This window comes from Pedobacter sp. GR22-6 (genome assembly GCF_037402555.1).
In the GTDB taxonomy this organism is placed as follows: Bacteria; Bacteroidota; Bacteroidia; order Sphingobacteriales; family Sphingobacteriaceae; genus Pedobacter.
Map to the genome: position 1 here is coordinate 1 of NZ_JBBEUC010000003.1, position 57671 is coordinate 57671.

Genomic DNA, 57671 nt, shown 5'->3' on the forward strand with positions numbered 1-57671 from the left:
TCAAAACGTTTATAACAATTCAAATAAACCTAAAGCCAGACCCTACATCCCAGTTCCCAATCCCAAAGCCCACCTGATAGCTCTATTGGCATGTTCCGCAAGGGACAAGGCAATCTCCGCTGACTCAAAAATACCATCAATGCCCTATAGATAACCTGATCAGGAAACGAGAATGATCGTACGGTAGCTTGGACATCTCTTTTCGGGACAGATCCGCAAACAGGGGGATTATCGGATGACAATCATGTTCTTTTCAAGTTTAGAAATAGCATCAGGAGCAGAGAGACGAGGAGCAAAATTCCAGTGAATTGATGAAGCAAGGCATATATTCTATAACTTTTCTCCAGACTATGGAGCAAGGTGCTAACTCCTAAGACGCATTGTATAAACACGAGTATAGGTGGAATTGCCCTGATAAGGGATAGCGAGGGATTGATCTTCCAGCTTCTGTTTCGCCAGTATAGCACTAGTGTAAGCAAAAAAATGAGGTATGCTAGGTTGCGGTGAATGAATTGAATATTTAATAAATTTCCGCTCAGTGAATTTAAGCTTAGACCGATAATGCCTTGATTGGGAAGAAAAGTTCCATTCATATCAGGCCAGGTGATTGCAGCGAGGGCAGCATTACTACCCGCCATAAACGCACCATAAATCATTTGTAAAACAAGCAGTGCAAGCAATACGGCGTTGAGCGTAGTAAATCGCAGACGGTGCCTCATTTTTAATTCTTGCATGCTCATACTGAAAGCAACCCACAGGGTATAACAGAGTAGTAGTAGGGCTGCAATGAAATGAATGGCCAGTTTGATGTGATCAACCCTTGTTGCGGTTTGATTTAAGCCGCTTTTTACCATGATCCACCCAATGACACCTTGTAGCAAACCGAGTAAAAATAAGATGGATAGTGCTGGAATCAGTTTTCTACTGATCTTTTTGTGAAAAATGAAATAGGCCATTGGCAGCAGAAATGCGAGACCTAGGAAACGCGCCCAGTTTCTGTGTAGCCATTCCCAGAAAAATATCGATTTATAATCTTCTAAGCTAAAATGAGCATTTAATACATGAAATTGAGCAATTTGCTGGTATTTATGAAAGCTGAGTAGCCATTCTCCTTCCGTTATTGGTGGAATACTACCAATCAGCGGCTGCCACTCCGTAATGGATAAACCGGAACCTGTAAGCCTGGTGATACCACCGAGGAGAATTTGGATGGCAATACAGCAGGCGCCAAAATAAAGCCAATTGGCGATCAGTCGTTGATTGTTAGCCTTCATAGACGACACCTGAAGTTGGGGTTTCGTTGAGTTCGATTCTGCTTAGTTCAGGAAATGCTGGCCTGATCATGTCCCACAGCCACAGGCATAATCGTTCGCTGGTTGGGTTTTCCAAGCCGGGAATGGTGTTGAGCAATTGGTGATCCAGCAGATCCAGGATGATTTTAATCCCGTTTTTCAGATCGCTGTAATCAACGATCCATCCACTTTCTTCACCAGGGGTTCCGGACAAAAAGATTTTCAGTGTATATGTATGTCCGTGTAGGTTCCCACATTTATGGCCCTCTGGTACATTGGGAAGATAATGAGCAGCATCAAAGCTGAATGTTTTGTAAATGAGCATGATAAAGTTTTTGTCTAAAATGTGATTTTAAGCCCGAAGAATAAATGACGGGTATCATGATTCCTTATAATTAACATCATACTCTGTAAAAAAATCTGTATAATAGCTCAATGAAATCTATTTTCTCCAATTTGACTTTCCAGGTATTACTGGCCATTACACTGGGTGTTTTGGTAGGGGCTTTTTACCCAGGCTTTGCGGTTCATGCCAAGCTGATCAGTCAGACTTTCATTAATATGATCAATATGCTGATCGCGCCGATCATCTTCTTGACGATAGTGCTTGGTATTGCGCATATGGGGGATATGAAAAAAGTGGGCATTGTGGGAGGAAAGGCATTATTATATTTTGAGATCGTGACTACACTGGCTATTCTGATCGGAATTATTATTGCAAATGTGCTGGAGCCAGGTGTGGGGATTCATGCGGCTACGGGGGATGTCGGAAAAGTAAAAACCTATACTGATCAGGCGGGTAAGATTAATTGGATCGAATTTTTTACACATATCGTACCGCACAATATATTTGAAGCCTTTACGAAGGGAGATATCCTGCAGATCCTATTCTTTGCTATACTTTTTGGGTATGGTCTGAATAAAATCGGAGGCAGTGGACATTCCTTGCTGGCTACTTTCGATAAACTGTCGAAAGTATTCTTTAACATCATGAAGCTGGTGATGCGCCTTGCTCCGGTAGGTGCGTTTGGTGGGATGGCGTATAGTGTAGGAACTTATGGTCTGGAAACCTTAATACCAATGCTAAAGTTGATGGGTTCGGTGTACCTGACCTGTTTTTTATTTATTTTTGTGGTGTTGAACGCTATTTGCCGTTACTATAAATTCAGTCTCTGGCAATACCTGAAATATATCCGTCAGGAAATCCTGATCGTGTTAGGTACCTCTTCGTCGGAGTCGGCCTTGCCCAGCATGATGCAAAAGATGGAAAGCTTTGGCTGTGATAAATCTATTGTTGGGTTGGTAATCCCTACGGGATATTCTTTTAATCTGGATGGGACGGCAATTTATTTGTCGATGGCTGTGATCTTTCTTTGCCAGGTTTTTCAGGTTGACCTCAGCATATGGCAGCAGATTACTGTGCTGGCCGTATTGATGGTGACCTCTAAGGGTGCAGCGGGAGTTACCGGGAGTGGATTTATTGTGTTGGCATCTACATTGACTGCTTTGAAAATCATGCCGGTAGAGCACATTGCGATTCTTTTAGGGGTGGATCGGTTCATGTCTGAAGCAAGGGCGATAACCAATGTTATTGGTAATGGCATCGCAGCGGTGGTGATTGCGAAGAGTGAACATGAATTTGACGAATCGAAATATCAACTGGCAATACAACCTGCCTCCCTGGAAAAGATTGAAGAAGAGATTTAAATTATCCTGATTTTTTTCTTCAAGTGTTTGACAATTAAAGATATTACACTATCTTTGCAGTCCCTAAAATTGAGGGGAATAACTAATTGTTAAACAAATTAAATACAAGCAAGTGAATACGTTAAGTTACAAAACTGTCTCTGCCAATGCAAAAACTGTTAATAAACAGTGGGTTGTTGTTGACGCACAAGGCGAGATTTTGGGGCGCTTGTCATCGAAGATCGCAATGATCATCCGTGGTAAAAACAAGCCTGAGTATACCCCACACGTAGACTGCGGTGATAATGTGATCGTTATCAATGCAGACAAGGTTAAGTTGACCGGAAGTAAATTTACCGATAAGGTATATACTTCTTACACTGGTTATCCAGGTGGTCAGCGTTTCATTTCTCCTAAAGAGTTAATGGCGAAACATCCTAAACGTGTAATTGAAAAAGCCGTTCGTGGTATGTTACCTAAAACTAAACTTGGTGCTAAATTGTACACCAATCTTTACGTTTATGCAGGTGCTGAGCATCCTCATGCAGCACAATCACCAAAAACCATTACACTTTAATTAAGAAGAAATGTCAGTTACAAATACTTCAGGAAGAAGAAAAACTGCTGTTGCTCGTATCTATTTAAAAGAGGGCAATGGTACAATTACCGTAAACGGTAAAGATCATAAAGTATATTTTCCAACTTTGCCTTTGCAATACATCGTTAACCAATCATTCGAAGTTTCAGAACTGACTGGTCAGTATGATGTAAATGTAAATGTTGCAGGTGGTGGTATCAAAGGTCAGGCAGAAGCTGTTCGTTTGGCTATCGCTAAGGCTATCGTAGAATTAGATGCTGAGAAAAAACCAGCATTGCGCGCTAAAGGGTTAATGACCCGTGATATGCGTATGGTTGAACGTAAGAAACCAGGACGTAAGAAAGCACGTAAGAAATTCCAATTCAGTAAACGTTAATCTTAAGGAGACAAAACAATGGCAAGAACTACATATCAAGACTTATTGGATGCAGGTGTACACTTTGGTCACCTTACCCGTAAATGGAACCCAAAAATGGCGCCTTACATTTTCATGGAGCGCAATGGTATCCACATTATAGATTTAAATAAAACTTTAACTAAAACTGAAGAAGCTGCTTCAGCAATCAAACAGATCGTTAAATCTGGTCGTAAGATTCTTTTCGTAGCAACTAAGAAACAAGCTAAAGAAATCGTTGCTGAGCAGGCAAAAAAAGTAAACATGCCTTTCGTAACTGAGCGTTGGTTGGGTGGTATGTTAACCAACTTTGCTACTGTGCGTAAGTCGATCAAGAAGATGGCTAACATCGACAAGATGACTAAAGACGGTACTTATTCGATCCTTTCTAAAAAGGAGCGTTTGATGATCCAACGTGAGCGTATCAAATTGGAAAGCTTATTGGGTGGTATCGCGGACTTAAACCGTTTGCCAGCTGCGATCTTTTTAATTGACGTGAAGAAAGAGCACATCGCTGTTAGCGAAGCGTTGAAATTGAACATTCCAACTTTTGCAATGGTAGATACCAACTCTGATCCTTCTAACATCGATTTCCCAATTCCTGCGAATGATGATGCTACTAAATCTATCTCATTGATCACTGATGTCATCATCAAAGCTATCGAAGAAGGTTTAGATGAGCGCAAACGTGAAAAAGACGAGGAAACAGAGAAAGAAGCTGTAGCGGCTAAAGCTGCTGCTGATGCTCCTGAAGCTGCTGCTCCTGGCGCAAGAAGGAAAAAAGTAGAAGCTGATACTGAAGAAGGTACAAGCGAAGAAGCTTAAAATACTATAATATGGGTTGTATGGTGCGTTGCAGGGTTTTCTTACAACAATACCGTACAACCCATAATTTTTAAATCATAACTTAAAAAAGAAAACTAAGATGTCAGTACAAATTACTGCTGCAGATGTAAATAAATTACGCCAACAGACCGGTGCCGGTATGATGGACTGCAAAAAAGCATTGGTAGAAGCAAACGGAGATTTCGAAGCAGCCGTTGATTATTTACGTAAAAAAGGTGCTAAAGTAGCAGCTTCCCGTCAGGATCGTGATTCTAACGAAGGCGTTGTAATCGCTAAAGCAACTGCGGATGGCAAACGTGGTGTTGTTGTTGAATTGAACTGCGAGACTGATTTCGTTGCTAAAAATGCAGATTTCGTTGCTTTGGCTAACAAATTCACTGATTTGGCTATCGAGCAAAACCCAGCTTCTTTGGAAGAACTTTTGGCTTTGGAAATTGATGGTCAGAAAGTTTCTGATATCATCGTTGAGAACACTGGTAAAATCGGTGAGAAAATCGGCATCTCTAAATTTGAGACTGTATCTGGCGAGAAAGTTGTTCCTTACATCCACGGTAACTACCGTTTAGGTGTATTGGTTGCTTTGAACCAGGATGTTGCTGGAGTTGAAGAGGCAGGTAAAGACGTAGCTATGCAAATTGCTGCTATGAACCCGGTTGCTTTGGACAAAGGTGATGTTGACGCTTCAACTATCGAGCGCGAAACTGAGATTGCTAAAGAAGTAATCCGTGCTGAAGGTAAGCCAGAAGAAATGGTTGAGAAAATTGCTGCTGGTAAATTGAATAAATTCTACAAAGACAGTACTTTGTTGAACCAGGAGTTTGTTAAAGATTCATCTAAAGATGTTCGTAAATTCTTAAATGATACTGCAAGCGGTTTAACCGTTTCTGCATTTAAACGCGTTCAGTTGGGAGCTTAATCTCTCTTAATTTTTACAGCTTATAAGAAGTCCCCTGTTTTTCAGGGGACTTTTTTTGTGCTATATTAGCAGTCATGATCGCCATTACCAATGCCAGCTTGTTTAAAAATTCTCAATTGTACACGGGCCAGGTGATTTTAATTGCTGGCGAAAAGATTAAGGCAATAGGGACTAATTTAGATCTTCATGGATTTGAGATAATTGATGCCGCTGGCGGGTACGTAGTGCCTGGCTTTGTGGATCTGCAGATTTATGGGAGTGGTGGTGATTTGTTCTCAGCCTATCCTTCTGAAGCGACCTTGAAGCAGATGGATGCCGATCTGATAACTAAGGGAACTACGGGGTTCCTGGCCTGTGTGGCAACCAATTCGCCGGAAGTGGTGTATCAGGCCATTTCCGCAGCTAAAGCCTATCGTGAGAAAGCAAAAGGGTTTTTGGGACTGCATTTGGAGGGGCCCTACCTCAACTCCAAGCGTTTGGGAGCTCATGTGCCGGAGTATGTTTGTAAGGCCAAGCTGGAGGAAGTCAAACGCGTGATGGAGCATGCCGACGGTACGGTGAAAATGATGACTATCGCGGCAGAATTGCAGGACGATGAAGTGATCACTTATTTGCTGAAACAGGGTGTCGTACTGTCTCTGGGACACAGTGATGCTTCTTTTGAGCAAGCCATGAGCGCCTATGAACAAGGTTTTAAGACTACTACGCATTTATTTAACGCGATGCCTTCGATTCACCATCGGGCTCCCAATTTACCGACGGCCGTTTTGAACCATCCTTCAGCCATGGCGAGTATCATCGCTGATGGTGAGCATGTGAACTTCGAGATCGTCAAAATGAGTTATCAACTTATGGGTGAGCGGTTGTTCCTTATTACAGATGCCGTGACGCCTTGTCAGATCGGACCTTATCAGCACCAGTTGGAGGGAGATCGTTTTGTTACCCCCAACGGGACACTTTCAGGTTCCAATATTACCATGCTGCATGCCATCCAAAATTGCGTGCGATACTGTGGTGTGCCTTTAGATGCTGCATTGCGTATGGCTTCTCTTAACCCTTTGAAATTGATGGGGATGGACAACAAAAAAGGGCTTCTGACTGTTGGTAACACAGCTGATCTCCTGATCCTGTCTGAAGAACTGAAACTTCAGAAAGTTTTTGCAGGCGGAGTAGAATATTGACACGTATTAATTAAAACAAATAGTTATTTTTGCTGCATGAAGTATAAACGGATCCTACTGAAGTTAAGTGGCGAATCGCTGATGGGCGATAAGCAATATGGTATTGATAATGAGGTTGTAAAGCAATACGCCGAAGATATCAAAGCTGTGCATGACAAAGGCCTAGAAATTGCGATAGTAATAGGCGGAGGTAATATTTTTAGAGGCCTGAGTGCTGAGAAGTCTGGAATGGACAGAGCTCAGGCAGATTACATGGGCATGTTGGCCACTGTGATCAACAGTATGGCTTTACAAGACGCACTTGAAAAAGTAGGTCTGAAAACCCGTTTGCTAACTGCCATTAAAATGGAGCAGATCTGTGAACCCTTCATCCGTCGCAGGGCAGTAAGACACTTAGAAAAAGGACGCGTAGTGATTTTTGGTGCAGGCACAGGTAATCCTTACTTCACTACTGATTCTGCAGCGGCATTGCGTGCCATTGAAATCAAAGCAGACGTTGTACTGAAAGGTACAAGAGTAGATGGTATTTACACAGCTGATCCGGAAAAAGATCCAACAGCAACAAAATATTCAGAGATCTCCTTTAAAGAAGTGTACGCAAAAGGCCTGAATGTAATGGACATGACTGCATTTACACTTTGCGAAGAGAATAAACTTCCTATCATTGTGTTCGATATGAACAAGTTCGGTAACTTCATGAAGATTGCTGAAGGAGAAGAAATAGGAACATTGGTTAGATAAAACATAGAAATTTCACATATTATGAATGACCTCATAAAGAAACAGTTACAGGATGCACAGGCCAATATGGACAAAGCCATTGCGCATTGTGAAGCAGAATTGACTAAGATTCGTGCGGGTAAAGCATCTGCAGGTATGCTGGATGGTATCATGGTTGATTATTATGGCAATCCTACCCCTTTAAGTCAGGTAGGCAGTATCAATACACCGGATGCAAGGACTTTGCTGATCCAGCCCTGGGAAAAAGCTTTATTGGTTCCGATAGAGCGCGCGATTATGGAAGCAAATATCGGCATCAATCCTCAAAATGATGGTTTGGTCATCCGATTGGTAGTTCCCCCGCTTACAGAGGAACGCAGAAAGGACCTGGTTAAAAAAGTAAAAGAAGAAGCAGAGCGCGGCCGTATTACCGTACGTAACATCCGTAAAGACGCGAATGAGAAGATCAAAAAGCTGAAGGGTGAAAGTGTCTCGGACGATGAGATCAAGACTGGTGAGGCTGAGGTACAGAAGATCACTGATGCTTATATCATTAAGGTAGATAAGCATGCTGAGGCGAAGGAAAAAGACGTGATGACGGTTTAAGACCAGATTATAATCTATAAGTAAATTAAAGGGAATGAGGTAAGTACTTCATTCCCTTTCTTTATTTTTGAAGCCTCAAAACAAAACGAAGATCGATGAAATTATTGTTGGAATACCTAAAAAACCACAAGTGGGTAGTGGTGCTAGCCTTGTTGTTAGCTGCCATTAACATTGGTTTTTCCCTGCTGGATCCTTATATCACTGGAAGAATTGTAGATCAATTTATTGAAAAGAAAGATGTACTCAAACGGAGTGAATTTATTCTGGGCGTACTGGGCCTGGTCGGTTTAGGGGTGGGTGCAGCGATGGTATCCCGGATTGCGAAGAATTTTCAGGATTATTTTACGAGCATCATTGTGCAGAAGGTTGGTGCAAAAATGTACGCAGATGGTTTGAAGCATTCACTTGAATTGCCTTATCAAGTCTTCGAAGACCAACGCAGTGGCGAAACACTGGGGATTTTACAGAAGGTACGCCTGGATTCGGAGAAGTTTATAGTGGCCTTTATCAGCATCCTGTTTGTAAGTTTGATCGGAATGGTATTTGTCATCGTTTATTCTGTAACGGTAAGTTATAAGGTGACGCTGATCTATTTTTCTGCAATACCGATCATCAGTTTTGTGAGCTGGTTCCTAAGCCGGAAGATCAAGACCATCCAAAAGAGTATTGTTGCAGAAACTACAGCCCTGGCAGGTTCTACTACAGAATCATTGAGAAATATAGAGCTTGTTAAAAGTCTGGGTCTGGCCAATCAGGAAATAGAGCGTTTGAATAAGACTACCTATAAAATCCTGGGACTGGAGCTGAGGAAAGTAAAATATGTACGGAGCATGAGTTTTGTACAGGGAACTACGGTTAATTTCGTTAGAAGTACAATGGTGGTGGTCTTGCTGATCCTCATTTTTGAAAACACCATTTCTCCCGGACAGTATTTCTCCTTCTTGTTTTATTCCTTTTTCCTGTTTGGGCCTTTACAGGAACTCGGCAATGTGATCCTTTCCTGGAGAGAAGCAGAAGTGTCGCTCGGCAACTTTAAAAAGATTCTGAGTATACCAATAGACCAGAAGCCTTTGAACCCGGTAAAGCTGGACAAGATCACCAAACTGGCATTTGAAAATGTAAATTTCAAACACCTGACCGGTAAGCACAATGCGTTGAACCACATTACTTTTACGACACATAACGGGGAAACCATCGCCTTCGTGGGGCCATCAGGATCAGGTAAAACAACTTTGGTAAAGTTGCTGGTCGGATTGTATCAACCTATGGATGGAGAAGTGTACTATAATGGGGCTTCGAGTAAAGAAATTGACCTTGATCAGTTGAGGGAAAAGATCGGCTTTGTAACCCAGGATACGCAACTATTTGCAGGTACGATCAGAGAAAACCTTCAATTTGTGCGCCCGGGTGCAACAGACGAGGAGTGTATGCGGGTATTGCAACAAGCTGCCTGTCATAACTTGCTGGCACGCGCTGACAATAGTCTGGATACAGTGATCGGCGAAGGCGGCGTGAAAGTCTCAGGAGGCGAAAAACAAAGACTGTCTATCGCACGGGCTTTGCTTAGAAAACCAGATATCCTGGTATTTGATGAAGCCACTTCTTCACTGGATTCACTGACAGAAGAGGATATTACTGCAACAATCCGAGATATTTCTGAAAAGACGAATCACATCACGATATTGATTGCCCATAGATTGTCGACCATCCGCCATGCGGACCGGATCTTCGTATTGGAAAAAGGCCATATCATTGAAGAAGGAAAACATGAGGACTTGCTGGCATTGAACGGCTTGTACTATGCAATGTGGAGACAGCAAATTGGAGAGCGCCTGGAAGCTTAGTCCGGCACTTTCTGTTCGTTGATTTCCTGGAGGCTGAGCTTGACCAGACCCTTTGTTTTTGGGTAGGTGATACCCGCCACCATGATGGTCATGCTTCCGCCGAATACTACAGCTGGCACTGTACGCATGAGTTTTGCGGTAAGCCCTGATTCGAAAGCCCCAATTTCGTTTGAAGAGCCGATGAACATGCTATTGACTGCAGAAACACGTCCACGCATTTCATCTGGCGTTAACAACTGCATGATCGTAGAACGGATGATCACACTGACACTATCGAATGCCCCTTCGGCAAAAAGAAAGATGAGGGTAAGGTAGAAATTCTTGGAAAGCCCATAGCAAATGATACTGGTTCCAAAGCCGGTAACGGCGATCAGCAGGTTCCTCCAGGGTTTGTTCATTGGAGAGAACCTGGTCATGGCCAGCATGGTCACCACTGCGCCACTGGAGGCCGCCGCACGCATGAATCCAAGCCCTTCTGAGCCTACTTTCAGGATATCATTGGCGAAGACTGGTAAGAGGGCGACTGCACCACCAAAGAAAACAGAAAAGAGATCAAGGCTCATAGCACCCAGCATCATTTTACTTTTGAATACGAAGCGTACTCCTTCTGTAAGGCTGGTGACTATACTTTCTTTGGGAACGAAAGTAGGTGGATGAGTTTTTAAGAAGAAAATACAGAGAAGCGAGATAGAGATGAAAGTAACGATGACGATATAGGTGATGGTGATCCCAAAAAAACCATAGATCAATCCGCCGGCCGCTGGGCCCAATATAGAGGCCATCTGCCAACTGGAACTGTTCCAGGTACTGGAGTTGGGATATAGTTTTTTTGGAATAATCTGTGCCATTAGAGAAAAGGTCGCGGGGCCGAAGAAGCCCCTTGCCAGGCCGACTCCGAAGATCATACAGTACATGATCGGAACAATATAGCCTGTTGGTATGTATCGGTGCATTTGCTGAGTGGTGACGGCGAGCATGACCAGTGAACAAAGGAGTACGCCCGAAAAAATCTTCAATAGCAAACCCCGTTTTTCTGATTTATCTGCGACATAACCACCGTATAATGCAATGCTAATTGCTGGAATGGCTTCGCACAGTCCGATGAGGCCAAGTGCCAATGGATTTTTGGTCAGATGATAAATGTGAAAGCCGATAACAACGGCTTGCATCTGGTAAGCAAAGGTGAAGAAAAATCGCATTCCCAGGTAGGAGCGGAATTCCGGGTAGCGCAATGCGGCATACGGATCCGGTTTCTCGATGATAACAGTATTGTCCACGCCAAAAAGTTTGAGCAAAAGTACTGGTTAATGCCCGAATCCTTCAGCATTTCTTTACATAATCTTGTCATAAAAAGCCAAATAAGCTTCGCGCATGTTTTCTGACTGATTGATGGCTGAAGAAGCAGCAATGCCAAAGATACCTGTTTGCATGAGCTTGTCGATATCCTCCGGTGTAATGCCACCAACGGCGAGGACAGGAAAATCAATGTCGAGTTTTTGCATTACTTGTTTGTATCCTTCTACCCCCAGGAGAGGAAGGTTATTGGGCTTGGTTGTAGTGTCGTGAAAGGGACCCAGGCCAGCATAATCTACACCTTCCTGTGCAAGCCGGAGCAGACCTTCGAGCGTATTGGCAGAACCGCCTATGGTGAGGGCTTCACCAAGCTGTGACCTGATGGTTATGAAATCGGCATCCATGTCTTCGATGTGAAAACCCTGGATGTCTGCCTGGCCATTTAAATGGATATGATCTGTGACGATCAGGGTAGCTCCCCAATCGTCGCAGATCTCCGCAATAGCATTGATATCCTGGAGAAGTTCATTGTCATTTTTCGTCAGGCAGCGGTACTGGATCCATTTGGATCCGGCTTCACAGGCAATTTGTGCTTGTTCCACATGTGTATGCTGATCAATATCGTGCGTGATGAAGTGTAATTTTTCGATGAACTTTTTCATTAGGATTAGAATTTCAGGTTGAGCGAAAGTAGGAAATTAGTTCCGGCCTGTGTGAAATAAAAATTTTCTGTGGTGGTAACGCCTTGCATCAAAGAGCTGTAAGTATAGCCATTACTTTCATATTGTTTATCGAATAAGTTATTCACCAGCAGGCCTACGTTTACATTTTTGATGCCCTTGAGTTGGAGGTCGTAGCCTAAACGTGCATTAGTCACAAAATAGGCATCCAGCATTCTGGATTTATTTTGTGTATTATCCATATACTGTTTGCTCACATATTTCCCTTGTAATGCAGCAGCAAAGCCTTTTGCTGGTCTGTATACCAACTCGCCGAAAAGGACTGCGGCAGGAGAAAAGGAAATGTCAGGGTTTTCGTAGGTGGTGGCTACCTTACCCAGTACATCGAAATCCTCATTGTATTCCGTCACATAATCTACGTAATTTTTGATCTTGTTCCTGCTTAGGGCAGCATTGGCATTGAGGGCAAACTGCCGGTTGATGACATATGAGGCATCTAACTCAATACCCATGCGGTAACTTTTGTCAACATTTTGACGGTAAGCATCTGAATATTCATTGATCTCTCCGGTAAAGATGAGTTGATCTTTGTAGAACATTCCATATACATTTAATCCAGCATTCCATTTGCTGTTTTTGAATCGGTATCCAGCTTCGATGTTATTCAGACGCTCAGGTTTGGGAGCCTCGAGACCTGCCTTTAGATTGGTAAAATCATCGCGGTTGGGTTCTTTATTCGCTACACTGAAGGAACCGTAGATATTGCTTTGATTATTCAGGATGTAAGTAGCGCCGAATTTTGGATTGAAGAAATTGTATTGGTTGTCAAAGTTTAACGTACTCAGGTTTTTGTCTGTACCTGTAATGTCATAGCTGACCGAGCGGTACTGCAGGTCGGCGAATAAATTCAACTGATCCAACGTATAACTGACTTTTCCATACGTATTGAAGTCGTCCTTATTTCCTTTTCCATCGTAGTAGTGGCGATCTATGCTGCCTGTAGAAGCATACTGTGCCCAGATGACCTGACCATAATGCTTGCCACGGTACTGATTGTAAGCTCCGCCCAAAGTAAAATTCAGGTTGGTCAGGGCCTGATAGTTGAAAGCATAGGTTAGTCCGTAGAAATCGTTGTTTAGCCAGCGACGTCTGATCAGATTGGTTTCTTCTTTTTCTTCACCATTGATTTCGGCATTAGGCAAGCCATATTTTGAAAATGCCGCATCTGCTTTATATTCTTCGAAATACCCTTTTCCATCGGTATAATGCAAGGCGCCATTGAATGAGAATTTGTCGCTGAATTGACGCGAATAAAGCGCCTGATAGTGACTTTGCCAATAATTGTCGTTTTGATCCTTATAAGTAAAGGAATTGTAAGTTCGGTTCCCAGAGTTCAATAAATGTGCTGCATCTTCCTCATTTAACCAATTTCGGTCTATGTATGCCTGCATACCTGCAACATCACCCCTTAAGCGCGCCTCGGGAATCCCATTCCAGGCTTGGTATGTTTTTTCTGAACCAGCGAAGACATTCACCGTCAGCAGGTCTTTTTTGCCATGATAGCTACCCGAGAGAAAATAAGATTTCAAGTCAGATGCAGAGCGGTCGATGAATCCATCAGATTTGACCCTCGACAATCTGCCGTCGAAGCTCCATTTGTCATTGATGAGGCCTGTTCCAATTTTAACGGTGTTTTTTAAGGTATTGAAAGAACCATAAGTGTTGTTCAGTTCAGCATAAGGCAGGTCGGTTGTGCCTGAAGTCTGGATATTTAAACTCCCTCCAAAAGCCCCGGCACCATTAGTAGATGTTCCTACACCACGCTGAATCTGGATATTGTCTACTGAAGAGGCAAAATCAGGCATGTTTACCCAGAAGGTGCCCTGACTTTCACTATCGTTGTATGGGATACCGTTGATGGTGACGTTGACGCGGCTTGCATCACTTCCCCTGATCCGGATACCAGTGTATCCGACGCCTGCACCGGCGTCTGATGTGACTACGACGCCAGGGGTATTGTTCAAGATAAAAGGAAGATCTTGTCCGAAATTGTTCTCTTCAATCTGCTCCTTGCTGATGTTTTTATAAGTGGTGGCCGTTTTTTCAGTAGCACGGGTAGCCCTTACGATGACCTCGTCGGCGAGGAAAGCCGACGGTGTGAGTGTAAAATCTAAACTTTGGTCTGCATTTAAGCTGATCATTTTTTCTGCGGCCTTATAACCGATGAAACTGACGGTCACTGTATAATTTCCAGGCTTCAGATTGCTGAGTTGGTAATTACCGTTGGCATCAGCATTGGTTCCTGCAAAGGTGTTTTTGATTTTAATGGTAGCGCCTGGTAAGGCTGTATTCCCTTGAGTGACTTTTCCGGAAATGGTGAATTGGGCCATCGATACCAATGGCAGTAGCAGCACAGCCATGGCTGCGATCATTGATCTTTTCAACTTGTTGGATTTTAAATGAATTTTCATAACTCTTATCCCTACGCCGGCATTATCCGGATCAGGTGCTTACGGCTGTTTTGCAGTCGTAATGGGTATACTCTCAGCCTGTTTTTGTGTTTCTGTCAAACAAGGCACCCCAATTGATGTTGCAAACATACCGAAAAAAGCGGAATGTGGCAACCAGAAGCTAATGAGATTGTTGAAGGAAGCGCTCTACTTCCAGAATGCAGTTGTCTAGTCGGTCCTCCAGTCCACCTACCAGGATATAGTTTGCGTTCAGCGATTGTAGTTCATTATGCCATATCTGCATAAAGTGTTCCCTTTTGTGTGGAAAATCACGTAGAGGGTCTTCCTGCCAGGGCAGGTCGATATCCAAAAGGAGGTATAAATCGTAATTGTATTTTGGAAGGGCATCCAGTACCACCTGTGGGGTTTCGCCAAAAACTTCATCGCTCCAGATCTTGACGGTAAGGAAAGTGGTGTCACAGAAGATCAATTCCTTTTCTGCTATGGCCAGGACTGACGCTTCCAGAGCTACCTGCCCATGGAACATGTTCACTTCGTCCTGCAGGTCGCAATCTTTGGTCAATGCCGCACAATAATAGCGGGCATATTCGGGAACCCACAGGGTTTGGTAGTGCTTAGCCAGTTGGCTGGTGATGGTAGACTTGCCAGTGCTTTCAGGTCCTACGATGGCGATTTTCTTAATTGGCTTGTTCACGGTAGTTTTTCTTCCAGTCTAAATATCCTTTTATAGCGAGTGCAATGAGTACAGTATAAAATACAGCACTGAGATTTAGGTTTTTGTAAATGTATAAAGGAACATAGCAAATGTCCACAATGATCCAAAGTATCCAATTATAAAGGACTTTTCTGGTCAGCAACACTTGCGCAACAAAACTCATGGCCGTACAGAATCCGTCAGCAAAGGGTACATCTGTATCGGTAAAGTTCGCGAGGAACACTCCCAGAAGCACCGTAAGTATAATCACTGCCAGGACAGCAGTGATCCGGCCGCGAAGATCGAGATCGGTAATTGGTTTGTCGTCGCTTTCTTTTTTCTTCATCCAATAATACCAACCATAGATGGCAGTAAAGAGGAAGTAAAACTGTAAAGACATGTCCCCATACATTTTAGCTTCATAGAATACCCATGCATAGGCCAGAACGCTGATGATAGAAACTGGCCAGCTCCATACGCTTTCACGTGTAGCAAGGTAGATACAGGCGAAGCCGGTAATCACTCCGATCCACTCTGAGGGGGAAGTATGCAGGAACTGATTGGCGACCAGCTGGAAAAAGGAGTCTAAAAGTAGCATGGCCAAAAGTAAAAAAACAAATCGGGACTCCCACTTGTCTTATAAATAAGCATAACTAAAAACAAGGATCATTATGAAAAAGTTAAGTTTGAATTTTTTAGCAGTAACGGTATTTGCTTTTATATTGTTGGCCTTTACAATCGTTAAGAACGGTGGGATAAAGGGAAATGTGAGTCCGGCCGATGGTGCTACCGATGTGATGGCCGTCTCTGGAACAGATACACTTAAGGCAGTGCTGAATAACGGTAGTTTTACGTTTACAGATGTAAAGCCCGGAACTTATACCATTTGGGTAAAAGGCAAAGCCCCTTATAAAGATGCTTCAGTAGAAAATGTGGCAGTCATAGATAGTACAGTTACAGATGTAGGTGAGATTAAACTTCTACAATAAATGGGCTTTTAAGTATTGAAAAGGGGGTGTTTAGACCCCCTTTTTTATTTCTGTTTCTTTTTATAAAAAAGCCTTATTTTTAATGTTCCAAAAGCGTAACTTTGCATCCCGACAGAAGGGTCGGGATCTTTCATGATTATCAAGGGGAATCTCAAGACTGTTCCGGTCTACAATAAGCATTGTTTTACCCAATTATACTTTAGACTTTTTAAAGCCTTATGCCTAAAGACACCTCCATACGCTCAGTACTAATTATCGGATCAGGACCTATCATCATTGGTCAGGCTTGCGAATTTGATTATTCGGGATCACAAGCCGCCCTTTCTTTAAAGGAAGAAGGTATTGAAGTATCCATTATCAACTCGAACCCCGCAACGATCATGACCGACAAGGTCATTGGGGACCATGTTTATCTTTGGCCTTTAACAGTAGACTCGATCGAGCAGATTTTGCAGGAACGGAAGATTGATGCGGTATTGCCTACTATGGGTGGACAAACGGCATTGAATCTATGTATCGAAGCCTCCGAACGCGGAATTTGGGATAAATACGATGTTAAGGTGATTGGCGTTGACGTCGCGGCAATCGAAAAAACTGAAAACCGTGAAGCATTCCGTCAGTTAATGGTTGATATCGGTGTAGGTGTGGCCACTTCAAAAATTGCGAACTCCTTCCTTGAAGGTAAAGAGGCTGCGCAGGAAATTGGCTATCCATTGGTTATCCGCCCTTCTTACACCTTGGGTGGCTTTGGTGGCGGTTTCGTACACAAGAAAGAAGAATTTGATCAGGCACTGAAACGCGGATTAGAAGCTTCTCCAACACACGAGGTTTTGGTAGAACAGGCTGTATTGGGCTGGAAAGAATACGAATTGGAGCTATTACGAGATAGTAATGACAATGTGATTATCATCTGCTCTATTGAAAACTTCGATCCAATGGGTATCCATACTGGTGATTCCATCACTGTGGCACCTGCAATGACATTATCTGATCGTTGTTATCAAGATATGCGTAACCAGGCCATCAAAATGATGCGCGCGATAGGAAACTTCGCCGGTGGTTGTAACGTTCAGTTTTCTGTAAATCCGGATAATGACGAGATCATCGCCATCGAGATTAACCCAAGGGTTTCCCGCTCATCGGCTCTGGCAAGTAAGGCTACCGGATACCCAATTGCTAAAATAGCCGCTAAACTGGCTATCGGTTATAACCTGGATGAACTGGAAAACCAAATTACAAAAACTACATCTGCATATTTCGAACCTACACTTGATTACGTGATCGTAAAAGTTCCTCGCTGGAACTTCGATAAGTTTAAAGGTGCAAATACAGAACTTGGCCTTCAGATGAAATCTGTAGGTGAGGTCATGGCTATCGGACGTACTTTTATCGAAGCCATACAGAAAGCTTGTCAGAGCTTGGAAATCGGCAGGGCAGGATTAGGTGCTGACGGCAAACATAACCGCAGCATTGAAGAAATCATGCACGGCCTTGAGCATCCAAGCTGGAACCGCTTATTCCTGATCAAAGATGCGATGAGCATGGGTGTACCTCTGGAATCCATCCGTAAAGTAACACGTATTGATAAATGGTTCCTTTCTCAGATCCATGAGCTTGTACAACTGGAAGTAGAACTAAAACGCTATTCGCTGAATAACATCCCTAAGGATTTCTTCTTTACCCTTAAACAAAAAGGCTTCTCAGATATACAGATCGCTTACCTGCTTGGAAATGTAACGGAAGATGAGGTTTACGAACGCAGAAAATCATTAGGAATCAGACGCGTTTATAAAATGGTTGATACCTGCGCAGCAGAGTTTGCTGCACAGACCCCATATTATTATTCCACATTTGAAGAAGAGAACGAGTCTGTCCGTTCCGATAAAAAGAAAGTGATCGTTTTAGGATCAGGTCCTAACCGTATTGGTCAGGGAATTGAATTTGATTATTCTTGCGTACACGGATTACTTGCAGCCAAAGAAACGGGTTTTGAAGCCATCATGATCAACTGTAACCCTGAAACGGTCTCTACCGATTTCAATATGGCAGATAAGTTATACTTTGAGCCGGTATTCTGGGAGCACGTGCGTGAGATTATAGAACTGGAAGACCCTATCGGAGTTGTCGTTCAACTTGGTGGACAAACTGCCCTGAAAATGGCAGAAAAACTCCATGAAAATGGAATCAAGATCATCGGTACTTCTTATAACGATATGGATGTGGCTGAAGACAGGGGCCGTTTCTCTGACCTCCTGAAAGAACTTGAAATCCCATACCCTCGATACGGAGTGGCTGAGAATGCTGAGGAAGCTATTGTTGTCGCCAATGAAGTAGGTTATCCTGTTTTAGTCAGACCTAGTTATGTATTGGGTGGACAAGGTATGAGCATAGTCATCAATGATGAAGACCTGGAGAAAGCGGTTGTCAAACTACTGGGCGATCTTCCGGGAAACCGAGTCCTGATTGATCACTTCCTGGACAGGGCAGAGGAAACCGAGTCAGATTCTATTTGTGATGGTGAGGATGTACATATCGTAGGTTTGATGGAGCATATCGAACCTGCAGGAATCCATTCGGGAGACTCGAGTGCCGTATTGCCGCCTTTCAGTTTATCTGAAAAAGTCATTGCCGATATGGAAGCTTATTCTAAAAAGATTGCGAAGGCCTTGAATGTGATTGGACTATTGAACATCCAATTTGCAGTAAAAGACGAAAAGGTATATGTGATTGAGGCCAATCCAAGAGCGTCAAGAACTGTTCCGTTCATCGCCAAGGCTTATGATGTACCTTACATTAATATTGCTGCCAAGGTCATGTTAGGGGTAAATAAGCTGAAAGATTTCAGTATAGAGCGTAAACTTGTAGGCTATGCAATTAAAGAGCCGGTATTCTCATTCTATAAATTCCCTGAAGTCACAAAAGAATTGGGTCCTGAAATGAAATCGACAGGAGAGGCAATAAGATTTATCAAGGATACTGAAGATCCTTACTTCAGAAAGCTGATCAAAGACAAATCGATGTACTTATCTAAATAATATAAAGAGTCCCGAAAGGGACTTTTTTTTGCCCGATATGCTGAACGCATCTCTTTGGTTAAATAGTTGTTGATATAAGGATGATGCTGTTAATGTTTTCCCCAGATTCTGGTGTTTAAGTCTAATTCAGCTACGATATCATACATGAAGCGGATCACATCAATATCTTTCTGCCAGTTATTGGCGTTAAGCAGGCTTTTGAATTGCGGGGGTTCAAAATAGTTTTTGTCGAGTGGAAACGCGATATACATATAGCTGTCGATAAAAGACACTGAGATGGTATATTTACTTTTACTTTCCAATTGACAAAGGCGCTCCATCATTGCTGGAGTAAGGATATATCTGGCTTCAATCTGATCGGTAGAATAGGTTACAAAGCATTTACTAAAGTCGGGGTTTTCCAGTTTGACCATGCTACTTCCTGACGAGAAAATAGGCATATTTTCGGAAAACCAGTTGCTGATGCTGCTACCAATATCCTTTGGTCTAATGACGGTTATGCCTTTGAAGTGTTTATTGAAATCGGCGCAAAAAATGATTCCCTTGAAGATGTCATGCCATTCGACTCGTCTGCCATTTTTTGTCTGTGTCACTGTCTTATATTCTGCATGCACCTCAGAAAAAGCAAATCTAGTCTTTCCCGCAGATCCTGTGATCTGATCTTCACTGGAGTAACGGTCTGGCCGGGTGTTGAATAGTTGAGAATGGATAAAGTTTCCCTCTGAAAGTCCTTGTTGATAGTCAATTTCGAGGGATTGATCAATAGATTTCATGGCCCCGGCGATAATCTTTAGCTTGAATTCGTGTCTATATTGTTCGAAAAGGCGACTTCCCCTATTAAGCGCAATAAAGCCAAATACGAATGCGACCAAGGCAGGAATTAAACCAAAAAGGAGGAAGTCAGAGAAGATGAAACCTGCCGCAGCAAACAATATTCCTGCGCCAATAAAGATATAGCCTTTTGTTTTTAAATATGCTAAAGCTTTTCTTTGGATCTCAAGCGCATCAATGCTGGGCTGTAATCCTTCAATTATGGTCATTTTAGCTACTAAAAAGCGTCTTTGCACTGATGTTCTTGCGCTCCTCTTCGGTATTTTCCAATACCTGCATTGTCTGATAGTTAAGCATGCCTGCGAATAGATTACCTGGAAACATCATAATGGCATTATTATATTCGGTAACCGCTGCATTATATGTCCTTCTTGCCGCAGCAATTTGTTCTTCACTTTCAGTCCATGTGCTTTGCAGATGTAAAAAGTTTTGATTCGCCTTTAAGTCTGGGTAGTTTTCCACATTGACCATTAATCCTCTTACGCCGGAAGTCAACTGTTTATCCAATTCTAGTTTTTGCGTGGTAGTTAAGTTTGCTTCACCGGCCTGAGCACGTAGTTCAACTACTTTGGTCAGCAGTCCGCTTTCGTATTGCATGTACTGTTTCAAAGTATCCACCAGGTTTGGCAAAAGATCAAAACGTTTTTTTAACATGACGTCAATAGCAGAGAATGTATTAGTAACTTGATTTTTTTTGCCGATCAATGAATTATAGATTCCAATTCCGATAATTAACAGAATGACGATGGCAACAGCGATTAATATCATTTTAGAGGTCTAAGAGGTTGTGAATATAAAAGTAATAAATGTCTGCCTTTAAAACAAAAAATCCTCGCTACCTTACGATAACGAGGATAATCATCCCTATTGTTATCATCAAACATAAATGCCTGCTGATATTAACCTATATTCAATTAGTGCGCCGGAAATTTTTAGGTTTTATATCTCGTTGTATTTTAGTTGGTTATGTTTTGTTTTTATGGAGAGCCAAAAATATCAACGGGAAAACATATCCCCATAACGGGGAAATACAAAGTGAATTTACGCGCCTGTTTTTTTCTTGTGAAGTCTTTACCCGAAAAGTATAGCGAATATGTCCTCTATTTTACTTACTGGCTTTAGTTCTATGTTATACTTTTTTGAAACCAGTCCTTTCAGATTATAGTTAGAGATGAATATTTTTTCAAATCCTAACTTCTCAGCTTCCATGATTCTTTGCTCAATTCGGTTAACCGCCCTGATTTCACCAGATAGGCCTACTTCAGCGGCAAAACATAACTTTGAAGAAATTGAAATTTCTTCGTGGGAAGAAATGATGGCTACCAATATCGCAAGATCGATTGCTGGATCTTCCACTTTAATTCCTCCTGCTATATTTAAAAAAACATCACGTGTACTCAATCTAAAACCGCATCGTTTTTCCAGTACAGCCAGGAGCATATTCATTCGTTTTGTATCAAAGCCATTCGCAGAGCGCTGAGGCGTCCCGTATGCCGCTGTACTAACGAGCGCCTGGGTTTCAATCAGCATTGGCCTAGCTCCTTCCAGTGTCGCTGATATGGCAATTCCAGTTAACTCTTCATCTCTTTGCGAAAGCAGAATTTCTGATGGATTGGAGACTTGTCTCAGGCCGTTTCCATGCATTGCATAGATCCCCAATTCGGCAGCCGCACCAAAGCGGTTTTTTATGGATCTAAGAATCCTGTATACGTGATGTCGGTCTCCTTCAAATTGGAGCACGGTGTCTACCATATGTTCAAGTATTTTAGGCCCTGCTATGGTTCCGTCTTTTGTGATATGACCTATGAGAAATACAGGCGTATCTGTTTCTTTTGCAAAACGTAAAAGTTCAGCAGTACACTCCCTGACCTGTGAAACGCTACCAGGGGTGGATTCTATATGAGCGGAATGAAGAGTTTGTATAGAATCTACAATAATGATATCAGGACTGAGGTCCTCGATTTGTTTGAAAATATTCTGGGTTGAGGTTTCCGTTAATATGTAACAATTTGCTTTTGGGTTCGGTGTGATCCGCTCAGCACGCATTTTGATTTGTTGTTCACTCTCCTCACCCGAAATGTATAATATTTTTTTACCTGAAATATTTAAGGCCAGTTGAAGCATGAGTGTTGACTTTCCAATCCCGGGTTCACCTCCAATAAGGATAACAGAGCCAGCTACCAATCCCCCACCTAATACACGGTCAAGTTCCTGATCTCCGGTAGATATTCGCTCTTCACTAATGGTTTTTATTTCTTCTACTTTAGCTGGCTTATTTGTCCGCTGCGTTCCTGCAGTTGTTTTCCAGCTAGGCACTTTAGCATTTGGTTTTTCAATGATTTCTTCAACAAAAGTGTTCCACTCATTACAAGAGGGGCATTTGCCGAGCCATTTCGCAGATTCATATCCGCAGTTCTGACAAAAATATGCCGATTTAGTTTTAGCCATTTTGTATTTGATTTAATGGGGTAACTGTTTCTGCGAATTTATAGTTTATTTATAAATAAACAGGCCTGATCACAATCATGTGATCAGGCCTGTTGAGCAGTGAGCTTCGTTTACAATTTGATCTCTTCATCCTTTGATGATAGAAAATGAAATTCAGTAAGGTTGTAGGAAGAAACCGATCTGATCTTTATTCGCTGACCAAATTTGAAGAACCATTTCCATTGTAAAGAAATGAAACCTTTTTTAATAAATGCTTCAATGTAAGGATGTACACAAAGCGTAATATTTTTTTCATTTTGCTCTTGCAAAATATAGGTGAGGTTATTTTCGATGTCATCCATCAATACAATACTCGCCTTGATTTCCCCGGTACCATCACAGGTCGGGCATTTTTCACTTGTGACAATGTTCATTTCAGGCCGAACACGTTGGCGTGTAATTTGAACAAGGCCAAATTTACTTGGAGGAAGGATCGTATGTTTTGCACGGTCCAACAACATCAGGTCCTTTAGGTAGTCAAATAACATTTTCCGGTTCACCGGTTTGTGCATATCAATAAAATCAATAACTACAATACCCCCCATATCACGTAAACGCAATTGGCGTGCAATTTCTTTTGCAGCTTCTTTATTTACCTGTAATGCATTTTCCTCTTGATTCTCCTTACTTGCAGTTCTGTTTCCGCTGTTTACGTCAATGACGTGGAGAGCCTCGGTGTGTTCTACAACAAGGTAAGCCCCACCGGCCAGATTTACAGTCTTTCCAAAGGAGTTTTTGATTTGTTTCTCTATGCCAAAATGTTCGAAGATCGGTTCCTTATGTTTGTAGAGTTTTACAATTTTCTCCATTTCTGGAGAAATCTCATGAACATAAGATCGGATATCTTCGAAAAGACCATTGTCATTAACATATACATTTGTGAAATCCGTACTTAAGATATCCCTGATTAGGGTGGAGGTGCGATCCATTTCTCCCCATACTCGTTTAGATGGCTCAGCGTCAGGAAGCTTCTTAATGAAATTTTCCCATTTCGTTACAGAGTCAAGTAAATCTTTCTGGAGTTCAGCAACTCCTTTTCCTTCGGAAACGGTTCGGATGATTACCCCAAAATTCTTAGGTTTAATACTTTCAATAATCTTTTTTAGACGATTACGTTCGGTATTGCTCTTTATCTTTTTGGATATAGAAATCACATTTGAAAAAGGAACCAATACAATGTACCTTCCAGCTATTGACAGGTCTGAACTCAAACGAGGACCTTTAGTGGAAATTGGCTCTTTCGCGATCTGTACTGGTAATACAAGGTTCTTGCTTACCACCTCAGATATTTTTCCGGCTTTATTGATATCCCCCTCTAACTTAAAGTTATCCAGTAAAGTACCATTAACCGAGCCATTACGCTTGATTTTAGTGAGCTTAATCAAAGATTGAACCTGTGGACCCAGATCAAAATAATGCAGGAACGCATCTTTTTCATAACCAACATCTACAAACGCAGCATTCAGGCCCGGCATAATTTTCTTTATACGGCCTAAATAGATGTCGCCTACAGCGTAGTTATTATTGATCTGTTCTTTATGAAGTTCTACAAGGTGTTTATCTTCAACTAAAGCAATGGTTACTCCCAGCGGAGAGGAATCTATAATTAGTTCTTTTACCAAAAGCTACAGATTTTAAGGCATTGAAGCCCAATTAACACATGGACAATAAAAAACTATGCAACCAAAAATTTAGGCTATGATCAGATCGTAGCCTAAATTTTTGAAGCATTACATTAAGAAATTATTTTTTCTTATGTCTGTTTTTTCTTAAACGTTTTTTACGTTTGTGTGTAGCCATTTTATGTCTTTTTCTTTTTTTACCGCTTGGCATAATTTTAAAGTTTAAATATTTTTATAAATCTGTTTATTAATTTTTACTGTTTAGCTCCAGCACCTTATCATCTATGAATTTAGATAATGTTGGATTTGAAGCAAGTTTTTTGCTTTTCAAATAGGCATCAACAGCTTCACTGTTTCTTCCAAGATTCTCATATGCAGTACCTAAGTAAAAGTAAGCATCAGGACTTGCCTTAATGGCAATAATATTTTTAAACCTGATGATCGCCTTGTCAAATTGACCGGATTTGATCGCAAATGTTCCTAAGCTCATATTGGCTTTAAGGTTTTTTGGATCTCTTTTCACCACATCCATCAGCATTGCGATTCCTTGCATTGGCATTCCCATTCCATTGACAATGGTAATTCCAAGTCCTGTTTTGGCATCATTACTAGTTGAGTCTATCGTTGCAGCATTTTTAAAAGCTGAATTGGCTTTTTGAAGCAGGGAAGGAAGTAATACGCTGTCCCGGGTGTTGTCAAAAGCTTTCAAAAACTGATCTCCTGCGCTTAACCAGGTATCTAGGCTAGAGACTTTATTTGCCACAATTTCTAGATATAACGCACTCTGAACAGGTTGCTCAACATCGTCCCACTTTTTAGCCAGAATTTTAGCAACCGCAGCCTGATCTTGTTCTGCTGCGGTCTTATACTGTTTTTCGAGTGTGCCGATTTCTGCTGCAACACTGGAAGCTAAAGTGCTTTTTGCTGCCTCCGAGATTTCAGTCAGATTAATTTGAGATGAAACCTCTTGCGTTAGTTCTCTGCCAGCTGAAACAGCGCCGGTTTCCTGTTTCGGCTTTACCAGGCCTTTGATATCCCGGCTAAACAAAAACGCAGTTAGCAATACCATTGCAACTGTTATCATTACTTGTTTTGACCGGATACTATTCAGCATATTGGAATTAAGCTTCTACGCTTACTTTTTTGGAGTTGTTCTTTACCTTATCAACAAATACTTTTGCTGGTTTAAAACTAGGAACAAAGTGTTCTGGGATAATGATCGCAGTGTTTTTAGAAATATTTCTAGCGGTCTTTTGTGCTCTCTTTTTTACAACAAAACTACCAAAACCTCTTACATATACATTCTCTCCACCGATCATGCTATTCTTGATCACTTTGAAAAATGCTTCAACGGTCTCTTGTACATCTACCTTTTCAATTCCTGTTTTCGTTGATATTTCTGAAATAATATCTGCCTTAGTCATATTCTCTATTAATTTATTTATATGTATTATATACTTTATAAGTGTTTTGGGGTTGCAAAAGTATTGCTTTTTAATGAGATAGGAAAATAAAAGATGATTTATTTGTTAAGTCTTCTATCAGGGAATTGCAAGTTTTATGAATAAGGGTGTATTTTTGTACTTATGGCTTTTCAAAAGGAAATTGTAAACTGGTATTTGAGGAACAAAAGAGACTTGCCCTGGAGGAATACCAGGGATCCTTATGTAATTTGGCTCTCTGAAATTATTTTACAGCAAACGAGGGTAGAGCAAGGATTACCGTACTTTAATCGTTTTCTCGAAGCTTATCCTACAGTAGTGGATTTCGCTAATGCAAGCGAAACCCAGGTGCTCAAGCTTTGGCAAGGTTTGGGCTACTATTCCAGAGGTAGAAATATGCTGTACACCGCAAAGCAAATCGTAGAACTTTATCAGGGGGCTTTTCCTGTAAACTACGCAGCCCTTATTCAGTTAAAAGGGGTGGGAGATTATACCGCTGCTGCAATATCTTCATTTTCTTCCGACGAGATGAAGCCTGTCGTGGATGGCAATGTTTTTCGTGTGCTGTCTCGTTATTTTGGAATAGAAACTGCAATTAACAGCACCGCTGGCAAAAAGCAATTCCTTGATTTGGCCAACGAATTGATTGAGGGTCAATTACCGTCTTTATACAATCAGGCGATCATGGAATTTGGAGCCCTACAATGTAAACCCAAGTCCCCTGACTGCAGTGTTTGCCCATTACAGTCCAGTTGTTATGCCAGGAAGATGGATGTAGTTTCAATGCTTCCTGTCAAGGAAAAGAAGTTGAAAAAGCGCATACGTTATTTCAATTATTTTGTTTGTACTAAAGACCAGGAACTGCTGGTCAAGAGACGTGGTGCAGGTGATATATGGCAGGAGCTCTATGATTTTCCACTCATCGAGTCCGGCAGACCTTATTATGAGATGGAGGAAGAATTCATGTCTTTACTAAGGAAATCGTTTGGTGCTGAAGTGCTTATTAAGGTTCTTGATCAAAAAAAACACTTATTGACACACCAAACTATATATGTTCAATTTTTTGCTTTAGATAATTATATCATTAACTTTAATCAGAATGCAGAAATAAAATGGGTTACATTGACTGAGTTCGACACATTGCCGCAACCGAAGGTCATCACCAATTTTATCAGTTCCTATTCATTAAATTAGTAAAAGCAGAATTCATGTCAGGTATTAACAAAGTTATTTTAGTAGGGCATTTGGGCAAAGATCCAGAAGTCAGACATTTAGATGGAGGTGTCACTGTTGCTAGTTTTCCATTAGCTACATCAGAGACTTATAACAAGGATGGCAAAAGAATAGAGCAAACCGAATGGCACAATATTGTCCTTTGGAGAGGACTTGCAGAAGTGGCGTCTAAGTATTTGACAAAGGGCAAACTGGTGTATATAGAAGGCAAGCTACGTACTCGATCCTTTGAAGACAGGGAGAAGATTAAAAAATATGTGACCGAAGTAGTCGCTGAAAACTTCACAATCCTGGGAAGAAAGAGTGATTTCGAGCAGACCCCAGCAAGTAGTGATAACACTACACCTAAAAGTGAAACAGATTACATTGATGATCCTTCTGGCGATCTGCCTTTTTAGCTTTCAGGGTAAGAATTTTATTCAACACAGAAAAGGCTATCAATACACAGATTTATCTCTATGTGCTGATAGCCTTTATCGATCTTTATGTTTTTTATTCAGCTACTCTGCTGTAATAGATATTTAATTTAATGCCTTTCTGTCCTGTGCCAGGTGCTCTGCTGTTAATTACTGAGCGTGCAGCTGAACTGATTGATGGTGTCAAATTATATTCTGTAAGTGAGCTTGGCGCTAAATAAGTGCCGTAGTCTTCAGTCTTGCCGTCTATTAAATCTTGTATATATGCAGTTACTGTAAAAATATATCTTTTGTTCGTTGAGTCGTAAAAACCGCCAAAAGCAGCTTCTGAGCCTGCATAACGATGGATTTCACCTCCTGTTGCACTTGGTGCATCGTTATCCGGGATATTCTTACGTTGTCCTGCAATGTCTAGCTTATAAAGTGCGAGCCTTTGGGCAGCGGTGAAAGGAGCTACATCAGTTCCATTATTCAGGTTTACGACCAATTCCGCTCTGTTGACAATTAGTTTCGCATTTGAATTACCAGCTTTTATCCTGGTGACGAAATCCTTTAAATCAGGGAAGGATATTTTACTTCTAATTCCTGCCATGGCATGTAAATAACTAACCGGGTAAGGACTTGCAGGTGTAGGTGCATCCAATTGGACCTTTACAGGAGTTCCAGTATAGTCGTGCTTGATCGTTGCTGCTACAGGGGTATTCGCAGTGCTGATGGGGAATTTAACAGAGACTGTATCTTTTAATGTCGATGTTGAAGCGTTTTGCTTTTTATAATAAATCTCTATGTTCGCATCCGCGCCAGAAAAGCCAAAGAATGCTATTCCTCCTTTTCCCGTACTCTTTGTCTTGTCCACACTTACTTGTAAGCCTTTAAAGGCAGCCCTGAATTTGCTATTGTTGGATCTTGTGGCGGAGTCCAGGTTCAGGATGTTGTTCTGTACAAAGGAGTTGAGAAGCTTGATCCTGAGTTGAGGAACAACTGTTTTTAAAGTATCAGCAGCGCCAGATACAATGTCACTGATCTTAACTGGAGTTTTAGGTTGGAGCTTGCCTTCAAAAGACCCTTGTGAGGTCGACGCTACGGCCCAGTCCCTATTGCTCAAAAATGACTTTTGCAAAGATAGGTCGGAGCTAAGTTGCTTAACCTGGAAAGCGTAGGTGGAGCTGGTAGTATCTCCATAAAACTGTGTTGAGTAAGGAAGCACCAATACCGCTGAATCTACAATAGCATCAGTACCGAAGCTATATCCATCACTTGGGAGGGTTACCGACATCACGATACTACCTTCAGTGTTTCCAAAGATAGGGTCGCCGTTGATGAAGCCCAGCGGGTATCTTGCAGCGCCGATTGTATTTACCGGTTCATCTGTCTCGGTCGTGGTATTTACGATGAGGCCATCTTCCAGTGTGCCTTCTATTTTGTCTCCCGGATCAGGTTCGAAACCTATAGTGTTAGTACTTTTACACGATGCAAAAAGAAAAAGACCTATTAACAGGGTCAATAAGTCTTGTTTTGTAAATTTCATATTTTTTATTAACCTGAGTTTATGCTATTGAAACCAATTCTTCGCTTGAAATCTCTTCATATAATGAATAGAAGTTGTCGAAATTTTCGGTTAAATTATAAGCTAAAGTTGGTTTATTAGAATCTTTAACAAATTTTAACACATTAGCATCCAGCTTTTCGTCAGCTAATACCACTGCATCTGAATAAGTTACCGCCCCAATGTGAAGTGCATTGCAATCCGCTTTCTCGAACACTTTAGTATCTTCTACAGTCATTGCATTCATTACTGCCTTTTTGTACAAGTCTGCGTTTAATGTTTCAGTGAAGCACTCCTCATAAATAGAGTATACTACTTTTGAATTTTTAAATGTAGGGTCGTTCTTATAAGTAGTTTTTATATACGCAGGCACAAGGGCTGTCATCCAGCCATGGCAGTGTACAATATCAGGAGACCAGCCTAATTTTTTTACTGTCTCAAGGGCGCCTTTGCAGAAGAAAATAGTTCTTTCGTCGTTATCTGCATAAAACTTGTTCTCTTTATCCCTGAATACATATTTGCGCTGGAAATAATCTTCGTTGTCAAGGAAATAAACCTGCATGCGGGCAGCCGGTATAGATGCTACCTTAATGATCAAAGGGTTGTCATTGTCATCAATGATGATGTTCATTCCTGAAAGGCGAATCACTTCGTGTAATCTGTTCCTTCTTTCGTTAATGTTCCCGAAGCGCGGCATCAAAATGCGGATCTCAAATCCTTTGTCCTGCATAGCCTGGGGTAACTGACGGGTAATTTCTGAAATCTTTGTGAGTTCAAGGAAAGGCGACATCTCGTGTGTAACAATCAGTAGCTTCGTTTTTGCCATCTCCATATTCGTAAATAAAAATTTATGTTAAAGAAAAGATTATCAAGGGGCAAAGGTAAGCAAAATAATAACATTTATCAATATAATACGCAAGATGTTTTGTTGGCAATGTATAAATAAGCAACTTTGGCATTTGAAATTTTACAAGCTGGTTTGAAAGTTATAAATACCGTTGCGGCGCTAAAGTCGTTGCTAGGGCCGATCCGGTCGGCCCAGCAGAAAATTGCCTTAGTGCCAACCATGGGTGCATTGCACAAGGGACATGTGTCTCTGATTGAGGTTGCCCAGCAGCATGCTGAAGTAGTCGTATGCAGTATTTTTGTAAATCCTACGCAATTTACAGATCCAAAAGATCTTGAAAAGTATCCCAGGCCACTGGAGCACGATATGGCTATGCTTGAACAATGCGGCTGTGATATCGTTTTTATGCCTTCAGTGAAGGAAATGTACCCGGGACCGGAAAACTGGCATATTGACCTTGGCCCGGCAGAGTTCCTGCTCGAAGGAGAATTTCGACGGGGACATTATCAGGGAGTGACCCAAATCGTCAAGAAGCTTTTTGATGTGGTTTCTCCTGATATAGCTTTCTTTGGACAAAAAGACTTCCAGCAGGTGCTGATGATCCAGCAAATGGTCAGCTATTTCAATTTATCAGTGCAAATCATTACCTGCCCCATTATCAGAGAAGAAGACGGCTTGGCAATGAGTTCCAGAAATATCCACCTCAACGCTCAGGATCGTCAAAATGCACTGGTGCTCAGCCGCGCCTTATATAATGTTAAAGATCATTTTGATCTTGGCCGAATACCTGAACTTGAAGCGAAGGCAAGGCAAATGATCGAAGCTACGCAGGGTGTAAAACTGGATTATTTTGTGATCGTTGATGGCCTCACACTAGAACCCGCGGAACTGCCTTATGGCAAACAGTTGGTTGCGCTTGTTGCTGCTAAAGTAGGAGAAACAAGGCTGATAGATAATATGATACTGGCTGAACAATAGACAGTCTATTCCTTTCATAAAATTACCTAACTTTGTTCCATGATTATCGAGATATTAAAATCGAAGATACACCGTGTTAAAGTAACACAGGCCGAGCTCAACTATGTTGGCAGTATTACCATTGATGAAGATTTGATGGATGCTGCACAAATCATAGCAAATGAAAAAGTACAGATTGTCAATAACAATAATGGCGAACGTTTTGAGACCTATGTGATCAAAGGCGAGCGTGGCACCGGTACAGTTTGTTTAAATGGCGCAACTGCCAGAAAGGTTCAGGTGGGCGATATTCTGATCATCATGTCCTACGGCTCCCTGCCAATTGAGGAAGCAAAAAAATACCATCCTATACTTGTATTTCCCGACGACAATAATCACTTGCTGAAGTAGGACATAAAACTATATTGAAAATAATACTATGCAGCCATAGCATTCTGTTTCAGAATTACATAAATTTGGCTTAACTTATTATTTTAGAATATATAATTATGCGATTTCAATTAAGTGAAGAACAATTGATGATACAGCAGGCAGCCAGGGATTTTGCACAAAATGAACTGAAGCCGGGTGTCATTGAGAGAGATGAGCACCAGAAATTTCCTGCTGAACAGGTTAAGAAATTGGGCGAGTTAGGCTTTTTGGGGATGATGGTGTCTGAGAAATATAGTGGCAGCGGGATGGATGCGCTTTCTTACGTGCTGGTAATGGAAGAATTGTCCAAAATAGATGCTTCTGCTTCTGTTGTGGTGTCGGTCAATAATTCCCTGGTCTGCTACGGATTGGAGGCTTATGGCTCTGAATTTCAGAAGGAAAAATATTTGAAACCGCTGGCATCAGGAGTGGAGATTGGGGCTTTTTGTTTGTCTGAACCGGAAGCAGGTTCAGATGCAACCTCACAACAAACTACAGCTGAAGATAAAGGTGACTATTATTTGTTGAACGGAACTAAGAACTGGATTACAAATGGCAGTACGGCATCTACTTATTTGGTAATCGCTCAGACAGACCGTTCGCTGAAGCACAAGGGGATCAATGCTTTTATTGTAGAAAAAGGAATGGAGGGTTTTACAATAGGACCTAAAGAAAATAAATTGGGCATCCGTGGTTCTGATACGCATTCCCTCATGTTTAATGATGTGAAAGTGCCTAAAGAAAACCGCATTGGTGAAGAAGGTTTTGGTTTTAAATTCGCGATGAAGACGCTGGAGGGCGGACGAATCGGTATTGCTGCCCAAGCGCTTGGCATCGCTGCTGGAGCATACGAATTAGCTTTAGCTTATGCGAAGGAAAGAAAATCTTTTGGAAAGCCGATTGCAGAGCACCAGGCAATCGCATTCAAGTTGGCTGATATGGCTACCCAGATAGAGGCTGCACGTCTACTTGTCCATAAGGCGGCATGGTTAAAAGATCAGGGACAGTCTTATACGCTTGCGGGGTCTATGGCCAAGCTTTACGCTTCAAAAGTTGCAATGGATGTGACAATAGAGGCGGTCCAAATCCATGGTGGATATGGCTTCGTAAAGGAATATCATGTAGAGCGCCTAATGCGCGATGCAAAGATCACCCAGATTTACGAAGGCACTTCCGAAATTCAAAAAGTAGTCATTTCCCGGGATATTTTGAGGTAAATTGACCATACAGGATCGTCACCTCCAGAGTAGAATAAGGGTGATGATCTTGTGATACTAATCTTTATCACTCCCGGCTATGGCGCCAAAAATTGCTTTGATAATGGCGACTACAATTGCCAGTATCGCCGCCGCTAAAAAGCCCGAGGTCGAGAATCCGGACATCATCCTGTCTACCAGCATGATCATGAGTACGCTGATGATAAATGACACGAGTCCCAATGTCAGGAAATTGATGGGAAAGGTTAGTATTCTTAAAATAAAGCCTATCGTTGCATTAGCAAGCGCAATTAAAAGGGCAGCGATCAATGCGCTGGTATAGCCATCTACTTCTACGCCTGGTACCAGTTTAGCACCCAGGAACACAGCTAGTCCCATTAATAAAATTTCTAAAATCAGTCGCATAATATTTAATTTAGTAAAATGGTTAAAAGTAATTTCAGGCTTTTTAGTGGAAAGTACATCAGTTGGGCAGTCTTTTTTTCAATTTGCCTGCTGCTGCTTACCGGATGTTTCTCATCAAATAGTAAGCCACTTTCCATCTGTTTTTCTTCAGATAGTACAAAAATTGAACTGAATAATGTAGATCGGGCAGGACTATGGCGTCTCAGTTCGCTTGAGTCCAGGGATTCATTATTAAAAGAATTGGTTGTAGTGCTTCAAAGCCCTTCCGAGGAGGATTCTCTGGCTATGGAGCTGCCTTTGTCTGGATATGTGACACTTAGTGACAGCAATGTAGTTTTTAAGCCTGACAGCCCCTTTGTGAAAGGTCGGGGGTACTTGGTTGTCACGCATTTGAATGCGAACTTTGCAGAGTTGAATGATGTCTTCCACGGAGAGATGAGCACACGCTTACAGCCCCTTCAAAAGTTGCTGGTCAGGTAATGCGTCTTTTTTTGAAAAATGCCGCTGAGGCTGTATAATGACGGTTATTTGGTAACGCGAACAAGATGAATAAAAATGAATGAAAAAAAAGTTGACATTTAGTTGCCAACAAGCCCATACTTTAGCTACTTTTGATTGAGCTTGATAGCGAGCTTATTAACTAACTTATTACGACGCTGGAAAATATTATATTACATCCCAATCAATTGGTTATCGAGGTGATAACGATCATGCGCGAGTACGAGCTTGACAGGTTGCCTATATTTCAAAATGGTAGTTTTGTTTCTGATATTTTATATACAGATTTAATGGATTTTGTAAACCGCAAAGAAAGGGGGCAAAATCTCTACTACCATAAAGTAAATTTTGATCTGGGCAGTGCGTTGATCCTGATCAATGAGAACCATAAAAAGAAACAACGAACAAACCTTACTATGGCCATGGCTGCAGTCGTTACTGTAGCAATGATCAGCGTGGCCTGGCTGTTTTTCAAACAGCAACCAGTTTCGGATATACCCGAAGAAGTGCAAATAGCTGCTGGATCGAATAAGGCAATACTTACTTTGGACAATGGCAAGCAGATCAATTTAACTGAAGCTAAAAGCGGCCTGCTTTTTTCAGGAGAAGGATTTGAAGTGAGCAAATCGGCAGAAGGCCAATTGCACTATAAAATGTTGAATGCAAATGCCGCCAAAAGTTCGGCATACCATACCATTACCACACCTAAAGGGGGACAATATCAGGTAGAACTTGCAGACGGCACTAAAGTCTGGCTGAACGCAGGCTCCATCATTAAATTCCCTGCTTCTTTTGTTTCCGTTAAGAATAGGAGTATTTCCTTGCAGGGGGAAGCTTATTTCGAGGTTGCGAAGGACAAAAGCCACCCCTTTCTCGTATCTACTAAAGGACAGCAAATTGCTGTTTTGGGAACGCATTTCAACGTCAGTGCTTACTCGGATGACAGTAGTGTAAAGACCATGCTGTTGGAAGGCTCAGTCAGGATAGATCCTGTAAACGAATCCCTAAACAGTACTTTGTTGAGGCCAAACCAACAAGCAGTATTGACTGCGGGGAGGATTGCTGTCAGGGACGCAGATCCTGAAGAAGCTATAGACTGGAAAAATGGAGAGTTTATTTTCCGTAAGGAACCTCTGGAGCAGGTGATGCGGAAAATAGCCCGCTGGTATAACGTTGATGTAACCTATGAAGACTCTGAGTTGGGTAAGGTTCCTATCGGAGGATTTTTCTCGAAAACAGAACAATTCACTGAAGTATTAAAAATGCTTGAGCTCACAGCTAAAGTTCAGTTCAAAGTAGAGGGAAGAAGGGTTACTGTCAGTAAATAATGCGTTTAATCAATACTGGGATAGTACTGGTTCTGGTGCTGCTTGGCATTTCTGCCTCTGCCCAAAATCTGGATATTCAAACAAAGAAAATTTCTTTGGCTCAATTTTTCAAGGAATTGAGAAAGCAAACAGGCTACAACGTAGCTTGGAATGAGGATGAGATTGATGCGGATCAGCTGCTTGAAGTCGACATTCGAAAAATTCCCATCAAAACGGCACTTGATCAAGTGTTGGGCAGACTCTCAATGGACTACAGCCTCAATGGCAAAACCATTCTCGTTAAAACTGCGAAAAAGAAAACGGTAGTTGCTGTAAATCCTCAGGTTGAGCCTGATGAACTTGAAAATAAGCCCATCAAACTTAAGGAAGTAGAAATCGTAAGGACCGGGTACCAGGAGGTTTCTAAGCATCGCGTAACTGGTAGTTTCGCATTGATCGACACTTCTTTATTCCAGCGGAGAGTAGGTCCTGATTTCATTTCACGCCTGGAAGGCATCACTAGTGGGCTACTATTCAACAAAAACACATTAAGCAGCAGCTCAGGGAACATCGATCTGTCGATACGCGGGCGGAGTACGATCTTTGCGAATGACCAACCTTTAATCATCTTGGATAATTTTCCTTTCAAAGGTGATTTCAATGCGCTGAATCCGAATGACATTGCCAACATTACCGTATTAAAAGACGCTGCCGCAGCATCCATCTGGGGCGTACGGGCAGGTAACGGTGTGATCGTAATCACCACGCGCAGGGGTAAATACCAACAACCTCTAAATATCTCACTGAGTACCAACTACAGCTTTTCTGAGCGGCCAGATTTATATTACAGCCCTAGTGTGCTGTCCTCCGCTAGCTATATTGAGCTGGAAACTTTCCTTTTTGAAAACGGCAAATACAACGATGCCCTTGCAGATCCCGCAAGCCTGCAGATCCTATCACCTGTGGTCAAGTTGCTGAACAGTCAAAAACAATCAGGTATCTTGATTGAAGAACAGCTGGACGCCCTGAGGAAGAATGACATCCGAAAGGAATACGAACACTATTTTTACCGTAGGGAACAGCGCCAGCAGCATGCGCTTTCTTTAAGTGGAGGTACGGACAAGTCCAGTCATTACTTTTCCGCAGGTTATGACCAAACTTGGGCGGCACTCCGGGAAAACGACAACAGCCGGATGACCATAAACAGCCAGCATAGCCTGCGTCCGCTTAAGAGCCTGGAATTGAGTCTTGGTTTGAACTACGTAAGGGCTGCTGCCAGGGTAGACAGTACAATAAGTAATACCTACAGTCCGGCCTTAACGCCTTACTATCAATTTAAAGATGCACAGGGTAACCCAACTGTTCTAGAGCGGAGCTACAATTCAACTTTCACCGAAGCGGCCCTCAGCAGGGGCTTTTTGAACTGGAATTTTATCCCATTAGAAGAATTAGGTAAGTCCCCTTCAAACAGATTGAGCCATGATCTTAGGTTAAATGGTAGTATCAATTATCAGATCATCCCGGGTTTGAGTGCTGCTGTCAAATACCAATACCAGCGCATCGATCAGCAGTCGACTCGGTTAACCAGTGAGGAGAGTTATTATACCAGAAGCCTCATCAACCAATATGCCTCCTTAACTGCCGACCGTGTTACAGGATATAACGTTCCATTGGGAGCTATTTTATACAGAAGGGACATTAAAGCGATTTCTACCAATTTGAGGGGCCAGCTCAATTATCAGAAGACTTTTCAGGATCATGGGATTTCTGCATTGATGGGTTATGAGATTTCCGAATTTGAAACATCAGGCAATAGCAAGGTTCTTTACGGTTATGACCAGCAAAGCGGTAACTCCATGCCCGTAGATACCCTGAGCCGTTTTGAACTGAACCCCAATGGCAGGGATATGATCAGAACAGGAACAAATTTATTTGGGATCCTGGAGCGCATCCGTTCCGCATATGCCAACCTTGCTTACACCTATCAGGGGAAATATACACTTTCGGGCAGTGCCAGGATTGATGGATCAAATTATTTTGGCGTAAAGACCAGGCAAAAGAATGTACCGCTATGGTCTGTTGGAGGTCTTTGGAACTTGGACAGAGAAGATTTCTATCTTGTAGATTGGCTACCCTCACTGAAATTGAGGGCCTCCTATGGTTTCAATGGAAACCTGGACCGCTCCAATACCGGCATTACGACTTTTAAATACGGCCTCCTTGGCGCTCCCTACACCAATTTGCCCTTTGCGGGGATCATCAATATTGGTAATCCCGAACTACGTTGGGAAAAGATCGGTATTGCCAATTTCGGGATTGAGTTTGGTACCAAAGATCAGGTGCTAACGGGTAAGATTGAATATTACCTGAAAAAAGGCAGCGATATCCTTGGCGACCGGGAATTTCCATCTAATTCGGGGATCAATAAATTACGCGGAAATTATGCCAAAATGGATGGAAATGGGATTGATGTGACCTTGACTTCACAAAATCTGAAGGGAAATTTGAAGTGGCAAAGCAATCTTTTGTTCTCAGCTATGAGGGATCGGGTCAGCGATTATGGCGCGGTAGAACCCGGCAATATGAACTATGTGGGGGCTCACAGTAACGCACCTGTACTAAACAAGCCCGTATACGGAGTGTATAGCTATAAATGGGCGGGACTCGAACCTTCCAGTGGCGATCCCATAGGTGTCCTCAACGGTACTATCAGCAAAGATTACGCAGGCATCGTCAATACAACACCCTTGAGTGATCTGGTATACCATGGCCCTGCAAGGCCCACCATATATGGGGGCTTAGGCAATACCTTCACTTACCGTAAGTTGACCTTGAATTTCAACATCAGCTATAAACTGGGTTATCATTTCAGAAAGACGGCCTTGAACTATTACAGCATGTACAATTCTGCTACTAACCTGGCACAAAACCAGGATTTTGAACAGCGTTGGCAAAAGATGGGTGATGAGGCCCAGACTTCTGTTCCTTCCATGGCCAGCTATGGAGAAGATGCGTTCAGGGACAAGTTTTATATCAATTCTGCTGCCACAGTAGCCCGGGGCGACCATATCCGTCTGCAGGACATCAGCCTGGCTTTCGATCTCGACCACTCCAACTGGTCCAATATACCTGTAAAAAATCTCCAGCTATACTGCTATGCCAATAACCTGGGCATATTGTGGAAAGCAAATCACTTTGGTATAGACCCTGATCTGATACCCGCACCGGGTGATCAGTTATCTAATCCTACGCCAAGAAGTTTTTCGCTGGGTTTGAAAGCAAATTTCTAACTTTGTTATCATATGGGGAAATTGAGGCATTTTACAATGGCACTGCTTGCAGTGTGTTTGGTGGGTACATTCTGTTCCTGTGGCAAAGACTGGCTGGGTGCGAAGCCAGATAAATCTCTGGTACTGCCCAGTACAATTGCCGATTTTCAGGCCTTGTTAGACAATAGTTCTCAAATTTTTAACATCACCCAGGCTTCCGGTTTGGGAGAAATCTCTGCCGGAGATTTTTACATCACTTATACCTCCTGGCTTTCCCTATTCACCACGCAGGAAAGATCGGCCTATACCTGGGAAAAAACGTCCGACTTTTATAAAGGAGAGAAAAGCAGCGACTGGGTAAATGGCTATGCCAGGGTGCTGAATGCCAATGTAATTTTGGAAGGTATTGAAAAAATAAAACCAAAAACAGCAGGACATCCAGATTGGAACAATGTCAAAGGCAGCGCTTTGTTCTTCCGTGCCTTTGATTTCTTTTGCCTTTCCCAGCAGTACTGCAAGGGATATGTTGCTACTACAGCAACATCCGAGCGGGGTTTGCCCCTTCGTCTGGAATACGATGTAAATATAGCACTGAAAAGATCCAGTCTGCAGCAGACCTATGAGCAGATCATTCGGGATCTGAAAAATGCAGCCGCCATACTTAGTACAAACCCGCTCCATAAAACCAGGCCTTCTAAACAGGCTGCATATGCCCTGCTCGCCAGAACCTACCTTGCCATGGAAAACTATGATGCCGCAGGCTTATATGCAGATTCTGCTTTACAGATCCAGGACCAGCTGATGGATTATTCCAAACTTCCGGTCAGTGGTACTTACCTGATTTCCCGTTTTAATTCCGAAGTAATCTTTCAAAGCATTTTTTCTTACGGGATTTTCAATACCAACCGTTTGCTGGTAGACCCCCTATTGATCAATACCTACGCAGCCAATGACCTGCGGAAATCGGTATTCTTCACTTCAGTATCCGCAGGAATGACTTACCGGGGGAGTTACAATGGCGACAAGAGTTTTTTTGGAGGTTTGGCTACAGATGAACTCTACCTGATCCGCGCTGAGGCTTATGCACGTAAAGGGATGCTGGATGCTGCATTGAAAGACCTGAATGATTTATTGAAAACGCGTTGGAAAGGAAATTATACCCCAATAACTGGTGATGACCAGGAATGGGTGTTGCGCCAGGTGCTCACAGAACGCAGGAAGGAACTGGTTTTTCGCGGACTCCGATGGACAGATCTGCGCCGGCTGAATAAGGATTACCGCTTCTCGTTCAATTTGAACCGGACTTTGAATGGCCAGACTTACTTGCTCATGCCGGGAGATAAGCGGTATGTACTGCCCATTGATGAATCTGAAATCGCCTTGAGCGGCATTGCTCAAAATGAACGGTAAAAGCAAAGGGAGCATTACGCTCCCCTTTTGCTCGATCTATTTACTCAAAATGTCCTGTGATTACTGAGTTGGTTATAAAAGTGACACCAGTCAATGGTAGCGGATCTCCGTCGGTTGGAGCAGAGGAGGAGCCGATGTCCCATTGCGCAGAGCAAAGAGTTCCTCCAGCCTCACAGTGGTCCGCCGAGTAATACATGTAGCCATTGGGATTATTCGCCGCAGGGTACGTTGAGTAGTTCACCTTATAATAAATATATACACTACTTTTTTCTTTTGTTTTAAAAGCACTGAATCCAAATGCCAGGATTCCAAGTCCGAGGGCAAAAACTGTTTTCTTTAGGTTGTTCATGTTTTGTAGTTTTATTTGTTTAAGAATCTGCCACATTTATTTTTGCAGGTTGCGGCCTTTACCTGCTTCACGCGCGTAAAATCTTCTATTTCCTCCTCGTCTGCAGCCCTATGAACCCGAAGGTTACAAAAACCAAATTGAACCAGATATGCTGCTGCCAGGTCATGGTGCTGATCACACCTCCACAATGGCAAGGTAATTTGCTTCCAGACAAAACCATATAGGAAAGGTAAACCGTAAATAAGATCATGAGGGCCAATGCAGCAGGGAGACTCCATTTTCGTTTACTATCAAGGATCAGTAAGATCCCGATAAGGATTTCAACCACCGGTATGGCCCAGGCGATAGTCATACTGAAACTACCCATCAGGGGAGACTTAGCCAGGGTACTTGCAAAAGATTTGATGGTAAGCAACTTATTTGCTGCTGTGTACATAAAGAGGATCAGGAAAGCGTACACGATCAAATCGGTGATCACTTGCCTGGACCTTGCTGAAGACAAAAACTGTAGGGGTTTTCTGAATGTGATGTGCATAATAATCCTTTTTTTGATTGCTGATAACCCAAAATTGCGCTTCGAGCAGCAATAAAAAAATGTAGCTTTCTGCCAAAAAAAGACTCAATCCGATGGCAGTATTTTACTGTTTTTCCAGCCGCCGGGCGGAATTCCAAAATGTTTCTTAAATGCCTTGCTAAAATAATAAGGCTCCCGGTAGCCGATCGTCCTGGAAATTTCATGTACAGGTTTATCAGTAGTCATCAACTGGTAAAGACCACTATGCAACCTGATCTTGATGACCTGGCTATGAAGGGGAATGCCAAAGGTCATCCTGGCAATTCTGGCGAGATGCCGTTCTGATACCATAAATTTGGCAGCAAGGCCTGGAAGGTCTTCTACCACATCTGAAGCATAGTTTTCTGCTATAAATTTTGCGATGGCTATTGCTTGATGTTGGTGGTGAAGCGATGTAATGTGCCTGCTGACTAATTTGTTGTGGTATTTATTGACGCAGTTGTTGATGAAGAGGAAGAAATCCTTGTCCTGATTCTGGAAGCAGGTTTTTGCATCTGCTTTTTTAAGCTGGTTGAAAACCCGCTCCGCTATGCCGTAAGCGGGAAGGGTGACCGGAACTTCAGGCCGGTAGGCAAGATTTGAAACAAAGTTTTTCAGATCGGGCAGCTTCAGGCATTTCTGTACAAACCAATCTGACTTGAAGTGAATGAGTAAGATCCTGTGCTTGCCCGCGGTTACGATCTTGTGGTACTGCTCGGGAGGGCGATAGGAAATGAAACATGAATTTCTGTATAGATCTGCGCTTAAAAAAAAGGAAGCTTCAGTTAATGGAAAATCTATATGGAGGTTCGCCCTCAGACAAAAATCGATCAGTTGGATTTTTCCAACGAAGTGTTCGATGGACTGGATGATGATTTGCCCTTCGTCAACCGTGATTTTTTGTGCTTTGGCCATGCGTAATGGCATGGTGCAAAAATCGGGTAAGCTATCAAATGTCAGGTTTTCGGTTTTAACAGAATGCATGTCAGGATCAGTGTTAGTTACAAAATGGTACGGCCTGGAAAGACAGTACCCCAATTTGAAGTTTAAGCGTAAATACTTAACCTAGTACATGGATGATCCTTATTAAAATAAGCTAATTTTCACTAAGATCATTAGCCAGTCAAAACAAACAAACAGGGAATTGATTACTATTTAAATACCTGGGAAGGTTATGGCGGGGATGCTTGTTGATTACTTACATGAGGACTCTGAAAGCAGCTCTCATCGAAGATTTTATTTGCCTGAAAGCTTTTGATAAGATGTTTTTTTTAGGTAAATCCGCTGCGGAAAGTTGAAAAAAGAAATCTGCGAACGCATCATATGCTGTTTTATCGGGTAAAATTTCAGTTTCGATAGGAACTGGGGTGGCGGCGAGAACCACGTCATGACTGCTGCTGTCCCCGCAGTGCGTACCTGTTCCATCAAGACCAATATTTTTCACTAATGAGCGGCCGGGATACAAAGTTAGTTTTTCTCCCAGAAATGCTGCAGCATACCAGCGGATGTCCCAGCAAGTTGTTTCTCCTGCAGCCTGTTCTCTAAGTGCTTGCAGGTATGGATAAGTGTTATTGAAATCGAATGCTGCGCCAAGTCCGCGCTGCTCAATGGCATCAAGCAGTTGCTTTCCATCTGGTTCAAACAATTCCCAGCCCCTTTTCCAGGTCGCCCATCCCCAGCAATCGGCTCCTTTTAAGAAGAACACCTCTTTCAATGGTTGAGTCACCGGATATACATAGCCATGTATGGAGATTACCTCTTCTTCTTGTTCATAGAATTCCAGTGCTTCATTCATGTATTTTAGAAACCATGGCGAGGTTACCAGGTCGTCTTCGAGTACTATGACCTTCCCATAGACTTCAATGATTTCTGTTACTCCGCTGATTACGTTGGCATCCACGCCCAGGTTCTGCTCCCGCAAATGAATATGCACCTTTTTGAAACCACTTACAGATGCTAAATACTTCCTGATTTCATCAACCTGAGGCTTGGCTTCAGCATCTCTTGCTGCGTCTGAATAGATATGGAATTCACTATCTTGTGCGAATACGTTGTTTGCTAGCGCATTGATCACCTGTTTTGTGTGGTCCAGGCGATTGTAAGCAAAAAGTACAATGGGGGCAAAGTTCATCACGCAAGTTATAATTTCACCCGATTAAACACAAAAAGGTCATTAAATACCCACTGGCCTTCCTTTTGGCTGCCCCTTGCAATTACAAACTGATTTGCTGAACGTTTTTCATATAGGATCCGTAAACCAGGATCCCCTTCTTTCTGAAAGATGGCCTTATTTTTACTTGCCTCTATAAACTGATACCTGTCTTGTTTATCTTTTTCTTCATGTCCGGTTAGGCCTGGTGAAAAGTGCTTCACCAGAGATACCAAGCCTTTTTCTGTTTGCTCATAAGCGAGGATCTCATAAAGATCTGCCTTGCCGCCTTTCATCATGCGCATAAAGCCCAGGATATTTTCACCCTCAGGTTGCAGCCATACGCCATCAATGATTTGTCCCTGTGCGGTAGTGGCTTTCCAGTGTCCCTGGATAAAAGCGACATCATTTACAGATCCTTTTGATTGTGCATGAGAATTGAGCGTTATAAACAGTGCACTGGCAAGAATGAAGGTTAAGAGACGGTAGGTGTATTTCATAACTAAGTAGGTTAATTTTTTTTGAATAAATATACAGAATGATATTGAATGCTCATTGTTGTCTGGTGAAATGGGCTGGAATTTATCTTGTGACAGTTGAATATGAGATTTCCGGCTTAATAGTCAAACATTTACTTCATATTGAACGGAATTCTATTAAATTTACCGACAGAACGTCTAAGGGGGTAATTTTAAAGCGGTGAAACAAGGGAGAGATTTGAAGCCAGATTGGGATGCCTTCATAAAAAATGGAGATGCGTCCGCTTTTTATGATCTTTACGCACATTATCATGATTATCTAAATTATATCGGATTTAAGAAAGGTGCCGGTGCAGAAAAGGTTCAGGATGGTGTAAATGATCTTTTTCTCTATATTTATGAGAACCGGGTTAAATTATCGCATATTCATGATCATCACAATTACCTGGTTACTTCCTTTCTGCGTAAATTATTTCGAAGAGAACACTTTAGTGTGGAAGAGAGCTTAGATTTGACCGACCTTCATGAAACTCAAGTCTATCCCTCCGTAGAAGCCCAATATATCAGAGAACGGACAAATGAACAGGTTGCCGCTATACTTAGGAATTATATTGATAAACTTTCGGTCAGTCAGGCTCAAATGATTTACCAGAAGTTTTATTTGGGCCTTTCTTATGAGGAAATTGCGATATCTAATCAGATTACCATAAAAACCGCTTATAATACAGTTTACAATGCCGTGGAAAAACTGAAAAAACTGATCGGAAAAGATCAATTTGGGGTTTTGGCTGCGGCAATTTCATTAATCTCTCTTTTAATTCTATTTATTTTTAAAAACTCATAGGTAAAATTCCTGTCATTCTGCTCTATTGTCTAAAGTATACTGGAATTCCATGGAGGATAAAGATATAGAGCAGTTATTGCATCAGGAAAGTTTTCTGAATTATTGTTTTAAAAGAAATGAAGATGACGTTCGCCATTGGGAAAGCTGGCTCACGCAAAACCCAGATCAAAAACAACAGTTCGAGGACCTCAAACGAATGTTGTTGCTTATGGGAGAGGAGTCGAGAAATCGCATTATGAGAGGCAATTTTGCTCAACTACAGGAAAAGATCACAAGTCCCAGCCCCGTCGTACCTCTTCAAAAATATAGTTTTCTTACGCGGTGGAGTGTTGCTGCCGCAGCGGTGTTCCTCATTGTCGGTTTGAGTTGGTTTGCGTACCATTCTTCGGAAATGACAACCACCACAGCAAAAGTAGAAGATGTTGCTCCGGGAGGTAATAAGGCCACGTTGATCCTTGCCAATGGCCAACGATTGAACTTAGGTAATGTAGCAAACGGGGCAATTGCCAACCAGTCCGGCATTAGGATTATGAAAACGGCAGGAGGACAAATTATCTATCAGGTCCTTCCACAAGAGGGAAAGGCAGCTTCTGCTCAGTTCAATACCATCGAAACTCCGGTTGGGGGACAATATCAGGTAGGTCTTGTAGATGGTACCAGGGTATGGTTAAATGCAGGATCTTCATTGCGCTATCCACTCAAGTTCTCGAAAAATGAGCGCAGGGTAGAACTTACTGGGGAGGGCTATTTCGAGGTTGCACATGACAAATCGGCTCCATTTAAAGTAAGTAATTTCAGACAGGTAGTAGTGGTGCTAGGGACACATTTCAATGTAATGGCTTACGCAGATGAAAAGGTACTAAAAACGACTTTACTGGAAGGATCCGTAAGTATACGCCAATCCGGAACCGAAACCTTGCTTAAGCCGGGTCAACAGGCTCAGCTTGTAAATGGCAAAATAGAGGTAGTTGACGATATTGATCTGGAAGATGTAATAGCCTGGAAGAATGGCTATTTCCGATTTAACGAAAGCCTGGAAAGTATCATGGCTAAAATTTCCCGCTGGTATGGCGTACAGATCGTCTATCAGACAAACATAGATGCCAGCCTAACTTACTCGGGCAAAATATCTCGGTCTAAAAACATTTCGGTCATTCTAAAAAGCATTGAGTTTGACAGTGATCTTCATTTTAGGATCGAAGGGAAAAAAGTTTACGTGACTAAATAACAATTAATAGAATATATTCTTAAAACACATCACATGGATAAACATTTACGACAGAAAAGCTAAGGCAGAAAAAATGCCATCTGAATAGAACCAGAAGTGCCTGGAAGCACCTCTGGCTATAGCTTGGCATTCATCAATAATCAGAATTATTAATTTTTTACTGCTCATGCCCTAAGATTCGAAGCCAAAGGCATGTTGCACATCACCAAACCAAACAAATGTATAAAAATTACACTAAGAAACTTGGTGTGCCCAACGGGTACCTCCGTAAAATATTGCTTATTATGCGAATAACCACCGTAATATTAATAGCATCGTTCCTGCAAGTTTCCGCCGCCGGATTTGCGCAAAAAATTTCGCTCAATAAAACCAGGGCTCCCCTAAACGAGATTCTGAATGAGATCAGAAACCAGAGTGGGTATGATTTTTTCTACAATAATGAGTCCGTCAAAAAAGCCAATCCGGTTACCATTAATGTCAAAGAGGTTAGTTTAGAGCAGGCATTAGCGATTTGCTTCGAGAATCAGCCACTGGCTTACCAGATCGATGATAAGGTAGTAATGATCAGAATCGAAAATCAGGTTTATACTTTTCCTGACAACATGCGCTTTGCTAATATAGATGTGAAGGTACAGGTTCTTGACGAAAAGGGTGAGCCTTTGCCGGGGGCTACAGTTACCATAAAGGGGACGTCCAGAAAGCTCGTGACCGGTGCGGGAGGAACTGTTACAATAACCGTACTCGATGAAAAAGCAGTGCTCCTGGTCAGTTACCTCGGCTATGCTACTCAGGAGGTCACCATCAAGAAAGGGCAGGTCAGCCTTACTGTCAAATTGGTCACAGAAGAAAGCCAAATGAACAACGTGGTGGTCACCGGAATTTTCAATAAGCCCAAAGATAGCTATACCGGTGCGGAACATACCATTACTGCCAAAGAACTGAAGCAATTTCAGGGCAGGAACCTATTCGTTACCCTGGGCAACATTGACCCGACTTTCTATGTCGTGCCAAATAATAGTGCGGGTTCTGACCCCAACAGGATTCCTGATATTCAAATTCGTGGTGCCAGAAGCCTGCCGAACATTGACCAGCTTCAGGATCAGACTGCTGCCGCCTTAAATACACCGCTCATTATTCTGGATGAATTTGAAACAACGCTTCAACGTATGATGGATCTCGACAATAATGAAATAGAATCCATTACCCTGCTTAAAGATGGTGCGGCAACGGCTTTGTACGGATCGCGTGGTGCGAACGGAGTCGTGGTGATCAAGACTAAAGAGCCTATTGCCGGAAAGCTAAGGTTGAGTTACAGGTTTGGAATGAACTTGAGTGTGCCTGATCTCGGAAGTTATAACCTTTTGAATTCGGCAGATAAACTGGAACTCGAACGCCTTTCGGGTTACTACCAGAGTTCCACAAAAACTCCGGAGGCCAACCTCGGCCTCCAGCAATACTACAATCAAATCTTAGGGCAAGTGGCAAAGGGCGTGAATACGGATTGGCTTTCGGTACCGCTGCGGACGCAAATAGATCAGATCCATAACCTGAAAATTGAAGGTGGTGACCCTACCTTTAGGTACGACCTGGCTTTGCAGTACAACAACCAGAATGGAGCAATGAAGGAATCAGGGCGTAAGGCTTTTAACGGAACCATCAACCTTTCCTATCGCTATAAAAGCCTTACCTTCCGCAACAATTTGGTGATTGGCCAGACTAAGGAACATGATTCGCCTTATGGCTCCTTTTCCGACTATGCGAAATTGAATCCCTATTGGGAACCTTATGATGCTTCGGGAAAACTGAACCGCTATTTTAGTCCCTTCAACTGGGATTACTGGACCATTACCAGCAAATATGCCGGTAAGCCCTATCCCAACCCAATGTACGATGCTACATTGAATACCTTCACCAGGCGCAGTTATACTTCTATCACCAACAATTTCCAATTGGAATTCAGACCGGTTGAAAGCATTTTACTGAAAGCTGGAGTCGGTGTGATCGGGAATAACAGTGATGCAGATGATTTTAAACCCGCAGAGCATTCGGCATTCGCTGGCTATGATGACAGCAATTTGTTTAGAAAAGGAACCTATGCATACGGCAGCGGAAAAAGCTTCAGCTATACCACCACACTTTCTGCAAGTTATAATAAACTGTTTGCAGAGAAGCACCGGGTATATGTGGGCCTGAGTGCTGATATGAATGAGAACAAGAGCCGCAATTATGGTTTTGCTGCGGAAGGTTTTCCTGATGAATCTATCGACTTCCTGGGAATGGGGCTGCAATACCAGCAGAACGGCAGTCCTGATGGTTCAGAGTCTACACGGAGACGTATCGGGATGCTCGGGAACATCAACTATGCACTGAAGGACCGTTACCTCGCCGATTTTGCTTACCGCCTGGATGGCGCTTCTCAATTCGGCGTAAACCGCAGGTTTGCTCCCTTTTGGTCGGCCGGTCTGGGATGGAATATGCACTATGAATCTTTCATTAAAGACAATTTGTTGTTTGTTGACCGTCTGAAATTGAGGGGGTCTTACGGTTCCACTGGTTCTACCCAGTTTGATGCCTATCAGGCGCTCGGCACATACAGCTATGTCTTAAATGATCGCTATAAAAACTGGCTGGGCGTGCAACAAAATGCTTTGGGTAATCCCGATCTGGAGTGGCAACAAACGAATAAATATAATTTAGGACTGGAACTGGCCTTGTTCAAAAGCAGGGTTACGCTGGAAGCCGATGTATACCTGGAAAAAACATCCAATCTGCTTTCCTCACTGGAATTGCCTTATTCTAATGGTTTTACCAGTTACAACGAGAACATCGGTCAATTGGAAACACGTGGTTTTGAATTGCGCGCAACTACCATGCTGATCAAAAATGATGCTCGCGGCATTTCCTGGTCACTGACAGGAAACCTGGTGCACAACCGAGATAAGATCGTTAAACTTTCAGAAGCCATGAAAGCGGCCAATGAAAAGCTGGCCCTTCAGACTGCGGGTGATGTCGCTTACAGCCCTAATAAGATCATCAGGGAGGGAACCTCTCAAAATACGATCTATGTGGTGCGCTCCCTGGGCATAGATCCCAGTACGGGAAAGGAACTTTACCTGAACAAAGAAGGAGAGGTTACTTATATGTGGAATGCCCGAGACAGGGTGGCTGCAGGTCTGGACCAGCCTAAGTTTAGGGGCAATTTTAGCACGGCCTTTTACTACAAAAGCTTCTCAGTTGGGGCTTCATTTGGCTACCGTTTCGGGGGACAGCTTTATAACCAGACGCTGATCGACAAGATAGAGAACGCAGACCGCTTGTTCAACGTGGATGAGCGGGTATACCTGGAACGCTGGAAACAGCCGGGCGACAAGACTTTCTTCAGGGGATTAAACGAGACGTTACCAGTGTATGCCTCTTCGAGGTTTGTGCAGGATGAAAGGACACTTACCCTGCAAAATGTCAATCTTTCTTATGATGTAAGAAACCAGAAATTCCTCAGCCGGCTAGGACTGCAGTCGCTCTCGGTAGTGGGAAATACCGGTGAACTGTTCTATGTATCCAGTGTCCGTCAGGAACGCGGACTGGACTATCCTTTTACCCGTCAGTTTTCGCTGTCAATTTATGCAGCCTTCTAAAAAATGGAAATCATGAAAAAAATATTAACCATAGTTATTGTAATGGGCACATTACTGTTCAGCGGTTGTAAGAAATGGCTGGACGTGAAGCCGCAGGGTGAGAATACCCAGGAGGAATTGTTTAAAACACAGAAGGGTTTCCGTGATGCCCTCACCGGTGCCTACCTGAGAATGAAAGGCGGAAATGTATACGGCGGGGCCATGATGTGGGGAAATATAGAGTATATGGCCCAGAACTGGGACAACCCATCTACTGCAAACCAGGCACTAAGTGCGCTGGTGGCTGGAAACTATACCAATAGCACCGTCATCGAATGGTTGGACAATACGTACCGTGACTTGTATAAGGTAATTGCTGATGCCAACGGGGTATTGATCAATATCGATGAGAAGCGAGGGGTGTTTTCTGATGGCAACTATGAACTCATCAAAGGTGAATCGCTGGCATTGCGTGCCTTCTGCCATTTTGATGCCCTGAGGATGTACGGGCCTATTCCAAACAATCCGGGTGCCCTGAAAATCCTGCCTTATGTAAAAAACGTGAGTAAGGAAATCACTGAACCCCTGGTTTACCGGGAATTTGTACAGGCCATACTCGCCGATCTGGACCAGGCTGAACTGCTATTGAAAGACATAGACCCCATCAGAAAATATTCCATTGCACAATTGAACCCCGCGGAGAATGCATCCGACGTAATCGGAGATAATTTCCTGATGTACCGACAGGTTCGTATGAACTATTATGCCGTGCTGGCACTCAAAGCACGGGTATATATGTGGTTGTCGGCCGCTAACGAAGCAGAAAAACTGAATGCAGCCAAATATGCTAAAATGGTGATGGATGCAGTAGATCCTGCTGGTCTGCCCTTATTCAGGTTAGGTCAGGAAAGTGACCGTGCTGCAGAAGATTATACCATGTCGCCGGAACACATCGCTGCACTCAGTGTGTACAACCTGGAGTCCATTGCCAATGGTGCATTTACAGAGAATGGGGCCTATCAGCGTTATGATTTTAATATCACAGACGGATTTTACTACATAAATAACCTGTTCCCCGTTGCAGAGCGGGTCGCAGACATCCGCTGGAAAGGCATGTGGACATACAAGACCGGTTCGGGCAAGACCAATTATGTGATGTACAAAAAATTCATTCAGAAAAATACACTTCCAAAATTTCAGGTGTTGCAGATTCCATTGATCAGGTTGAGCGAGATGTACCTGATCAGCACAGAATGTGCGGACAACAAAACAGCAGCTGAGCAAGTATATGCAGCTTATTGTGCCAAAAAAGGTATTCCTTTCACAGCATTCAATGCTGCAGACTGGACGGGCGACAGAAAAAACAAAATGATCCGGGAGTATGTCCGGGAGTTTTATGCTGAGGGCCAGACCTTCTTTACATACAAACGCTATAATGTGAGCACCCTGCCACAGGGATGGACTTACGCTTATTACAATGCCAAGCCGGAAAAATACCTGGTTCCTAAACCATTGCGTGAACTGAATTACAACAATAACTAATTACGAAGATGAACAGATTTATATATACCCTATTGAGCTTTCTGGCGATAGCAGCTGCAGGTTGTTCCAAAGCGGATGAGTTGCTGTACAATGACATTGCCAGGATACAGCTGAATGACACTTCAGCCATCAACAGTACGTTTGTTTATGAAACAGCCGCGGTAAGCAGGGATACTGTTTACATACCTGTGAACACCATTGGAGATTTGAGCAATGTCGACAGAACCGTTAAGCTGGTTCAGGTCGCGGAAACCGGAGTGGTCGATGCCGCCGTTGCGGGTGTGCATTACCTGGCTTTTGACGACCCTTCTATCCAGCCACTTATGGTGGTGAAGGCCAATGCAGTGAAGGCACAAATTCCGGTAGTCCTGCTCCGTGATCCAAGTTTGAAAGAGAAAACGGTACGACTGCGGCTGGAGCTGGTCGCCAATGCACAATTCGGACTGGGAGAGCTCAGGCAGCGGGCATTAACTCTTGTGTTTTCCGACCGCCTTGAACGTTTCTATTCCTGGCGGGTAGACGGCACACAGGCATCAGCCTACAACGCTTTTGGTAAATACAGCACAGTGAAGCATCAATTTATGATCGATATCCTGGGCGAAAAGATTGATGAAGCCTGGTACCAGATGGCTTTAAGTATTGCTGCGACTACTCATTATAAGAATCTTTTGAAACAAAGGCTGGCGGATTTTAATGCGGATCCGGCAAATATTGCAAGTGGCAAGGCGCCTTTAAAAGAGAGTGCAGCCGTTGGTGCCACAATAATAACCTTCCCTTAAGCATGCATCAGAGAATCTAAAATTAAATATGACCATGAAACATATATATATCGCAGTCCTTGCTTTGTTTACGCTGCTGAGCAGCGCATGCATCAAAGAAGGTGGCAATGAATTTATCCCGGACCTTCCGGCTCCGCAGGTAACAGGATTTGAAAAATCCTATAGTGCATTTACTTTCAGAGATGCATTGGTGATCAGCCCTGAAGTGGAACGAGCATCTCAGTATGACTTCGCCTGGACAATTGTTTCCAATAACTATATTGTCGGCTCCGGAGTGATCCCTCTGGGTGATACCATTGCCAGGACAAAAGACCTGAACTACGAGATCAAACTGAACCCCGGACAATACCTGCTTGCGCTGCGGATCAAGAATAAACAGAGCGGGGTTACCAAGATCATTCCGAGTACGCTCAATGTATCTACCCTCACTATGGGGGGCTGGTACCTGCTAAAGGACGACGGAACCAAAACCGATTTCGATTTTATTTATCCCTCTGGCAGGATAGACAACTGGATTGCAAACTTCAATGGCAAGGGACTGCAGGGTAAAGCCATCAAGTCAGTGTATGCCGGTTCCTTTAAGAAAGGTTTGCAGTCGACAGATCTCTACGGTGCATTTGCAGTAATCTCTGATCAGGATGCCGCCATTTTACGGATTGATAACGGAAAAATGGTGATGTCTTTCGAGGACATGTTCTTTACCAAGCCAGCTGTAAAAAGACCTCAGAATGTATTGCAGCCACAAGCAGACAACAATATCCATCTGATCAATGATGGCAAAGTCTATACTTTATCTAAAGGGGCTTTCTTTTCCGATCCACCGGCTTCAACCTATAAGATGGCTTCAGTAGCCGCAGTCGGATCCCTGGGGATGGCTTTCGATGATAATTCCAAATCAATGGTCTGGTTGGATGGTGCAAACTATGTGGCCTTGCCCGCATCTGCAGGATTACTGAAAAATATGAATGCAAGTGTGGTCTGGATTGGCGGTTATCCCGGTCTTCGCAATGCAGGACTCGCACTGTTTCGTAAAGCAGCAGGAGAAGGACTTTTGGTGAAGATGAGCCTGGTTTATGGATCTATGACCGGTTCCACATTTCCCGGTACACCACCCTTGATAGCCGATAGTAAGTCGGTGCCGACCTCACACGGCCTGATGTCGGCAGATGCCATCGGAGGTAACTACGATTCAGATTACATCTACTATGCAAAGGGAAATAAAATATATGTTACCGATTTTGCTTCGCTTCCGGAATCACTGCAAGTGAGCCTGCCAGCTGGCGAAACCGTTACCTGTATCCAGCACATTAAATACCCTGTGCCTGCGGCTGGTGTAGCACAAACTGTGGATTACCTGGCTATTGCTTCATATGCGGGAGGTAAATACAAAGTCTGGTTGCACCCTATCAGTTCTACCGGGACCATCAGCACCCTGGCCCAACCTACTTTCCAGGGTGACGGCAAAGTAGCCTGCGTCAACTATGTAGACCAGGGCAGGGGAAACAAAACATATTAAACACCATTTAATTGAACCTATGAAACTTACATTGAACATCACCCTGTTGGCAGTCCTGCTGACAGGGACTGTTTTCGCACAGCAGGATCCGGATCTTGAATCCCAAGCCTTGCAAAAACAAAAAGCGGAACTGATAGCCGCTGTCGCAGGCGTAGACCAGCAACTGGCACTGAGCGAAAAAACTTATCGGGATGCACAGACCAAAAAGGTAAAGTATGATACCATAGGTCTGGGCGCCTGGCGAGCGGAAATGGCCGCATTGAAAAAAGAGAAAAAGAAAGTGCAGGCTATATTCATCAGCAAACACCCGGATTATTTCATCAGTTTAGTTGCCCTCAACGAAGTGATCGGGCATTTACCTGAAGATGTGCCTTCGCTGAAAAAAATGTATGGCAAGCTGGGTAAAAACATTCAGCAAACACCCACAGGAATCAAAACCAAAACAGTCCTTGATAAGTTTGATGCAGTAAGTATCGGCAAAACCGCTCCGCTGTTCAGTGCTGCGGATACCAGTGGGAATCCAGTAAAGTTGAGTGACTACCGTGGTAAATACGTGCTGGTCGATTTCTGGGCAAGTTGGTGCGGGCCCTGTCGTGAAGAAAACCCCATAGTCGTCAAGGCCTACCATGAGTATAAGGACAGGAATTTCGACATCTTGTCTGTTTCCCTCGACCAGCCTGGAAAACGTGATGCATGGATTAAAGCGATCCATGATGACAAACTAGACTGGAAGCATGTGTCTGACCTGAAATACTGGAGCAATGAAGTAGCGCAGTTGTACATGGTCAGGTCTATTCCTCAGAATTTCCTGATCGATCCCAAAGGCAGGATCATCGCGGCAAATCTAAGGGGGGAAGCGCTGCATAAAAAACTAGCAGAACTGATCAAATAAATTATCCCGTTCATCTTAAAAACACAAAAGACGCATTGCGTCATGAAACCAGGTTATGTATTATGTATAAAGTAAACATTGCGCTACTGGCGCTGCTTGGCTGTGCCCTGAATTTGAAGGCTCAGGACAAGCCAAAGCAAAAAACTATAGAAAAAACACCGGCTGCTACAACAGCTCCCGTGAAAAAGACAGATACGGTACCCGCAGCTGTAAAACCTTATAAGGAAATCATTACAGAAAAGGCCAGGACTTCCAAAGGGATGTTCAAAGTGCACCAGATAGGTCAACGCTATTTCTTTGAAATTCCTGATACTTTGCTGAAAAGGGACATCCTGGTGGTCAACCGGATTTCGAAATCCGCCACTGGGCCTCGCCCACAAATGACGGGTTATGCCGGTGACGAGATCGCACAGAATGTGATCAATTTTGAGAAGGGGCCTGAAGACCGCATCTTTCTGAAATTGATCTCTTTCAATGAGCGGTCTAACGATACCACCGAAAATGGCTTATACAAGTCAGTGCTCAATTCCAACCTGCAGCCTATCGTGGCGGTGTTCCCTATAAAAGCTTATGGGGGAGACTCTGCTAAAGTCAGAACCAGCGTTATAGACGTTACAGATTTTATCAATACAGAAAATGAGATCCTGCATTTTAGCTCGAGAATTAAGACGCTGCTCGGTGTCGGTGCCATTCAGAGTGATAAGTCCTTTATCAATTCCATTGGTACCTATCCCATGAATGTAGAGATCCGAATGCTGCGGACTTACGGGCGTGGAGCCATTGGTGGTCAGCCCCAGGCGACTACCCTTCCGGTCACATACGAATTGAACAGTTCTATTGTACTCTTGCCAAAAGTCCCGATGAAAGCACGCTTTGCAGATGCTAGAGTGGGTTTCTTCGGACAGGCTTACATTGACTTTGATGCCGCCCCTCAGAGTGTAAAGCAGTCTGTAATGATGGTGCGCTGGAGACTGGAACCTAAAGATGCAGACATCGAAAAGTATAAACGCGGCGAACTCGTGGAACCTAAAAAACCAATCATCTACTACATAGATCCCGCAACCCCAAAAAAATGGGTTCCTTACCTCATAGCAGGTGTAAATGACTGGCAGAAGGCTTTCGAGCAGGCAGGCTTCAAAAATGCCATTGTGGCCATGCCAGCCCCAACTAATGATCCCAGTTGGAGTATAGATGATGCAAGGCACAATGTCATCGTATATAAACCTTCCTCTGTGGCCAATGCCAGCGGTCCCAATGTGCATGATCCCCGCAGTGGTGAGATCATCGAAACCCACATCAACTGGTACCACAACATCATGGCATTGGTGCACAACTGGTACATGATCCAGGCCAGCGCTGTAGATCCGAGGGCACGCAAAATGAAATTCGATGATGAATTGATGGGGCAGCTCATTCGCTTCGTCTCTTCTCATGAAGTAGGTCATACGCTTGGTTTACTACATAATTTTGGTTCCAGTTCAACCGTGCCAGTTGAGAAGTTAAGAGACAAAAACTGGCTGGAAAAGAATGGCCATACCCCTTCTATCATGGATTACGCCCGTTTCAATTACGTAGCCCAACCCGAAGATGGTGTTACTGAAAAGGGGCTCTTCCCTCGTATTGGTGATTACGATAAATGGGCCATAGAGTTTGGTTACAAATGGCTGCCTCAATTTAAAGATCCGTTATCTGAAGGACCGTACCTGAACAAGTGGATCATTGACCGCATGAGCAAAGACAAACGCCTCTATTTTGGCAACGAAAATGAGTTTTCAGATCCGCGTTCACAAAGTGAAGACCTGGGAGATGACGCAATGCTGGCCAGTAGCTATGGAATCAAAAATTTAAAACGCATCATCCCTCAGTTGAAAGACTGGACTGCAGAGCCGGGGGAGGGTTATGGCAGCCTGAAAATGATCTATGAAGAGATTTTCAGACAGTTTCAGACGTATTTAGGGCATGTGACAAGAAATGTAGCAGGGCTATACGCAACTCCTAAAAGCATTGAGCAGAAAGGGTCAATCTTTGAGTACGTACCTTACGACAGACAAAAGGAGGCTATGAAGTTTCTGAAGGAAAATGTGCTTTACACACCGGAATGGTTGTTGGATCAGGACATCATGTCCAAAACAGGCACAAACGGAATCATGTGGATAGGTATTTTTCAGAGTCAGGTACTGAACAGGCTTCAGGGTGCAGATATCCTTAACAAACTATTGACTGCCGAGACTAGCAAGACACAGAAAAGCTATCAGGCTACGGAATTTCTCGACGATTTGAAGATGGGGGTTTGGGAAGAACTTTATACCAATAAACCAATAGACATTTACAGGCGAAATCTCCAGAAAACATATATTCTAAATGCAATGAAAGCATTTGCTGCTACTGGAGAAATTGTAATGACGAGTCAGGGGAGTGGGCTGTTAGTTTATGTAAATCCTGATCCGACCAGGTTTGACGCTTCAAGTCTCACCAGAGCACATTTATTGTCTTTAAGAGATGACATCCAGAAAGCGATACCTTCACAGAATGGCTTATCCAGATTCCACCTGGAAGACATGGTACAGCGCATTACAGAAGGACTGTCTTCTAAGTTAAAGTAAGGATGACTCCAAGATGAGTCCAACATCAGTCCAGGATGAGTCCAACTTTTATCCTAAAAAGTTGGACTCATCCTGGATTTATACTGCAATAATTTTTGAGTTATCCTTTAGGCTAGTGCAAGGACGCTTTTAAAATGGTCGGTATGTAGTTAAAACAATTTTGGTAGATATAGGATTATAGTTAAGATAATACTTATCCATCATGATGAAATATAAATTTACGGTTTTACTCTTGCTTTTAGTCATTTTTGCAGCCTGCAATCAAAGTAACGAGAATAAAGAAGTCCTTTCTGATACCGCGACAACGAATGCGGTGCATTTGGAAGAGGGAACGCAGCTGTTGGCCCGGATGCAGGCCGATAAATTAATCAGGGGTAAGGACTCTGTCATGCTCACCTTTAATGTATATAATCCGGCAGATTCTGTACAGCAGTTTTGCAAATGGCATACACCTTTTGAGCCATTGATGAGCAAATATTTGGAGATTAGGGATCAAAAAGGAAGGGAACCAGATTATAAAGGGCCAATGGCCAAGCGCATCATGCCGCCTCCGGCAGATAGTTATGTCAAAGTAGCCCCCAAGGAAACCTTGAGTACTAAAATAGATTTATTGCTGGGTTATGACCTGAAGACCGGGAATACTTATACCGTTATCTACGCAGCTGAAGGCATCAGTGGTTTAGTTGTGAGGGATACTGTTTCTTTCTCGTACAAAAAGTAATTGGCCTTTGTTTGCTTGTCGAACTGATTGTGGCTTAGCATTTTTAATTTGTAAAAATATTTCTTACATTTGCAAAGTAATAGCGGTAAGAGGGGGCAGGAGTCCCCTCTTTTCTGTTACTGGTAAATTGGTTATGCAGGTAGAAAAAAGAGTAAAAGAGTTAGTTGAAGAAAAAATTTCGGACAGACCGGAGTTGTTTTTGGTAGAGGTAAAAATGCTTCCGAACAATAAGCTTATTATTCATGTAGATGGTGATGAAGGCATTACAATCCAGGACTGCGCGGCAATCAGCAGGCATGTAGGTTTTCATCTGGAAGAAGAAAATACCATCGAGAAGGCTTACAATTTGGAGGTTTCTTCACCAGGTATTGGAGAGCCATTGAGGTTGAGAAGGCAATACGATAAAAATGTGGGCCGGGAAGTGAGTTTGAAGCTGGAAGGCGGGGAGCAAAAAGAAGGCAAGTTACTTTCGGTAACGGAAAGCGGAATTGTGATAGAAGCGAAAGTAAAGGAAAAAGGAAAAAAAGTACAGCTGGTAGAAACAGCTGTGGATTTTAATCATATAACAGAAACAAAGGTTTTAATTTCATTTAAATAAAATGAGTAACATTAATTTAATCGATTCATTTCAGGAGTTCAAGGACTTTAAGAACATCGACCGTCCTACAGTGATCAGTGTGCTGGAAGAGGTATTTCGCAGCATGTTGCGCAAAAAATACGGGACTGATGAGAATTGTGACGTAATTGTCAACCCGGACAATGGAGATTTGGAAATCTGGCGTACCAGAAAAGTGATGGAAGATGGTTTTTCTGAGGATGACGATTTGGAAATTGAACTTGCTGAAGTAAAACAGATTGATCCGGACATGGAAGTTGGCGACGACTACATCGAGCAGATCACTTTGGAGAGCTTTGGCCGTCGTGCAATTTTAGCCGCACGTCAGACCCTTGTTTCTAAAGTATTGGAGCTGGAGAAAGATGAGATCTTTAAGAAATATAAAGACAGAGTAGGTGAAATTGTAACCGGAGAAGTTTACCAGGTTTGGAAAAAAGAAACTTTGGTACTGGATGACGAAGGTAATGAATTGATGATGCCTAAGACGGAACAGATCCCTGCAGATTACTTCAAAAAAGGTGATGCAGTACGCGCTGTGATCCTGAAAGTGGATATGGTGAATGCTACGCCTAAGATCATCATTTCCAGGATTGCTCCTGAATTCCTGCAACGTTTGTTTGAG

The 57671-nt window shown here is 42.8% G+C and carries 52 protein-coding genes (1 of these 52 running past the window's edge); 31 read left to right on the forward strand and 21 right to left on the reverse strand.

What is annotated here, in order from left to right; translation table 11 throughout:
• Nucleotides 1-242: 242 nt before the first annotated feature.
• Together WAE59_RS13760 and queD are read right to left on the reverse strand one after the other, a co-directional pair.
• Entirely contained in the window at nt 243-1274 is a 1032-nt protein-coding gene (locus tag WAE59_RS13760) for a COX15/CtaA family protein (protein ID WP_337856556.1), read from the reverse strand.
• Complete coding sequence (gene queD / locus WAE59_RS13765) at nt 1264-1617, reverse strand: 6-carboxytetrahydropterin synthase QueD (RefSeq protein ID WP_337856557.1); 354 nt, start codon at nt 1615-1617, stop codon at nt 1264-1266. Before queD ends, WAE59_RS13760 begins: the two co-directional genes overlap by 11 nt.
• A 110-nt stretch (nt 1618-1727) precedes the next feature.
• On the opposite strand from queD, the gene dctA reads away from it, so the two are divergent.
• From dctA to WAE59_RS13810, 9 genes are all read left to right on the forward strand, one after another.
• Entirely contained in the window at nt 1728-2999 is a 1272-nt protein-coding gene (gene dctA / locus WAE59_RS13770) for a C4-dicarboxylate transporter DctA (protein WP_337856558.1), read from the forward strand.
• 112 nt (nt 3000-3111) lie between these two features.
• Nucleotides 3112-3555: a 50S ribosomal protein L13 gene (gene rplM / locus WAE59_RS13775; RefSeq protein WP_337856559.1), complete on the forward strand. Its 444-nt coding sequence runs from the start codon at nt 3112-3114 to the stop codon at nt 3553-3555.
• A 10-nt stretch (nt 3556-3565) separates the two neighbouring features.
• Nucleotides 3566-3952, forward strand: coding sequence for a 30S ribosomal protein S9 (gene rpsI, locus WAE59_RS13780; protein ID WP_069378174.1), 387 nt, complete (start codon nt 3566-3568; stop codon nt 3950-3952).
• An 18-nt stretch (nt 3953-3970) separates the two neighbouring features.
• Nucleotides 3971-4795 (forward strand): 30S ribosomal protein S2, encoded by an 825-nt coding sequence (rpsB, locus tag WAE59_RS13785; protein WP_337856560.1) that lies wholly within the window; start codon nt 3971-3973, stop codon nt 4793-4795.
• A gap of 100 nt (nt 4796-4895) precedes the next feature.
• Entirely contained in the window at nt 4896-5732 is an 837-nt protein-coding gene (gene tsf, locus WAE59_RS13790) for a translation elongation factor Ts (RefSeq protein WP_337856561.1), read from the forward strand.
• A gap of 74 nt (nt 5733-5806) precedes the next feature.
• The gene (gene nagA, locus WAE59_RS13795) at nt 5807-6913 is read left to right on the forward strand and encodes an N-acetylglucosamine-6-phosphate deacetylase (protein WP_337856562.1); all 1107 of its coding nucleotides are present in this window, start codon (nt 5807-5809) and stop codon (nt 6911-6913) included.
• Nucleotides 6914-6949: 36 nt separating this feature from the next.
• On the forward strand, nt 6950-7654 hold the full coding sequence (gene pyrH / locus WAE59_RS13800) for a UMP kinase (protein ID WP_337856563.1): 705 nt from the start codon (nt 6950-6952) through the stop codon (nt 7652-7654).
• A 21-nt stretch (nt 7655-7675) separates the two neighbouring features.
• The gene (gene frr / locus WAE59_RS13805; RefSeq protein WP_337856564.1) at nt 7676-8239 is read left to right on the forward strand and encodes a ribosome recycling factor; all 564 of its coding nucleotides are present in this window, start codon (nt 7676-7678) and stop codon (nt 8237-8239) included.
• Between the two features lie 95 nt (nt 8240-8334).
• Nucleotides 8335-10083 (forward strand): ABC transporter ATP-binding protein, encoded by a 1749-nt coding sequence (locus WAE59_RS13810; RefSeq protein ID WP_337856565.1) that lies wholly within the window; start codon nt 8335-8337, stop codon nt 10081-10083.
• Here the strand turns inward: WAE59_RS13810 and WAE59_RS13815 are convergent.
• The 5 genes from WAE59_RS13815 to pnuC all read right to left on the reverse strand — a co-directional run bounded on the left by WAE59_RS13815 (nt 10080) and on the right by pnuC (nt 15819).
• Nucleotides 10080-11360 (reverse strand): MFS transporter, encoded by a 1281-nt coding sequence (locus WAE59_RS13815; RefSeq protein ID WP_337856566.1) that lies wholly within the window; start codon nt 11358-11360, stop codon nt 10080-10082. The genes WAE59_RS13810 and WAE59_RS13815 overlap by 4 nt on opposite strands.
• Nucleotides 11361-11414: 54 nt before the next feature.
• The gene (locus WAE59_RS13820) at nt 11415-12038 is read right to left on the reverse strand and encodes a thiamine phosphate synthase (protein ID WP_337856567.1); all 624 of its coding nucleotides are present in this window, start codon (nt 12036-12038) and stop codon (nt 11415-11417) included.
• Nucleotides 12039-12043: 5 nt separating this feature from the next.
• Complete coding sequence (locus tag WAE59_RS13825; protein WP_337856568.1) at nt 12044-14500, reverse strand: TonB-dependent receptor; 2457 nt, start codon at nt 14498-14500, stop codon at nt 12044-12046.
• A gap of 187 nt (nt 14501-14687) precedes the next feature.
• Nucleotides 14688-15221 (reverse strand): ATP-binding protein, encoded by a 534-nt coding sequence (locus WAE59_RS13830; RefSeq protein WP_337856569.1) that lies wholly within the window; start codon nt 15219-15221, stop codon nt 14688-14690.
• Nucleotides 15205-15819 (reverse strand): nicotinamide riboside transporter PnuC, encoded by a 615-nt coding sequence (gene pnuC / locus WAE59_RS13835; protein WP_337856570.1) that lies wholly within the window; start codon nt 15817-15819, stop codon nt 15205-15207. The genes WAE59_RS13830 and pnuC overlap by 17 nt, the downstream gene beginning before the upstream one ends.
• A gap of 73 nt (nt 15820-15892) precedes the next feature.
• Here pnuC and WAE59_RS13840 point away from each other — a divergent pair, with 73 nt between their 5' ends.
• Nucleotides 15893-16210, forward strand: coding sequence for a carboxypeptidase regulatory-like domain-containing protein (locus WAE59_RS13840; protein WP_337856571.1), 318 nt, complete (start codon nt 15893-15895; stop codon nt 16208-16210).
• A gap of 218 nt (nt 16211-16428) precedes the next feature.
• Nucleotides 16429-19245, forward strand: a complete 2817-nt coding sequence (carB, locus tag WAE59_RS13845; protein WP_337856572.1) for a carbamoyl-phosphate synthase large subunit — start codon at nt 16429-16431, stop codon at nt 19243-19245.
• 89 nt (nt 19246-19334) lie between these two features.
• Here carB and WAE59_RS13850 read toward each other — a convergent pair whose 3' ends face one another.
• From WAE59_RS13850 to WAE59_RS13875, 6 genes are all read right to left on the reverse strand, one after another.
• Nucleotides 19335-20285 carry a DUF3137 domain-containing protein gene (locus WAE59_RS13850; protein ID WP_337856573.1) on the reverse strand — a complete coding sequence of 317 codons (951 nt, stop codon included), beginning with the start codon at nt 20283-20285 and terminating at the stop codon, nt 19335-19337.
• 1 nt (nt 20286) lies between these two features.
• Nucleotides 20287-20844, reverse strand: a complete 558-nt coding sequence (locus tag WAE59_RS13855; protein ID WP_337856574.1) for a LemA family protein — start codon at nt 20842-20844, stop codon at nt 20287-20289.
• 303 nt (nt 20845-21147) lie between these two features.
• Complete coding sequence (gene radA, locus WAE59_RS13860) at nt 21148-22524, reverse strand: DNA repair protein RadA (protein ID WP_337856575.1); 1377 nt, start codon at nt 22522-22524, stop codon at nt 21148-21150.
• A gap of 110 nt (nt 22525-22634) precedes the next feature.
• On the reverse strand, nt 22635-24185 hold the full coding sequence (locus WAE59_RS13865; protein ID WP_337856576.1) for an Rne/Rng family ribonuclease: 1551 nt from the start codon (nt 24183-24185) through the stop codon (nt 22635-22637).
• A 247-nt stretch (nt 24186-24432) separates the two neighbouring features.
• Nucleotides 24433-25269, reverse strand: coding sequence for a tetratricopeptide repeat protein (locus WAE59_RS13870; protein WP_337856577.1), 837 nt, complete (start codon nt 25267-25269; stop codon nt 24433-24435).
• A 37-nt stretch (nt 25270-25306) separates the two neighbouring features.
• Nucleotides 25307-25609 carry an HU family DNA-binding protein gene (locus WAE59_RS13875; protein ID WP_008240139.1) on the reverse strand — a complete coding sequence of 101 codons (303 nt, stop codon included), beginning with the start codon at nt 25607-25609 and terminating at the stop codon, nt 25307-25309.
• Between the two features lie 162 nt (nt 25610-25771).
• Here WAE59_RS13875 and mutY point away from each other — a divergent pair, with 162 nt between their 5' ends.
• Together mutY and WAE59_RS13885 are read left to right on the forward strand one after the other, a co-directional pair.
• The gene (mutY, locus tag WAE59_RS13880) at nt 25772-26821 is read left to right on the forward strand and encodes an A/G-specific adenine glycosylase (RefSeq protein ID WP_337856578.1); all 1050 of its coding nucleotides are present in this window, start codon (nt 25772-25774) and stop codon (nt 26819-26821) included.
• 14 nt (nt 26822-26835) lie between these two features.
• Nucleotides 26836-27258, forward strand: a complete 423-nt coding sequence (locus WAE59_RS13885) for a single-stranded DNA-binding protein (RefSeq protein WP_337856579.1) — start codon at nt 26836-26838, stop codon at nt 27256-27258.
• 94 nt (nt 27259-27352) lie between these two features.
• Here the strand turns inward: WAE59_RS13885 and WAE59_RS13890 are convergent, their stop codons facing one another.
• Both WAE59_RS13890 and WAE59_RS13895 read right to left on the reverse strand, forming a co-directional pair.
• Nucleotides 27353-28804: a DUF4270 domain-containing protein gene (locus WAE59_RS13890; RefSeq protein ID WP_337856580.1), complete on the reverse strand. Its 1452-nt coding sequence runs from the start codon at nt 28802-28804 to the stop codon at nt 27353-27355.
• Nucleotides 28805-28823: 19 nt separating this feature from the next.
• A complete protein-coding gene (locus WAE59_RS13895) occupies nt 28824-29648 on the reverse strand; it encodes a glycogen/starch synthase (protein WP_337857420.1) in 825 nt (274 codons plus the stop codon).
• A 153-nt stretch (nt 29649-29801) separates the two neighbouring features.
• On the opposite strand from WAE59_RS13895, the gene panC reads away from it, so the two are divergent.
• From panC to WAE59_RS13910, 3 genes are all read left to right on the forward strand, one after another.
• The gene (panC, locus tag WAE59_RS13900; protein WP_337856581.1) at nt 29802-30647 is read left to right on the forward strand and encodes a pantoate--beta-alanine ligase; all 846 of its coding nucleotides are present in this window, start codon (nt 29802-29804) and stop codon (nt 30645-30647) included.
• A gap of 39 nt (nt 30648-30686) precedes the next feature.
• On the forward strand, nt 30687-31037 hold the full coding sequence (gene panD, locus WAE59_RS13905; RefSeq protein ID WP_048907888.1) for an aspartate 1-decarboxylase: 351 nt from the start codon (nt 30687-30689) through the stop codon (nt 31035-31037).
• Nucleotides 31038-31135: 98 nt separating this feature from the next.
• Nucleotides 31136-32275: an acyl-CoA dehydrogenase gene (locus WAE59_RS13910; RefSeq protein WP_337856582.1), complete on the forward strand. Its 1140-nt coding sequence runs from the start codon at nt 31136-31138 to the stop codon at nt 32273-32275.
• Nucleotides 32276-32332: 57 nt separating this feature from the next.
• On the opposite strand, the gene WAE59_RS13915 is transcribed toward WAE59_RS13910, so the two are convergent.
• A complete protein-coding gene (locus WAE59_RS13915) occupies nt 32333-32680 on the reverse strand; it encodes a phage holin family protein (protein WP_337856583.1) in 348 nt (115 codons plus the stop codon).
• Nucleotides 32681-32698: 18 nt separating this feature from the next.
• Between WAE59_RS13915 and WAE59_RS13920 the strand changes: the two genes are divergently transcribed.
• From WAE59_RS13920 to WAE59_RS13935, 4 genes are all read left to right on the forward strand, one after another.
• Entirely contained in the window at nt 32699-33160 is a 462-nt protein-coding gene (locus tag WAE59_RS13920; RefSeq protein ID WP_337856584.1) for a hypothetical protein, read from the forward strand.
• Nucleotides 33161-33468: 308 nt separating this feature from the next.
• Nucleotides 33469-34506, forward strand: a complete 1038-nt coding sequence (locus tag WAE59_RS13925; RefSeq protein WP_337856585.1) for a FecR family protein — start codon at nt 33469-33471, stop codon at nt 34504-34506.
• On the forward strand, nt 34506-37775 hold the full coding sequence (locus WAE59_RS13930) for a SusC/RagA family TonB-linked outer membrane protein (RefSeq protein WP_337856586.1): 3270 nt from the start codon (nt 34506-34508) through the stop codon (nt 37773-37775). The genes WAE59_RS13925 and WAE59_RS13930 overlap by 1 nt, the downstream gene beginning before the upstream one ends.
• A 36-nt stretch (nt 37776-37811) precedes the next feature.
• Nucleotides 37812-39164, forward strand: coding sequence for a RagB/SusD family nutrient uptake outer membrane protein (locus WAE59_RS13935; protein WP_337856587.1), 1353 nt, complete (start codon nt 37812-37814; stop codon nt 39162-39164).
• A 40-nt stretch (nt 39165-39204) separates the two neighbouring features.
• Here the strand turns inward: WAE59_RS13935 and WAE59_RS13940 are convergent, their stop codons facing one another.
• From WAE59_RS13940 to WAE59_RS13960, 5 genes are all read right to left on the reverse strand, one after another.
• Nucleotides 39205-39513, reverse strand: coding sequence for a hypothetical protein (locus WAE59_RS13940; protein WP_337856588.1), 309 nt, complete (start codon nt 39511-39513; stop codon nt 39205-39207).
• An 85-nt stretch (nt 39514-39598) separates the two neighbouring features.
• Nucleotides 39599-40048 carry a MauE/DoxX family redox-associated membrane protein gene (locus WAE59_RS13945; protein ID WP_337856589.1) on the reverse strand — a complete coding sequence of 150 codons (450 nt, stop codon included), beginning with the start codon at nt 40046-40048 and terminating at the stop codon, nt 39599-39601.
• Between the two features lie 84 nt (nt 40049-40132).
• Nucleotides 40133-41050, reverse strand: a complete 918-nt coding sequence (locus tag WAE59_RS13950; RefSeq protein WP_337856590.1) for a helix-turn-helix transcriptional regulator — start codon at nt 41048-41050, stop codon at nt 40133-40135.
• Nucleotides 41051-41264: 214 nt separating this feature from the next.
• Nucleotides 41265-42197: a glycosyltransferase family 2 protein gene (locus tag WAE59_RS13955; protein ID WP_337856591.1), complete on the reverse strand. Its 933-nt coding sequence runs from the start codon at nt 42195-42197 to the stop codon at nt 41265-41267.
• Between the two features lie 8 nt (nt 42198-42205).
• A complete protein-coding gene (locus tag WAE59_RS13960; protein ID WP_337856592.1) occupies nt 42206-42715 on the reverse strand; it encodes a DUF6265 family protein in 510 nt (169 codons plus the stop codon).
• 199 nt (nt 42716-42914) lie between these two features.
• Between WAE59_RS13960 and WAE59_RS13965 the strand changes: the two genes are divergently transcribed.
• The 11 genes from WAE59_RS13965 to nusA form a co-directional block, all read left to right on the forward strand.
• Nucleotides 42915-43538 carry an RNA polymerase sigma factor gene (locus tag WAE59_RS13965; RefSeq protein WP_337856593.1) on the forward strand — a complete coding sequence of 208 codons (624 nt, stop codon included), beginning with the start codon at nt 42915-42917 and terminating at the stop codon, nt 43536-43538.
• 49 nt (nt 43539-43587) lie between these two features.
• On the forward strand, nt 43588-44766 hold the full coding sequence (locus tag WAE59_RS13970; protein ID WP_337856594.1) for a FecR family protein: 1179 nt from the start codon (nt 43588-43590) through the stop codon (nt 44764-44766).
• A gap of 284 nt (nt 44767-45050) precedes the next feature.
• The gene (locus tag WAE59_RS13975) at nt 45051-48401 is read left to right on the forward strand and encodes a SusC/RagA family TonB-linked outer membrane protein (RefSeq protein WP_337856595.1); all 3351 of its coding nucleotides are present in this window, start codon (nt 45051-45053) and stop codon (nt 48399-48401) included.
• A 12-nt stretch (nt 48402-48413) separates the two neighbouring features.
• A complete protein-coding gene (locus WAE59_RS13980; RefSeq protein ID WP_337856596.1) occupies nt 48414-49922 on the forward strand; it encodes a RagB/SusD family nutrient uptake outer membrane protein in 1509 nt (502 codons plus the stop codon).
• A gap of 8 nt (nt 49923-49930) precedes the next feature.
• Nucleotides 49931-50701 carry a DUF4843 domain-containing protein gene (locus WAE59_RS13985; RefSeq protein ID WP_337856597.1) on the forward strand — a complete coding sequence of 257 codons (771 nt, stop codon included), beginning with the start codon at nt 49931-49933 and terminating at the stop codon, nt 50699-50701.
• A gap of 34 nt (nt 50702-50735) precedes the next feature.
• Nucleotides 50736-52217 (forward strand): PKD-like family lipoprotein, encoded by a 1482-nt coding sequence (locus WAE59_RS13990; protein ID WP_337856598.1) that lies wholly within the window; start codon nt 50736-50738, stop codon nt 52215-52217.
• Between the two features lie 19 nt (nt 52218-52236).
• Nucleotides 52237-53109 (forward strand): peroxiredoxin family protein, encoded by an 873-nt coding sequence (locus WAE59_RS13995; protein WP_337856599.1) that lies wholly within the window; start codon nt 52237-52239, stop codon nt 53107-53109.
• Between the two features lie 62 nt (nt 53110-53171).
• Nucleotides 53172-55712: a zinc-dependent metalloprotease gene (locus WAE59_RS14000; protein ID WP_337856600.1), complete on the forward strand. Its 2541-nt coding sequence runs from the start codon at nt 53172-53174 to the stop codon at nt 55710-55712.
• Nucleotides 55713-55914: 202 nt separating this feature from the next.
• Nucleotides 55915-56433 carry a protease gene (locus WAE59_RS14005; RefSeq protein ID WP_337856601.1) on the forward strand — a complete coding sequence of 173 codons (519 nt, stop codon included), beginning with the start codon at nt 55915-55917 and terminating at the stop codon, nt 56431-56433.
• Between the two features lie 133 nt (nt 56434-56566).
• Complete coding sequence (rimP, locus tag WAE59_RS14010; RefSeq protein ID WP_337856602.1) at nt 56567-57031, forward strand: ribosome assembly cofactor RimP; 465 nt, start codon at nt 56567-56569, stop codon at nt 57029-57031.
• Between the two features lies 1 nt (nt 57032).
• On the forward strand, nt 57033-57671 hold the 5' portion of the coding sequence (gene nusA / locus WAE59_RS14015) for a transcription termination factor NusA (RefSeq protein WP_337856603.1). Its footprint extends 597 nt past the window's final position; the window shows 639 of its 1236 coding nt (coding positions 1-639); the start codon lies at nt 57033-57035; its stop codon lies beyond the right edge, outside the window.

What these genes read in the sequence shown, in the direction of transcription:
- WAE59_RS13980 (WP_337856596.1), top strand. Translation starts at nt 48,414, where the DNA reads ATGAAAAAAATATTAACCATAGTTATTGTAATGGGCACATTACTGTTC.
- rpsB (WP_337856560.1), top strand. Translation starts at nt 3,971, where the DNA reads ATGGCAAGAACTACATATCAAGACTTATTGGATGCAGGTGTACACTTT.
- WAE59_RS14000 (WP_337856600.1), top strand. Translation starts at nt 53,172, where the DNA reads ATGTATAAAGTAAACATTGCGCTACTGGCGCTGCTTGGCTGTGCCCTG.
- WAE59_RS13995 (WP_337856599.1), top strand. Translation starts at nt 52,237, where the DNA reads ATGAAACTTACATTGAACATCACCCTGTTGGCAGTCCTGCTGACAGGG.
- WAE59_RS13895 (WP_337857420.1), bottom strand. Translation starts at nt 29,648, where the DNA reads ATGGCAAAAACGAAGCTACTGATTGTTACACACGAGATGTCGCCTTTC.
- queD (WP_337856557.1), bottom strand. Translation starts at nt 1,617, where the DNA reads ATGCTCATTTACAAAACATTCAGCTTTGATGCTGCTCATTATCTTCCC.
- WAE59_RS13855 (WP_337856574.1), bottom strand. Translation starts at nt 20,844, where the DNA reads ATGATATTAATCGCTGTTGCCATCGTCATTCTGTTAATTATCGGAATT.
- WAE59_RS13875 (WP_008240139.1), bottom strand. Translation starts at nt 25,609, where the DNA reads ATGACTAAGGCAGATATTATTTCAGAAATATCAACGAAAACAGGAATT.
- tsf (WP_337856561.1), top strand. Translation starts at nt 4,896, where the DNA reads ATGTCAGTACAAATTACTGCTGCAGATGTAAATAAATTACGCCAACAG.
- rpsI (WP_069378174.1), top strand. Translation starts at nt 3,566, where the DNA reads ATGTCAGTTACAAATACTTCAGGAAGAAGAAAAACTGCTGTTGCTCGT.
- radA (WP_337856575.1), bottom strand. Translation starts at nt 22,524, where the DNA reads ATGGCTAAAACTAAATCGGCATATTTTTGTCAGAACTGCGGATATGAA.
- rimP (WP_337856602.1), top strand. Translation starts at nt 56,567, where the DNA reads ATGCAGGTAGAAAAAAGAGTAAAAGAGTTAGTTGAAGAAAAAATTTCG.
- panD (WP_048907888.1), top strand. Translation starts at nt 30,687, where the DNA reads ATGATTATCGAGATATTAAAATCGAAGATACACCGTGTTAAAGTAACA.
- WAE59_RS13890 (WP_337856580.1), bottom strand. Translation starts at nt 28,804, where the DNA reads ATGAAATTTACAAAACAAGACTTATTGACCCTGTTAATAGGTCTTTTT.
- WAE59_RS13940 (WP_337856588.1), bottom strand. Translation starts at nt 39,513, where the DNA reads ATGAACAACCTAAAGAAAACAGTTTTTGCCCTCGGACTTGGAATCCTG.
- WAE59_RS13970 (WP_337856594.1), top strand. Translation starts at nt 43,588, where the DNA reads ATGGAGGATAAAGATATAGAGCAGTTATTGCATCAGGAAAGTTTTCTG.
- WAE59_RS13990 (WP_337856598.1), top strand. Translation starts at nt 50,736, where the DNA reads ATGAAACATATATATATCGCAGTCCTTGCTTTGTTTACGCTGCTGAGC.
- WAE59_RS13810 (WP_337856565.1), top strand. Translation starts at nt 8,335, where the DNA reads ATGAAATTATTGTTGGAATACCTAAAAAACCACAAGTGGGTAGTGGTG.
- WAE59_RS13850 (WP_337856573.1), bottom strand. Translation starts at nt 20,285, where the DNA reads ATGACCATAATTGAAGGATTACAGCCCAGCATTGATGCGCTTGAGATC.
- WAE59_RS13935 (WP_337856587.1), top strand. Translation starts at nt 37,812, where the DNA reads ATGGCACTGCTTGCAGTGTGTTTGGTGGGTACATTCTGTTCCTGTGGC.
- dctA (WP_337856558.1), top strand. Translation starts at nt 1,728, where the DNA reads ATGAAATCTATTTTCTCCAATTTGACTTTCCAGGTATTACTGGCCATT.
- WAE59_RS13975 (WP_337856595.1), top strand. Translation starts at nt 45,051, where the DNA reads ATGCGAATAACCACCGTAATATTAATAGCATCGTTCCTGCAAGTTTCC.
- carB (WP_337856572.1), top strand. Translation starts at nt 16,429, where the DNA reads ATGCCTAAAGACACCTCCATACGCTCAGTACTAATTATCGGATCAGGA.
- nagA (WP_337856562.1), top strand. Translation starts at nt 5,807, where the DNA reads ATGATCGCCATTACCAATGCCAGCTTGTTTAAAAATTCTCAATTGTAC.
- WAE59_RS13820 (WP_337856567.1), bottom strand. Translation starts at nt 12,038, where the DNA reads ATGAAAAAGTTCATCGAAAAATTACACTTCATCACGCACGATATTGAT.
- pnuC (WP_337856570.1), bottom strand. Translation starts at nt 15,819, where the DNA reads ATGCTACTTTTAGACTCCTTTTTCCAGCTGGTCGCCAATCAGTTCCTG.
- WAE59_RS13910 (WP_337856582.1), top strand. Translation starts at nt 31,136, where the DNA reads ATGCGATTTCAATTAAGTGAAGAACAATTGATGATACAGCAGGCAGCC.
- WAE59_RS13915 (WP_337856583.1), bottom strand. Translation starts at nt 32,680, where the DNA reads ATGCGACTGATTTTAGAAATTTTATTAATGGGACTAGCTGTGTTCCTG.
- WAE59_RS13760 (WP_337856556.1), bottom strand. Translation starts at nt 1,274, where the DNA reads ATGAAGGCTAACAATCAACGACTGATCGCCAATTGGCTTTATTTTGGC.
- pyrH (WP_337856563.1), top strand. Translation starts at nt 6,950, where the DNA reads ATGAAGTATAAACGGATCCTACTGAAGTTAAGTGGCGAATCGCTGATG.
- WAE59_RS14005 (WP_337856601.1), top strand. Translation starts at nt 55,915, where the DNA reads ATGATGAAATATAAATTTACGGTTTTACTCTTGCTTTTAGTCATTTTT.
- WAE59_RS13925 (WP_337856585.1), top strand. Translation starts at nt 33,469, where the DNA reads ATGGATTTTGTAAACCGCAAAGAAAGGGGGCAAAATCTCTACTACCAT.
- WAE59_RS13930 (WP_337856586.1), top strand. Translation starts at nt 34,506, where the DNA reads ATGCGTTTAATCAATACTGGGATAGTACTGGTTCTGGTGCTGCTTGGC.
- WAE59_RS13870 (WP_337856577.1), bottom strand. Translation starts at nt 25,269, where the DNA reads ATGATAACAGTTGCAATGGTATTGCTAACTGCGTTTTTGTTTAGCCGG.
- WAE59_RS13840 (WP_337856571.1), top strand. Translation starts at nt 15,893, where the DNA reads ATGAAAAAGTTAAGTTTGAATTTTTTAGCAGTAACGGTATTTGCTTTT.
- WAE59_RS13985 (WP_337856597.1), top strand. Translation starts at nt 49,931, where the DNA reads ATGAACAGATTTATATATACCCTATTGAGCTTTCTGGCGATAGCAGCT.
- WAE59_RS13920 (WP_337856584.1), top strand. Translation starts at nt 32,699, where the DNA reads ATGGTTAAAAGTAATTTCAGGCTTTTTAGTGGAAAGTACATCAGTTGG.
- WAE59_RS13950 (WP_337856590.1), bottom strand. Translation starts at nt 41,050, where the DNA reads ATGCATTCTGTTAAAACCGAAAACCTGACATTTGATAGCTTACCCGAT.
- WAE59_RS13960 (WP_337856592.1), bottom strand. Translation starts at nt 42,715, where the DNA reads ATGAAATACACCTACCGTCTCTTAACCTTCATTCTTGCCAGTGCACTG.
- WAE59_RS13945 (WP_337856589.1), bottom strand. Translation starts at nt 40,048, where the DNA reads ATGCACATCACATTCAGAAAACCCCTACAGTTTTTGTCTTCAGCAAGG.
- WAE59_RS13885 (WP_337856579.1), top strand. Translation starts at nt 26,836, where the DNA reads ATGTCAGGTATTAACAAAGTTATTTTAGTAGGGCATTTGGGCAAAGAT.
- mutY (WP_337856578.1), top strand. Translation starts at nt 25,772, where the DNA reads ATGGCTTTTCAAAAGGAAATTGTAAACTGGTATTTGAGGAACAAAAGA.
- WAE59_RS13955 (WP_337856591.1), bottom strand. Translation starts at nt 42,197, where the DNA reads ATGAACTTTGCCCCCATTGTACTTTTTGCTTACAATCGCCTGGACCAC.
- frr (WP_337856564.1), top strand. Translation starts at nt 7,676, where the DNA reads ATGAATGACCTCATAAAGAAACAGTTACAGGATGCACAGGCCAATATG.